Annotated in this window: 60 protein-coding genes (1 of these 60 running past the window's edge); 45 read left to right on the top strand and 15 right to left on the bottom strand. The window is 65.9% G+C overall.

What is annotated here, in order from left to right:
• The 3 genes in view from addB to trxA are tightly spaced (at most 53 nt apart) and all read left to right on the top strand, a layout consistent with a single transcriptional unit that may run on beyond the window.
• A protein-coding gene (gene addB, locus BMY25_RS08460; RefSeq protein WP_092496211.1) for a double-strand break repair protein AddB crosses the window boundary here: on the top strand, window positions 1-605 show its end. 2539 nt of this gene lie to the left of the window's left edge; 605 of the gene's 3144 nt are visible here — the last part of the coding sequence; its start codon lies off the left edge, out of view; its stop codon occupies window positions 603-605.
• Window positions 602-4123 (top strand): double-strand break repair helicase AddA, encoded by a 3522-nt coding sequence (gene addA / locus BMY25_RS08455; RefSeq protein ID WP_177176787.1) that lies wholly within the window; start codon window positions 602-604, stop codon window positions 4121-4123. Before addB ends, addA begins: the two co-directional genes overlap by 4 nt.
• A gap of 53 nt (window positions 4124-4176) precedes the next feature.
• Entirely contained in the window at window positions 4177-4500 is a 324-nt protein-coding gene (gene trxA / locus BMY25_RS08450) for a thioredoxin (RefSeq protein WP_092496209.1), read from the top strand.
• A gap of 38 nt (window positions 4501-4538) precedes the next feature.
• Here trxA and BMY25_RS08445 read toward each other — a convergent pair whose 3' ends face one another.
• The 7 genes from BMY25_RS08445 to mepA all read right to left on the bottom strand — a co-directional run bounded on the left by BMY25_RS08445 (window position 4539) and on the right by mepA (window position 11305).
• Window positions 4539-5840, bottom strand: coding sequence for a bifunctional folylpolyglutamate synthase/dihydrofolate synthase (locus BMY25_RS08445; protein WP_177176786.1), 1302 nt, complete (start codon window positions 5838-5840; stop codon window positions 4539-4541).
• Window positions 5841-5866: 26 nt separating this feature from the next.
• Window positions 5867-6847 carry an acetyl-CoA carboxylase, carboxyltransferase subunit beta gene (gene accD / locus BMY25_RS08440; RefSeq protein WP_092496359.1) on the bottom strand — a complete coding sequence of 327 codons (981 nt, stop codon included), beginning with the start codon at window positions 6845-6847 and terminating at the stop codon, window positions 5867-5869.
• Window positions 6848-6953: 106 nt separating this feature from the next.
• Window positions 6954-7796: a tryptophan synthase subunit alpha gene (gene trpA, locus BMY25_RS08435; protein ID WP_092496207.1), complete on the bottom strand. Its 843-nt coding sequence runs from the start codon at window positions 7794-7796 to the stop codon at window positions 6954-6956.
• Window position 7797: 1 nt separating this feature from the next.
• Window positions 7798-8289, bottom strand: a complete 492-nt coding sequence (locus BMY25_RS08430; RefSeq protein WP_238858226.1) for a hypothetical protein — start codon at window positions 8287-8289, stop codon at window positions 7798-7800.
• The gene (gene trpB, locus BMY25_RS08425; RefSeq protein ID WP_092496206.1) at window positions 8286-9506 is read right to left on the bottom strand and encodes a tryptophan synthase subunit beta; all 1221 of its coding nucleotides are present in this window, start codon (window positions 9504-9506) and stop codon (window positions 8286-8288) included. The genes BMY25_RS08430 and trpB overlap by 4 nt, the downstream gene beginning before the upstream one ends.
• A 20-nt stretch (window positions 9507-9526) precedes the next feature.
• A complete protein-coding gene (locus BMY25_RS08420; RefSeq protein WP_092496205.1) occupies window positions 9527-10267 on the bottom strand; it encodes a phosphoribosylanthranilate isomerase in 741 nt (246 codons plus the stop codon).
• Window positions 10268-10366: 99 nt separating this feature from the next.
• Window positions 10367-11305: a penicillin-insensitive murein endopeptidase gene (mepA, locus tag BMY25_RS08415; RefSeq protein WP_238858225.1), complete on the bottom strand. Its 939-nt coding sequence runs from the start codon at window positions 11303-11305 to the stop codon at window positions 10367-10369.
• A 218-nt stretch (window positions 11306-11523) separates the two neighbouring features.
• Between mepA and BMY25_RS08410 the strand changes: the two genes are divergently transcribed.
• Complete coding sequence (locus BMY25_RS08410) at window positions 11524-11934, top strand: GtrA family protein (RefSeq protein ID WP_177176785.1); 411 nt, start codon at window positions 11524-11526, stop codon at window positions 11932-11934.
• 24 nt (window positions 11935-11958) lie between these two features.
• On the opposite strand, the gene BMY25_RS20755 is transcribed toward BMY25_RS08410, so the two are convergent.
• Together BMY25_RS20755 and BMY25_RS08395 are read right to left on the bottom strand one after the other, a co-directional pair.
• On the bottom strand, window positions 11959-13044 hold the full coding sequence (locus tag BMY25_RS20755) for an extensin-like domain-containing protein (protein ID WP_177176784.1): 1086 nt from the start codon (window positions 13042-13044) through the stop codon (window positions 11959-11961).
• Window positions 13045-13157: 113 nt separating this feature from the next.
• Window positions 13158-14489: a L,D-transpeptidase family protein gene (locus BMY25_RS08395; protein ID WP_143061918.1), complete on the bottom strand. Its 1332-nt coding sequence runs from the start codon at window positions 14487-14489 to the stop codon at window positions 13158-13160.
• Window positions 14490-14799: 310 nt separating this feature from the next.
• On the opposite strand from BMY25_RS08395, the gene BMY25_RS08390 reads away from it, so the two are divergent.
• A complete protein-coding gene (locus BMY25_RS08390; RefSeq protein WP_092496356.1) occupies window positions 14800-14976 on the top strand; it encodes a DUF1328 domain-containing protein in 177 nt (58 codons plus the stop codon).
• Between the two features lie 136 nt (window positions 14977-15112).
• Here BMY25_RS08390 and BMY25_RS08385 read toward each other — a convergent pair whose 3' ends face one another.
• Both BMY25_RS08385 and BMY25_RS21350 read right to left on the bottom strand, forming a co-directional pair.
• Window positions 15113-15754, bottom strand: a complete 642-nt coding sequence (locus BMY25_RS08385) for a peroxiredoxin (RefSeq protein ID WP_092496200.1) — start codon at window positions 15752-15754, stop codon at window positions 15113-15115.
• 162 nt (window positions 15755-15916) lie between these two features.
• Entirely contained in the window at window positions 15917-16849 is a 933-nt protein-coding gene (locus BMY25_RS21350; RefSeq protein WP_143061917.1) for a DUF3592 domain-containing protein, read from the bottom strand.
• A gap of 161 nt (window positions 16850-17010) precedes the next feature.
• On the opposite strand from BMY25_RS21350, the gene BMY25_RS08375 reads away from it, so the two are divergent.
• Window positions 17011-17514, top strand: a complete 504-nt coding sequence (locus tag BMY25_RS08375) for a DUF2147 domain-containing protein (protein ID WP_092496198.1) — start codon at window positions 17011-17013, stop codon at window positions 17512-17514.
• A 24-nt stretch (window positions 17515-17538) separates the two neighbouring features.
• On the opposite strand, the gene BMY25_RS08370 is transcribed toward BMY25_RS08375, so the two are convergent.
• Entirely contained in the window at window positions 17539-19131 is a 1593-nt protein-coding gene (locus BMY25_RS08370) for a putative bifunctional diguanylate cyclase/phosphodiesterase (protein WP_092496197.1), read from the bottom strand.
• A 107-nt stretch (window positions 19132-19238) separates the two neighbouring features.
• Window positions 19239-22994, bottom strand: coding sequence for a methionine synthase (metH, locus tag BMY25_RS08365; RefSeq protein WP_092496196.1), 3756 nt, complete (start codon window positions 22992-22994; stop codon window positions 19239-19241).
• A gap of 279 nt (window positions 22995-23273) precedes the next feature.
• Between metH and BMY25_RS08360 the strand changes: the two genes are divergently transcribed.
• Together BMY25_RS08360 and BMY25_RS08355 are read left to right on the top strand one after the other, a co-directional pair.
• Window positions 23274-23972, top strand: a complete 699-nt coding sequence (locus BMY25_RS08360; protein ID WP_092496195.1) for a cell wall hydrolase — start codon at window positions 23274-23276, stop codon at window positions 23970-23972.
• A 278-nt stretch (window positions 23973-24250) separates the two neighbouring features.
• The gene (locus tag BMY25_RS08355) at window positions 24251-24610 is read left to right on the top strand and encodes a hypothetical protein (protein ID WP_092496194.1); all 360 of its coding nucleotides are present in this window, start codon (window positions 24251-24253) and stop codon (window positions 24608-24610) included.
• A gap of 38 nt (window positions 24611-24648) precedes the next feature.
• Here BMY25_RS08355 and BMY25_RS08350 read toward each other — a convergent pair whose 3' ends face one another.
• Complete coding sequence (locus BMY25_RS08350; protein ID WP_092496193.1) at window positions 24649-25743, bottom strand: mechanosensitive ion channel family protein; 1095 nt, start codon at window positions 25741-25743, stop codon at window positions 24649-24651.
• Between the two features lie 222 nt (window positions 25744-25965).
• Window positions 25966-26190, bottom strand: a complete 225-nt coding sequence (locus tag BMY25_RS08345) for a BrnA antitoxin family protein (protein WP_092496192.1) — start codon at window positions 26188-26190, stop codon at window positions 25966-25968.
• A 654-nt stretch (window positions 26191-26844) separates the two neighbouring features.
• Between BMY25_RS08345 and BMY25_RS08340 the strand changes: the two genes are divergently transcribed.
• From BMY25_RS08340 to BMY25_RS08165, 37 genes are all read left to right on the top strand, one after another.
• The gene (locus BMY25_RS08340) at window positions 26845-27249 is read left to right on the top strand and encodes a hypothetical protein (protein WP_092496191.1); all 405 of its coding nucleotides are present in this window, start codon (window positions 26845-26847) and stop codon (window positions 27247-27249) included.
• A gap of 16 nt (window positions 27250-27265) precedes the next feature.
• Entirely contained in the window at window positions 27266-27925 is a 660-nt protein-coding gene (locus tag BMY25_RS08335) for a hypothetical protein (protein ID WP_143061916.1), read from the top strand.
• Between the two features lie 73 nt (window positions 27926-27998).
• Window positions 27999-29180, top strand: coding sequence for a ParB N-terminal domain-containing protein (locus BMY25_RS08330; RefSeq protein WP_092496189.1), 1182 nt, complete (start codon window positions 27999-28001; stop codon window positions 29178-29180).
• Window positions 29181-30167 carry a hypothetical protein gene (locus BMY25_RS20410; protein WP_143061915.1) on the top strand — a complete coding sequence of 329 codons (987 nt, stop codon included), beginning with the start codon at window positions 29181-29183 and terminating at the stop codon, window positions 30165-30167. It begins immediately after the preceding gene.
• Between the two features lie 28 nt (window positions 30168-30195).
• Entirely contained in the window at window positions 30196-31239 is a 1044-nt protein-coding gene (locus BMY25_RS08325; protein WP_238858224.1) for a DNA methyltransferase, read from the top strand.
• A 344-nt stretch (window positions 31240-31583) separates the two neighbouring features.
• Window positions 31584-31847, top strand: coding sequence for a hypothetical protein (locus BMY25_RS08320; protein ID WP_092496187.1), 264 nt, complete (start codon window positions 31584-31586; stop codon window positions 31845-31847).
• Between the two features lie 202 nt (window positions 31848-32049).
• Window positions 32050-32274: a hypothetical protein gene (locus BMY25_RS08315; RefSeq protein WP_092496186.1), complete on the top strand. Its 225-nt coding sequence runs from the start codon at window positions 32050-32052 to the stop codon at window positions 32272-32274.
• Complete coding sequence (locus tag BMY25_RS08310; protein ID WP_092496185.1) at window positions 32271-32480, top strand: hypothetical protein; 210 nt, start codon at window positions 32271-32273, stop codon at window positions 32478-32480. Before BMY25_RS08315 ends, BMY25_RS08310 begins: the two co-directional genes overlap by 4 nt.
• 23 nt (window positions 32481-32503) lie before the next feature.
• Window positions 32504-32698: a hypothetical protein gene (locus tag BMY25_RS08305; RefSeq protein WP_092496184.1), complete on the top strand. Its 195-nt coding sequence runs from the start codon at window positions 32504-32506 to the stop codon at window positions 32696-32698.
• A gap of 36 nt (window positions 32699-32734) precedes the next feature.
• Window positions 32735-33040 carry a hypothetical protein gene (locus tag BMY25_RS08300; protein ID WP_092496183.1) on the top strand — a complete coding sequence of 102 codons (306 nt, stop codon included), beginning with the start codon at window positions 32735-32737 and terminating at the stop codon, window positions 33038-33040.
• A gap of 31 nt (window positions 33041-33071) precedes the next feature.
• Complete coding sequence (locus tag BMY25_RS08295) at window positions 33072-33668, top strand: hypothetical protein (RefSeq protein WP_092496182.1); 597 nt, start codon at window positions 33072-33074, stop codon at window positions 33666-33668.
• Window positions 33669-33942: 274 nt separating this feature from the next.
• Window positions 33943-34638 carry a hypothetical protein gene (locus BMY25_RS08290; RefSeq protein ID WP_092496181.1) on the top strand — a complete coding sequence of 232 codons (696 nt, stop codon included), beginning with the start codon at window positions 33943-33945 and terminating at the stop codon, window positions 34636-34638.
• A gap of 3 nt (window positions 34639-34641) precedes the next feature.
• A complete protein-coding gene (locus BMY25_RS08285) occupies window positions 34642-36564 on the top strand; it encodes a phage terminase large subunit family protein (protein ID WP_092496180.1) in 1923 nt (640 codons plus the stop codon).
• Window positions 36564-36767, top strand: a complete 204-nt coding sequence (locus BMY25_RS08280; protein WP_092496179.1) for a phage head-tail joining protein — start codon at window positions 36564-36566, stop codon at window positions 36765-36767. Before BMY25_RS08285 ends, BMY25_RS08280 begins: the two co-directional genes overlap by 1 nt.
• Window positions 36768-36770: 3 nt before the next feature.
• Window positions 36771-38261 carry a phage portal protein gene (locus tag BMY25_RS08275; RefSeq protein ID WP_092496178.1) on the top strand — a complete coding sequence of 497 codons (1491 nt, stop codon included), beginning with the start codon at window positions 36771-36773 and terminating at the stop codon, window positions 38259-38261.
• A 10-nt stretch (window positions 38262-38271) separates the two neighbouring features.
• Window positions 38272-40338 (top strand): prohead protease/major capsid protein fusion protein, encoded by a 2067-nt coding sequence (locus BMY25_RS08270; RefSeq protein WP_092496177.1) that lies wholly within the window; start codon window positions 38272-38274, stop codon window positions 40336-40338.
• Window positions 40339-40419: 81 nt separating this feature from the next.
• A complete protein-coding gene (locus BMY25_RS08265) occupies window positions 40420-40749 on the top strand; it encodes a DUF2190 family protein (protein WP_092496176.1) in 330 nt (109 codons plus the stop codon).
• Complete coding sequence (locus BMY25_RS08260; RefSeq protein ID WP_092496175.1) at window positions 40749-41138, top strand: hypothetical protein; 390 nt, start codon at window positions 40749-40751, stop codon at window positions 41136-41138. The genes BMY25_RS08265 and BMY25_RS08260 overlap by 1 nt, the downstream gene beginning before the upstream one ends.
• A 3-nt stretch (window positions 41139-41141) precedes the next feature.
• Complete coding sequence (locus BMY25_RS08255; RefSeq protein ID WP_092496174.1) at window positions 41142-41912, top strand: hypothetical protein; 771 nt, start codon at window positions 41142-41144, stop codon at window positions 41910-41912.
• 11 nt (window positions 41913-41923) lie between these two features.
• On the top strand, window positions 41924-42238 hold the full coding sequence (locus tag BMY25_RS21105) for a DUF2635 domain-containing protein (RefSeq protein WP_092496173.1): 315 nt from the start codon (window positions 41924-41926) through the stop codon (window positions 42236-42238).
• Window positions 42239-42268: 30 nt separating this feature from the next.
• Window positions 42269-43816 (top strand): phage tail sheath subtilisin-like domain-containing protein, encoded by a 1548-nt coding sequence (locus BMY25_RS08245; RefSeq protein ID WP_092496172.1) that lies wholly within the window; start codon window positions 42269-42271, stop codon window positions 43814-43816.
• 48 nt (window positions 43817-43864) lie between these two features.
• The gene (locus BMY25_RS08240) at window positions 43865-44233 is read left to right on the top strand and encodes a phage tail tube protein (protein WP_092496171.1); all 369 of its coding nucleotides are present in this window, start codon (window positions 43865-43867) and stop codon (window positions 44231-44233) included.
• Between the two features lie 47 nt (window positions 44234-44280).
• The gene (locus BMY25_RS08235; protein WP_092496170.1) at window positions 44281-44631 is read left to right on the top strand and encodes a hypothetical protein; all 351 of its coding nucleotides are present in this window, start codon (window positions 44281-44283) and stop codon (window positions 44629-44631) included.
• A 110-nt stretch (window positions 44632-44741) separates the two neighbouring features.
• A complete protein-coding gene (locus BMY25_RS08230) occupies window positions 44742-47333 on the top strand; it encodes a phage tail tape measure protein (RefSeq protein ID WP_092496169.1) in 2592 nt (863 codons plus the stop codon).
• Window positions 47333-47806, top strand: coding sequence for a DNA circularization N-terminal domain-containing protein (locus tag BMY25_RS08225; protein WP_092496168.1), 474 nt, complete (start codon window positions 47333-47335; stop codon window positions 47804-47806). The genes BMY25_RS08230 and BMY25_RS08225 overlap by 1 nt, the downstream gene beginning before the upstream one ends.
• A 69-nt stretch (window positions 47807-47875) precedes the next feature.
• The gene (locus BMY25_RS08220; RefSeq protein WP_143061914.1) at window positions 47876-48592 is read left to right on the top strand and encodes a hypothetical protein; all 717 of its coding nucleotides are present in this window, start codon (window positions 47876-47878) and stop codon (window positions 48590-48592) included.
• Window positions 48593-48604: 12 nt separating this feature from the next.
• Window positions 48605-49708 (top strand): phage baseplate assembly protein, encoded by a 1104-nt coding sequence (locus BMY25_RS08215; RefSeq protein WP_092496166.1) that lies wholly within the window; start codon window positions 48605-48607, stop codon window positions 49706-49708.
• Window positions 49708-49971, top strand: a complete 264-nt coding sequence (locus BMY25_RS08210) for a hypothetical protein (RefSeq protein ID WP_143061913.1) — start codon at window positions 49708-49710, stop codon at window positions 49969-49971. Before BMY25_RS08215 ends, BMY25_RS08210 begins: the two co-directional genes overlap by 1 nt.
• Before the next feature lies 1 nt (window position 49972).
• Window positions 49973-50395 (top strand): phage baseplate assembly protein, encoded by a 423-nt coding sequence (locus tag BMY25_RS08205; RefSeq protein ID WP_177176783.1) that lies wholly within the window; start codon window positions 49973-49975, stop codon window positions 50393-50395.
• Complete coding sequence (locus BMY25_RS20745) at window positions 50395-50658, top strand: PAAR domain-containing protein (RefSeq protein WP_092496163.1); 264 nt, start codon at window positions 50395-50397, stop codon at window positions 50656-50658. The genes BMY25_RS08205 and BMY25_RS20745 overlap by 1 nt, the downstream gene beginning before the upstream one ends.
• Before the next feature lie 14 nt (window positions 50659-50672).
• Window positions 50673-51206, top strand: a complete 534-nt coding sequence (locus tag BMY25_RS08195) for a phage GP46 family protein (protein ID WP_092496162.1) — start codon at window positions 50673-50675, stop codon at window positions 51204-51206.
• Window positions 51196-52290, top strand: coding sequence for a baseplate J/gp47 family protein (locus BMY25_RS08190; protein WP_092496161.1), 1095 nt, complete (start codon window positions 51196-51198; stop codon window positions 52288-52290). The genes BMY25_RS08195 and BMY25_RS08190 overlap by 11 nt, the downstream gene beginning before the upstream one ends.
• 6 nt (window positions 52291-52296) lie before the next feature.
• The gene (locus BMY25_RS08185) at window positions 52297-53061 is read left to right on the top strand and encodes a putative phage tail protein (RefSeq protein WP_092496160.1); all 765 of its coding nucleotides are present in this window, start codon (window positions 52297-52299) and stop codon (window positions 53059-53061) included.
• An 85-nt stretch (window positions 53062-53146) separates the two neighbouring features.
• Complete coding sequence (locus BMY25_RS08180; protein WP_092496159.1) at window positions 53147-54322, top strand: hypothetical protein; 1176 nt, start codon at window positions 53147-53149, stop codon at window positions 54320-54322.
• A gap of 11 nt (window positions 54323-54333) precedes the next feature.
• Window positions 54334-54888 carry a hypothetical protein gene (locus tag BMY25_RS08175; protein ID WP_092496158.1) on the top strand — a complete coding sequence of 185 codons (555 nt, stop codon included), beginning with the start codon at window positions 54334-54336 and terminating at the stop codon, window positions 54886-54888.
• A gap of 3 nt (window positions 54889-54891) precedes the next feature.
• Window positions 54892-55254, top strand: coding sequence for a hypothetical protein (locus tag BMY25_RS08170; protein ID WP_092496157.1), 363 nt, complete (start codon window positions 54892-54894; stop codon window positions 55252-55254).
• 5 nt (window positions 55255-55259) lie between these two features.
• Window positions 55260-55604 (top strand): hypothetical protein (locus BMY25_RS08165; protein WP_238858223.1); only part of this gene is annotated, 345 nt, incomplete at its 3' end.

Here is a 55604-nt window from a genome sequence, read left to right as displayed (position 1 = left end):
AATTCACCGACTTTCCGGAAATCGCGACGCTCTGGTGGCCGCGTTTCGAGAAGATCGCCGGCTGGTTCGTCGCGCGCGAGGCGGAGCGCGTCGATATCGAGGAGCGGCTGCTCGAGCGGAGCGGCGTGCTGCAGGTGACGCCGGAATTCCGCCTCACGGCTCGCGCCGACCGCGTGGACCGGCTCGTCGGCGGCGGTCTCGGCATCGTCGATTACAAGACCGGCAATCCGCCGAGCGTGGATGAAGTTCTCACCCTGTCCCCGCAATTGCCGCTGGAGGCGCTGATTGCGGAAGCCGGCGGCTTCGAGGGGCTCGACGATCCGGGCGAGGTGGAACGACTGGATTACTACCGTCTCTCCGGACAGGGCGAGGGCGGCGAAATTGCGGAGCGCGGGGCGCGCAAGGCCGGCCGCGACAAGCCTGAGGTGACCCTGCGCGAAACGATCGAGCGCACCGGCGAGCGGCTGCGGCAGCTCGCCGGCGAGTACGGACGCGAGGAGACCGGCTATCTCTCCCGCAAGATCCCCAGGCCCGGCCGGGAATTCGCGGGTGACTACGACCACCTTGCCCGCGTGCAGGAATGGACGCTGGAGGGCGAGGAATGAACGAGATCGCGCCGCTCACCCGCACCCAGCAGAACCAGTGGGCCGCGTCCGACCCGGAAGCGTCCGCCTGGGTGATCGCCAATGCCGGCTCCGGCAAGACGCATGTGCTGACGCTCCGCGTCATACGACTGCTGCTGTCCGGCTCCGACCCGGCCTCGATCCTCTGCGTCACCTTCACCAAGGCGGCGGCGGCGGAAATGTCGCGCCGCATCTTCGACACGCTGGGCGGCTGGGCGACGGCTCCGGCAGCCGAGCTGGCGGAGAAGATGAAGGCGGTGCAGGGCCGCGCCCCGACACCGGCCGAGATGCGCCGGGCCCGCCAGCTCTTCGCCCGCGCGCTGGAAACGCCGGGCGGCCTCAAGATCCAGACGATCCACGCTTTCTGCGAGCGCCTGCTGCACCAGTTTCCCTTCGAGGCGAATGTCCCCGCGCATTTCGAGATCCTCGACGACGTCGCGGCCGACGCATTGATGGCGGAAGCGCGCCACGCGGTGCTCTCGGAGGCGCTGGATCTTTCCGCCCCGCTCGGCCGCGCCATGCGCTTTCTCGCGGAGACCGCGAGCGACAAGGCTATCCACGATGGTCTCGATGCGGTGATCCGCAAGCGCGATGCACTACGAGGCTGGCTTGCCACTGTGGGTTCCGGATCCGACGGCGGCGGCGAAAGCGCCGAGGGCACGATCGGTGATGCCATGGCGGATCTCCGTCATAGGCTCGGACTTCGCGCGGACGAGACGGAGGCCTCGCTGCACAAGCAAATCTGCCAAGCCGCGAAGTGGCTGGGCACGCATTGCAGCACTCTGATCGAAGGTTTGGATGCGCTGCTGTCGGACGGCGGCAAGGACAATGACCGGTCTGCTCATGTTGGACTGCAAGCCATTGCGGAAGCAGGCCATGAGCAAGCGGAGAGTGCGGCACGTCTGGCCTTTTTCTTGACGAAAAAGGAGGATGGGTGGTCACCTCGTGTAGCCAATCGGCGGTTCAGCGCTGCTTTTCGCAAAAAGAACACTGGACTCGACGAACTGGTAGAAGACGAAATCGAGCGCCTGCTGCCCCTCGCGGCGAAGCTCAACGCGGCGAAGGCCGTCACCGCGACCGAGGCGCTGCTGACCGTCGGCGACGCGATCCTGCAACGCTACGGAACGGCCAAGAGCCGCGCCGGCTATCTCGATTACGACGACCTGATCGTTCGCACGCGCAATCTGCTGGAGCGATCCGGCGCGGCGGCCTGGGTGCTCTACAAGCTCGACGCGCGGCTGCGGCATATCCTTGTGGACGAGGCGCAGGATACGAGCCCCAACCAATGGGCGATCGTGCGCGCGCTGGCCGGCGATTTCTTTGCCGGGGAAACGGCGGGCCGGCGTGATCGCACGATCTTCGCGGTGGGTGACGACAAGCAGTCGATCTACGGCTTTCAGGGCGCGGCGCCGCGCATGCTGAACGAGATGAAGGAGCATTTCCGCTCCTCCGCCTCCCGCGCCGAAGCTTCCTTTGTCGCGACGCCGCTTTTCCTGTCCTTCCGCTCCACCAGGGAAGTGCTGGACGCGGTGGATGGGGTTTTTCATGGCGATCTCGCCGGCCGCATCACCGCGTCCGACTACGAGATGCATGCCGCGCACCGGCATCTGGCGCCGGGCGAGGTGTTGGTCTGGCCGCGCTGCCTGAAGCCGAAGCGTGAGACGCCGGAAGACTGGACGACGCCCTTCGACGCGCCGACGGCCGCGGAAAGCGCGCTGGCGCAGCAGATCGCCGGGGAGATCCAGCGGCTTCTCGCCGATCCGGTGCTGCGTTCCGGCAAGCGGATCAGGCCGGGCGAAATCATGATCCTGTCGCGCAAGCGCGACGCCTTCGTCGCGGCGATGAACCGGGAGCTGAAGAACCGCCGCATTCCGACGGCCGGCGCGGACCGCATCCCGCTGTCGCGCCACATCGCCGTGCTCGACCTTCTGGCGCTGGCCGACGTGATGCTGCTGCCGGAAAACGACCTGCAACTCGCCGCGGTGCTGAAATCGCCGCTGATCGGCCTTTCCGAAGCGCAGCTGATGGAGGTCGCGGCGCGGCGCGGACGGATGTCGCTGTGGGAGGCGTTGCAGGGATCGGAGGTGGTGGCCTGCCGAAAGGGTTACGAGCGCCTGCGCGGCTGGCGGGGAATGGCGGACCAGGTGACGCCCTTCCGCTTCTTCGCAACGGTGCTCGGGCCGGATGGGGGCCGCCGCGCCTTCCGCGAGCGGCTGGGCTCGGAAGCGGAGGACGTGCTCGACACATTCGTCAGCCAGACGCTGGCCTATGAAGGCACGGAAGCGCCGTCCTTGCAGGGCTTCACCGCCTTTCTGCGGGCGAGCGAGCGCGACATCAAGCGAGAGCTGGACGAAGGCAGCGCCGGCGTCCGCGTCATGACCGTGCACGGCTCCAAGGGGCTTGAGGCCGACGTGGTCTTCCTCGTCGATACCGGCGGCCAGATTGTGCCGACGCAGCACCGCGATGCGCTTGTTCCAGTCGGCGACCAGGTGAGCGGGGAAGCCTTCCTCTGGCGCAGGAAGTCGGCCGAGGCGCCGCCGGAGCAGGCGAAGGCGGATGCCGAGGCCGGTCGCGACGCCAAGGACGAATATGCCAGGCTTCTCTACGTCGCGATGACGCGGGCGCGCGACGTGCTCCATGTCTGCGGCATTGCCGGCGAGCGCACCGAGGACGATTGCTGGCACGGGCTGATCGCCAATGCGCTGGTGCCGGAGGATGCGCCGCGCGACCCCGAAACCGGGGAACTGGAAGCGCCCTATCACTGGCCGGTGCCGCCGCGCGAAGCCGTTCCTCCGGCCGGGGAAGCAGCACGCGGCGAGGAGGCTGAGGCGCAGGTGTTCGAATGGCTGCACCGCGCCGCCCCGTCCCCGTTGCCGGGGCCGGAGCCGCTGCGTCCCTCGCGCGGGCTTGCCGAACCGGAAGCCACAGGCGACATCGCCGCGCGCCCGTCGCCGTCGCCGCTGCCGTCCGACGCACTGATTCGCGGTCGCGCCGTTCACAAACTCCTGCAGATCCTGCCGCGACTGCCGCCCGAGCGCTGGGAAGCCGCCACCGAGGCGTTCCTTGCCCGCGATCTCGCCGAGCGACCGGACCTGCACGAAACGCTGGCGGCGGAAGTGCTGGAGGTTCTCCGCCATCCCGATCTGGCCGACATCTTCGGGCCGGAAAGTCGGGCGGAGCTGGCGATCGTCGGCGAGGTGAAGGCGGCGGGGGAGACCTATGCCGTCTCGGGACAGATCGACCGGCTGCTCGCCACGCCGGAGATCCTGCACATCGTAGACTTCAAGACCAACCGTTTCGTCCCCGCCACGCTGGAGGCGGTCGATCCCGGCTATATCCTGCAGCTGGCGCTTTACCGCCGGTTGCTGGCCGAGATCCATCCCGGCAAGGCGATCCGCGCCAGCCTCGTCTGGACGGCGCGTGCTTCCCTCATGGACATCCCCGACCATGCGCTGGATGCGGCACTGACCCGCATCGGCGTTACGGTCGCCGCTCCTTGATTCCGGTGGGTTCGCTTTCTACGTTTGGTTCAACCGCTCATCAGGAGAGAATCATGGCCACCGACCACGTCACAGACGCCGATTTCCAGACCAACGTCCTCGGCTCGTCCGAACCCGTCCTCGTGGATTTCTGGGCGGAATGGTGCGGCCCCTGCAAGATGATCGCCCCGCATCTGGAGGAGATCGCCAACGAGCTCCAGGGCAAGGTCAAGATCGTGAAGCTCAATGTCGACGAGAACCAGCAGACCGCCGCCAAGTACGGCGTGCGCTCCATCCCGACGCTGATCATGTTCAAGGACGGCCAGGCCGTCGACATGAAGGTCGGCGCCGGCCCGAAGAGCGAGCTGCAGAAGTGGGTCCAGAACGCCGCCGCGTAAGCGACAGCGTCACAACCGACAAGCGCGGGCCGCGCCGGTCAGACCGGTTGCGGCCCGTTTTCTTTCAAAACGAGGCCGGCCAGATAGAGCGAGCCGCAGATCAGGATCCGCGGGGCCACCTCGCCCTTGAAGTTTTCCGCGATCGCCAGCATGGCCGCGCGGACGTTCGGGTAGGCGCGGGCGGGCACGCCGGCATCCATCGCGACGGCGGCCAGCTGCGCCGGCTCGAACCCCGCGTGGCTGTCGGGCACGGGCACGGTCATCACGTGGCGGGCGAGATCGGCAAAAGGCTGGAAGAAGCCATGCGGATCCTTGGTGGTCAGCATGCCTGTGATCATCACCAGCGGGCGCGGCACCCGGTCGGCCATCTCCGCCATGGCGGTGGCGAGCACGATGCCCGCGGCCGGGTTGTGGCCGCCGTCCAGCCAGACGTCGGAATCCGGCGGAGCAAGCGCGACCAGCGGACCGGATTTCAGCCGCTGCATGCGGCCCGGCCATTCCACCTCGGCGAGTCCCCGCTCGATGGCGGCGAGCGGCAGGTTCAGCCCGGCGCGTCGCACGGTGGCGATCGCGAGGCCCGCATTGTCGATCTGGTGGCCGCCTTCCAGCCGCGGCAGGGGCAGGTCGAGAAGCCCGTCCAGATCCTGGTAGACGAGCCGGCCACGCTCGCGATGCGAGGTCCAGTCCTCGCCATGCTTGAAGAGGGGCGCGCGCAGCGCATCGGCCTCCAGCTGGATCATGGCCATCGCATGCTCGTCCTGCGGGCCGATGATGCCGGGCCGGCCGCGCTTGAGGATGCCGGCCTTTTCCGCAGCGATGCCGGTGAGTTCGTCGCCCAGGAACTCGGCATGGTCGTAGCTGACCGGCGTGATCACCGAGGCGAGGGGATGGTCGATGACGTTGGTCGCGTCGAAGCGCCCGCCCAGGCCGACTTCGATCAGGGCGTAGTCGGCGGGGTGCTCGGCGTAGAGATGCAAGGCCAGCGCGGTCGTCACCTCGAAGAAGGTGATGGGTTCGCCCGCATTCACCCGCTCGATCTCGGCAATCGCGTCCCTCAGCGTTTCATCGTCGACGATCCTGCCGCCGCCCGCGCGGCCGAGCCGGATGCGCTCGTTGAAGCGGACGAGATGCGGCGAGGTGTAGACGTGGACCCGCGCGCCGCTGGCCTCCAGCATGGCGCGCAGGAAGGCCGTCGTGGAGCCCTTGCCGTTGGTGCCCGCGACATGGATCGCCGGCGGCATCCGGTCCTGCGGCCGCCCCAGGCGTTCCAGCAGGCCAGATATCCGGTCCAGCGACAGGTCGATCAGCCGGGGATGCAGCGACTGCAACCCCGCGAGCATGGCCTCCAGCGAGGGCACTGCCGGGCCTAGGGGGTCTTGCCGGCGGCGGCTGCGGCGTCGTCCAGCACGGTGGGCACGCCGGCCGGCTTCTTGCGCTTGGCCTCGGCCACGGTGGCCTCCTCCGGCGCTTCCTCCTCGGTCGCGGGTGCGGCGGCGGCCGGCAGCTTCATGAACATGCGGCAGAGGCGGGCGAGCGTCGGCCGGAGGTCGTGGCGATGGACCACCATGTCCACCATGCCGTGGTCCTTGAGGTATTCGGCGCGCTGGAAGCCTTCCGGCAGCTTCTCGCGGATCGTCTGCTCGATGACGCGCGGGCCGGCAAAGCCGATCAGCGCGCCGGGCTCCGCGATATGGACGTCGCCCAGCATGGCGTAGGAGGCCGTGACGCCGCCGGTCGTCGGGTTGGTCAGGACGACGATGTAGGGCAGGCCCGCTTCCTTGACCATCTCCACGGCAACCGTGGTGCGCGGCAGCTGCATCAGCGACAGGATGCCCTCCTGCATGCGCGCGCCGCCCGATGCCGCGAAGAGGATCAGCGGACGGTGCCGCTCGACCGCCGCCTCGGCCGCCGCCACGATCGCCTCGCCGGCGGCCATGCCGAGCGAGCCGCCCATGAAGTCGAAATCCTGCACGGCGGCGACGATCTCGACGCCCTCGACCGTGCCGGCGCCGACGGTGATCGCGTCCTCATGCCCGGTCTTGGCCTTGGCGGCCTTGAGGCGGTCGGTATAGCGGCGCTCGTCGCGGAACTTCAGCGGATCGGTCGCAACGCCCCGGAAGGTGATGTTTTCCCATGTCGCGTTGTCGAACAGCAGTCGCAGCCGGGTGCGCGCATCGATGCGCTGGTGGAAGCCGGAGCCCGGAAAGACGAACTGGTTGGCTTCCAGCTCCTGGTGGAACACCATCTCGCCGGTCTCCGGGTTCTTTACCCAAAGGTTCTCCGGCACGTCCCGCTTGGGCCAGAAGCCCCGGATTTTCGGGCGGACGACGTTGGAAATCCAGTTCAAGGAAAGGCTCCCTTTCGAAGCGTCTTCTTCGGCCATGGTCGGTACTCCTATGAGGCGGCCCGTCCGGGACCTGTAACTCTGTGTTGAGACGAAGTGGTGGCGCGGTTTATTCGGCGGCCAGGAGCCGCGCGGCGCGGACGCCTTGCGACAGCGAGCGCACGAGGTCGGCAACGCCGCCGACGGTACTTTCGGTCGCCCGGCCGTCCGCGTCGAGGCTGTCGGCCACTGCGGCGACGATCGCGGAACCCACGACCACGGCATCGGCAGTTCGGCCGATGGAGGCCGCCTGCTCGGGCGTCTTGACGCCGAAGCCCACGGCGACCGGCAGGTCCGTATGCGCCTTGATGCGCTCCACGGCGGCGGAAACGCGCGCGCTGTCGGGAGCCGCCGTGCCGGTCACGCCGAGGATCGAGACGTAATAGACGAAGCCGGACGTGTTGCGGAGTACGGAGGGCAGCCGCTTCTCGTCCGTCGTGGGGGTGGCCAGACGGATGAAGTTCAGCCCGGCATTGAGCGCCGGCAGGCAGAGCTCGTCATCGGCTTCCGGCGGCAGGTCGACGATGATCAGCCCGTCCACGCCGGCCGCATGCGCGTCCGTCACGAAGCGCTCGGGGCCGTAGGAATAGATCGGGTTGAAGTAGCCCATCAGCACGATCGGGGTCGTATCGTCGCCGAGGCGGAAGATGCGGACCATCTCCAGCGTCCTGACCAGCGTCTGCCCAGCCTTCAGCGCGCGCAGGCCCGCCGCCTGGATCGCGGGACCGTCGGCCATGGGATCGGAGAACGGCATGCCGAGCTCGATGATGTCGGCCCCGGCTTCCGGCAAGGCCTGCAGGATCTTCAGCGAAGTGTCGTAATCCGGGTCGCCGGCGGTGACGAAGGTGACCAGAGCCGGGCGGGCGGCGGCGGCAAGCGCCTTGAAGCGACGGTCGATGCGGGTTCCGGTCATGTCAGCAGGTTCTCCGCGAGTAGGTCCGAGCCAGGTAGTCATCCACCGAGCCGCCATTCATTACAGTGTCCACCCAGGCATCGCGCTCGAAAGCGATGGGCGACAGCTCCCAGACGCACGCAAGCAACGGGCGCTCCACGCGCTCGAACCCGTCGGGCCGCTCCCATCGATCGGGTTCGTCCACGGGTGCGCGCCATAGCAGCCCCGCGCATATTCCACCGGACAGCCACCAGTTCAAGAGCAACCAGATGCCCTCTTCGCCGCGATGCAGGATCGCGAAGCCGACGCCGTGGTGCGCGGTCGCGTCCAGTTCCGGCAAGACAGCCTCGGCCGTGCGTCGGGCCGCGGCCTCGATTGCCGTGAAGTCGTCCAGCTTGCCATCGGCGGCAAGTCGGTAGTTCTTGAAACGCCAGCCGCCGAGCTGCCACGCCGCAGCGGTGCCGATGGCGCGCGGGGCATAACGGTCGGCAATGACAGGTCTGGCCGCGTTCAAAGTTCCATGCCGAGATGGGCGGCGACGGTGTGAACGTCCTTGTCGCCGCGACCGGAGAGATTCATCACGAGAATCTGGTCCTTGCCCATGGTGGGCGCGAGCTTGATCACCTGCGCCAGAGCATGGCTGGGCTCCAGCGCCGGGATGATGCCTTCCAGCCGCGTGCAGAGCCCGAAGGCTTCCAGCGTCTCGTCGTCGGTGATCGGCACATAGGTGACGCGGCCGGTATCCTTCAGGAAGGAATGCTCCGGGCCCACGCCGGGATAATCGAGCCCGGCGGAGATGGAATGGCCTTCCAGGATCTGCCCGTCGGCGTTCTGCAGGAGATAGGTTCGGTTGCCGTGGAGGACGCCGGGGCGGCCGGCATTCAGCGAGGCGCAGTGCTCTTCGCCCTCCAGCCCCCGTCCGCCGGCTTCCACGCCGTAGATCTGCACGTCGGGGTCGTCGAGGAAGGGGTGGAACAGGCCGATGGCGTTGGAGCCGCCGCCGACCGCCGCGACCAGCACATCCGGCAGGCGGCCTTCCGCCTCGAGGATCTGCGCGCGCGTCTCGATGCCGATCACCGACTGGAAGTCGCGGACCATGGCGGGATAGGGATGCGGGCCGGCGGCCGTGCCGATGAGGTAATAGGTGTCCTCGACATTGGAGACCCAGTCGCGGAGCGCCTCGTTCATGGCGTCCTTGAGCGTGCCCGCGCCGGCGGTGACGGGCTTCACCTCCGCGCCCAGCAGCTTCATGCGGAAGACGTTGGGCTTCTGCCGCTCCACGTCGGTGGCGCCCATGTAGACGACGCAAGGATAGCCGAAGCGGGCGGAAACGGTGGCGGACGCCACGCCATGCTGGCCCGCGCCGGTCTCCGCGATGATCCGCGTCTTGCCCATGCGGCGGGCGAGCAGGATCTGCCCGATGCAGTTGTTCACCTTGTGGGAGCCGGTGTGGTTCAGCTCCTCGCGCTTGAAGTAGATCTTGGCGCCGCCGAGATGCTGCGTCAGCCGCTCGGCGAAATACAACGGGCTCGGCCGGCCGATATAGTGTTTGCCCAGCGATTCCAGTTCCGCCTGGAACGCCGGATCGGCCTTGGCCGCTGTATAGGCCTCGTCCAGCTCCAGGATCAGCGGCATCAGGGTTTCCGCGACGAAGCGGCCGCCGAACAGGCCGAAATGGCCCTGGTCGTCCGGCCCGCTGCGGAAGGAATTCGGAGATTGCGTGGCGTTCACTGGGAAAGGCCTTTCCAATGTCAGGCGGCGCGGCTGCCGGAGGCCGTAGTCGGATTCGCAGGTTCCCGGACCCGGAGGCTCCGGGCGAGGGCGGCCGCCGCAAGGGGGCGGCCATGACGGTCGGCGTCCCGGACCGCGCCGATGAAAGAACGGATACGGCCGAGATCCTTGACGCCGGGCGCGCTTTCCACGCCCGAGGATACGTCGATGCCGGACGCCGCCGTGCGGGACAGCGCCTCGGTCACCGTCTCCGGCGTCAATCCCCCGGAGAGCATCCAGGGCACGCCGGGGTCGAAGCCGTCGAGCAGCGACCAGTCGAAGGGCGCGCCGTTGCCGCCGGGCCGGGTCGCGTCTTTCGGCGGCTTGGCATCGAGCAGCAGGCGCTCAACGAAGGGAGCATAGGCGCGCGCGGCCTCCAGATCCTTTGGGCCGGCGACGCCGATCGCCTTCATGACGCGCAGGTTCCAGCGCGAGCGGATCTCGCGCACGCGTTCCACGCTTTCGGAGCCATGCAGCTGGATCAGGTCAGGGCGAAGGTCCTCGGCGATCCTGGCGACCAGTTCGTCGGAGGCGTTGACGGTCAGAGGCACCACGCCGAGCTTGCCGCAGGTGCGCCCCGCCAGCGCTGCGGCGTGGCCGAGCGACACGTTGCGGGGGCTCTTCTCGAACAGCACGAACCCGACGAGATCGCCGCCGGCCTCCATGACCGCGTCGATCTCTTCACGCTTCGAAAGCCCGCAGATCTTGATCTCGGTGCGCATGGCCGTTCCGTGACACGAAAGCGGAGAAATGTCCAATCGCGCGCCCGGTTTCAAGCCGCCGATCCTGCATCTGCGCCCCCGGTGTCTGCTCTCCGGCCCCTAGCGCCCGCCCGCTGCCTGGAACATCTCCGTCGCCGTCATCGTGCCCGCCTTGTTCGGCGCCTGCAGCACCGCTTCGCAGGCGGCGGGAAGATCGCCGACGGTGACGACCCGCGGCGGCTTCGGCGGCGTGGTGGGCTTGGCCGGCTTCGGCTTGGCATAGGGCTGGTCGGTGTACCAGTAAGCGAGCGGCGCGCCGCAGCCGTCGCCGGGCGGCAGCGGCGTCTGCGGCTTGCAGGCCGTGCCGGCCGGGCATTTCAGGCGCACATGCATGTGCTCGTTATGGCCGTACCAGGGACGGATCACGCGCAGCCAGCTGCGGTCGCCGGTGGCCGTGGCGCAAAGCTCCTTCTTGATCGCGGGGGCGACGAAAATGCGGTCGACGCGCGGATCGTCGGCGGCCAGGTGAATGATGTTGGCGTGCATGGCCGAGTTCCAGGCGGCGCGGTCGATCTCGTGCGGGCCGGGCTCGGCGAGCACCTGCGGATCGCGTTTCTCCCGCTCGGCATAGCTCATGCGGCGGTTCGGCATCGGCGTCAGCCAGATGTCCGCTTCGAGGCCGAGATTGTGGGCGGCATGGCCGAAGGGCAGGGGTCCGCCGCGCGGCATGGCGAGATCGCCGACGAGCAGGCCCGGCCAACCGACGCGCGGCGCCTTGGCCGCCAGGCCTTCCAGATAATTGATCAGGGTCGGCTGGCCCCAGTTGCGGTTGCGCGACAGGCGCATGACCTGCCACGTCGGCCCGTCCGGCGGCAGGGGAACCGCGCCCGCCTGGCAGCCGCGCGTATAGAAACCGATCGGCTGGGACTGCATGGCGGAGGGAAGTTTCTCCGCCGCGAAGGTCTGCTTGGCCGGCCGTGGATCGGAATTGGGAGCGGCCTCGACCGTGGCGACCCCGGTCGTGAGGAGCAGGAGGGCCGTCGCAAGGGAGCGGATCATCAGGGTCCTTTCAGCGGCTGCGCGCCGATCATGCATCCCACAAACCCTGTACTCATGGCGGAGTCATGGCAATGCGGCCTTGTCGACCCGGAAGAGGCGAACTCGGTCGGCGCGGCGTCGATCGCCGGGGTCTTTCCACGGGCAATGGCGCGGATCTCGATCACTTTCCTGCCGCCCCCCTTTCGCTCCGGCCCAAACCGGCGCATGTGGCAGGACCCATGATTCAGACGTCTCTTTCTCCCCGGCTGATCCGCCGGGTCTTCGGCTTCGCCTTTGTCGGCGGCGTCGCCTTCTTCGTGGATATCGGCGTGCTCACGGCGCTGCACTACGGCGCCGGGCAGGATCCCTTCACGTCGCGGCTGATCTCCATCGCTCTCGCCACGCTGATCGCGTGGCAGCTCAACCGCCGCATCACCTTCGAGCCCTCGGGCAAGCATCCGGCGCATGAGGGCATGCGCTACGCGATGGTGGCGGCGCTGAGTTCGTCGATCAATTACAGCCTCTATACCGCGCTCCTCGTCACGGTGCCCGCGCTGCCGCCGACCTTCGCCACGGCGTTTTCCTCGGCCTTCTCGGTCGGAATTTCCTTTCTCGGCTATTCGCGCTTCGTCTTCGGCGCGAGGCCCTGATCCTCTCGCCCATCCGGGCGGGCCTCATTCGCAGATGCGGTAGCCATTCTTCCGCTGCATGCGGTCGAGGTGAAAGTGCGTGGCATGCGCCGCGTTGGAGCCCGGTCCGAGCACGGTGGTGAAGTAGCGGCAGGACGCCTCGCGGACCGCGTACTGAAACGTGCGCTCGGGATCGCTCTGCGCATCGTTCGAGCGGATCTTCACCGGGATGTCGGCGTGGCCGGAGAACTGGAAGCTGGAAATGTCGATGGCATTACCCGTCGCGTGCTCGCTGACCTTCTCGTGCACGTTGCGGTAGCGCGTGCGGCAGACATAGGCGGAGGCCTGGCCGATACCTGTCAGCGTCGCCTTGAGTCCGTTCTTCGCTTCCGGGATGACGGAATCATGCACCCAGGTCGCCAGCGCTTCCGCTTCCTGGCAGGAGATCACGGTTTCCGGGCCTATCCTGATGCCCGGACCGACGGTGGAAAGGCTGACGGGTGAAGGAATGCCGCAGGCGCCGGTCTGGGGTAGCGGGGGCACGTCCTTGAAGGAAACACCGAGGCTGTGGAGATGGTCGCGGCAGCGCGCCTCCTCCCTGGTATCTACGACGGGCACCGGGACGGGCGCGGTGAGCTGCGGCGGTTTCGCCGGGTTTATGGCGGCAGGGACTTGGCGCTGCTCCGGGCGCGGATGGGGCATCGCAATGCCGGAAGGTTGCGGCTCGATTTCTGCAGTCGATGTCGGCGGAATCGGCGGCGGCACGGAATGCGGGCCGTTGGCGCCCGCCGGCACGCCGCCGCAGCCGGTTCCGGCCGGAGCGGCCTCCTGCCTAGGCGTCCGCCGGGAGGGGCCCTGCTGCTCGTGGCCCTGCTGCTCGTGGCTTGGCTCTTCGGGGCCTAGCTCTTCGGGGCCGGCCGGGCTCGCCGTCGCCGCGCCCGGCGGCACGGGCCGCGGATGCGGCAAACCCTTCGCGAGAACCTGCTCGTCGTCTTCCGCCGCCGGAGGCGCCGACGGATTCGTGGCCGTGGCCGGGGCCGTGGACGGGGCCGTGGCCGGGGCCGTGGACGGGGCCGTGGACGGGGCCGTGGACGGGGCCGTGGACGGGAGGGCCGCCGGAGGCGGAGCCATGTCCGCCGGCGGCGACGGGCGGGGTCTCGGCAACTCCCTTGCGCCGCTCGCACCTGTCGCCGCAGCGAAGATGATGGCTGCCGCAGCGAGTGTGAGGCGCGGAAAGGACAAGCCTACTCCGTGAATACGACCGGGATGCCGGGGTGAACCAGCTTCGACAGTTCCTCAGCGTCCCAGTTCGTCAGGCGCACGCAGCCATGCGAGAACGTCTTGTCGATGGCCGACGGCTCCGGCGTCCCGTGGATGCCGTATGTCGGCTTGGACAGCGCGATGAAGACCATGCCCACGGGATTGTTAGGGCCCGGCGGCAATTGGAGGTTCTTCGTGTTGTTGCCCTGCACGAAGTTGGAGGGGCTGTAATAATAGACCGGGTTCTGCGCGACGGCGCGGATGGTTACCTCGCCGGAGGGAGACGGCGTGTCGCTGCTCCCGATCGTGGCGGGATAGGCGACGACCAGCCAGCCCTTGTCGTCATAGGCGCGCACCTGCCCGTGCTTCTTGTCGGCCTCGATGCGGGCGATCACGCCCTTGATCGGCGGCCCCTTGGTATCGGCGACGGTCAGCACCGTGCCGGGCACGCTCGGATCGCGGCCGTGATTGATCTCTCGGAAGAGCTTCTCGTCCATGTGAAAGCGCTCGGCGAGTTCTTCCCAGGGATCGCGGTAGCCGAGGTTCGGCAGCTTGGCCTGCTCGGCATAATCGTGCGGCAGGCTCGGATAGAACGGGCCGGCGACGTCTTCCGGCGTCACGGTGTAGTCGATCAGGATGGGGTGATCGAGATTGCCGCCGATGGCGTTCCAGAGATCGGCGGAAAGCTTCCCGTCCACGGGCAGGCCGAGTTCCTGCTGGTAGGAGGAGATCGCCTTACTGACATTCTTGCCGTAGCGGCCATCGATCACGCCGGGGGAGGCGTTGGCGCGGTCGAGCAGCACCTGCGTCTTGAGGAGCAGGGGGCTCACGCCGCGCACCTGCTCGGCGCCCGGATGGAACTGGGTGGAGTTCACGAGTTCGGCCGTCAGGTTCTCGGCGCGCATGCCGACACTGTCGGCCGCCGATTGCTGCGCGGGCGACGGCACGGCGGAGGGCTGAGCCGGCTGGCCGGGTTCCAGCGTCTCGTTCGGATCGGCCGGTCCCTGGCTGGACACCGGGGGGACGTAAGGCGGCGGCGGTCGCTCGGTATCGGGCTGCGCGTCCGGCGCATCGGGCGCGCCGTCCTGGTCGCCGTTCCAGCCATTATCGCCCTGCTGGTCGTCGTCCTGGCCCGGAACGCGATCTTGGGACGGGGCCTGATCCTGGACCTGGGCCTGCTGGATGGTCCTCTGATGGCGGGCAATGGCCTTCTGTACCAGATCCTCCACCGAGCGGTCCTGCGCAGCGGCTACGCCTGTGCCGACCGTTCCGGCACCCGCCAGACCGAGGACCCCCGCAAGAAGGGCGGCGCTCAAAGCTCCGTTGCGCAAATTCAACTCCTGTGAGGGCCGCTTGCCCGCGGCATGGAATGCGATGCGAATCGGCCGGGATGCGGCTCCTTCATCGGAACCAGCCGTTGACATGAGAAAATGGCGAGAAGCGGCCTTGTTCCAGATGCGGGAAGAACTTTCTGCTCGACCGCGCGAGGCCGAACCCCGTTTCGGGCTTTTCGGAAACTGTGGAGCCGGCTCAGGGAACCGGGTGGCGGCGGCCGAGTTGCTAACGACGCCGGGATCGTCCCTCAAGAGCACGATTGCGGCGAAACGGGCAATCTGGGGCGACCACATGCTGAAATATGCTCTTATCTTCTTCGTGATCTCGATCATCGCCGGTGCCTTCGGCTTCACCGGAGTGGCGCGCGGTGCGGCGGGTATCGCCCGCATCCTGTTCTTCCTGTTCCTGATCATCTTCATCGTGCTGCTGATCCTGGCCCTCACGGCCGGCGCGCATCTGGCGGTCTAGCGACAGGTCGGCCGAAAGGCCGGACGAGAAGGCCGGACGAGAAGGCCGGACGAGAAGGCTGAACGAGAAGGGCCGGGAAGCGGAGGCTTCCCGGCCCTTTTTGCTGGGCGTGTGCCCATGGTTTCTGGTGCCGCGACTATGCGGTCGGCAGGGTGACGACGCGCAGATAGGGGCGCTGCTCGTTCCAGCCCTGCGGATACTTCTTCTTCGCGTCCTCGTCGGAGACGGAGGTCGGGATGATGACGTCGTCGCCCTTCTGCCAGTTCACCGGCGTCGCGACGTTTTCCTTGGCGGTGAGCTGCAGCGAGTCGATCACGCGCAGGATCTCGTCGAAGTTGCGGCCGGTGGATGCCGGGTACTGCAGCGTCAGCTTCACCTTCTTGTCGGGACCGATCACGAAGACGGAGCGCACGGTCAGCGTGTTGCTCGCATTCGGGTGGATCATTCCGTAGAGTTCCGCGATCTTGCCGCTGGCGTCCGCGATCAGCGGGAAATTCAGCGCATAGCCCTGCGTCTCCCGGATATCCGTAGCCCACTGGTCGTGGTTCTCGATGGGGTCGATGGAGAGGCCGACCACCTTCACGTCGCGCTTGTCGAATTCCGGCTTCAGGCGGGCGGTGTAGCCGAGTTCGGTGGTGCAGACCGGGGTGAAGTTCTTGGGATGCGAGAACAGGACCGCCCAATGCCCGTCGATGAAATCGTGAAAGCGGATGTGACCCTCGGTCGTTTCCGCCTCGAAGTCGGGCGCCTCGTCGCCGATGAGCAATGCGTTCGCCATGTCAGTCTCCCAAGTTCGCCCGCCGCGCCATGCGCAGTCCGGCCGGTCACCTGATGTAGGCCGGTTTCCGGGAGAGGGCAAAGACGGGTTCCCCAATTCCGCCGTCAGCGGGGAAAAGCCGCCCACCGCAGCGCCGATCGGCGAAAACTTTTTGTCGAAGGGTCAGATCAGGGCGTAGGCGAGCGCCGCCAATGCCACCACAAGGGCGATCACGGCGGCCATCAGGGGCGCGGGCGAGCGGGGCTCCGGCACGTCTAGCGTGCTTTCCGCCGGTGCCTTCGGATCGTAGCGGATTTCCAGCATGCCGCCCTCGGGATAGCGCGCCAGAACGCGCCGGACGTCCTCGATCGGCGCGGCATCTCCCTCGCCGGCGCGCAACCGGTCGCCATAGAAGCTCTCGCCATCGACGCTGTAGCGGTAATGGACGGAAGGCACGAAGCGGTCGGCCGCCTCGTCTTCCGTGCCGGCGTCGTCGGGCGTCGCGACCTCCGGTCTGGGAGCGGGCCTGGCGATGCTCGCCAGCACGGTGGCCGGAACGGAGGGCCAGCGCGCGGTGTGTCCATTCGGACGGCTTCGGAAGAGCCAGAGGCCCAGGAAACCCAGGCCGGCCAAGCCGAACAGCCCGAAGCAGATCCAGGCGAGACCGGACCGGGATTCGTCTTCCGGAATGGCGGCCGGCCGCGCCGGCGGGTTTGCAGCGGGGCCCGTCGTCGGCTGGGGCGCTGACGTGGCCGGCCTTGCCGGTGCGGGCGCAACCGGAGGCCCGGACGCAACGGGCGGCGCAACCGGCGGCGACGAAATCAGCGGGTCTTTCGGGTTGGCGATGCCTTCGGGCGAGGAAATCGCGGGGCCGGAGGCGCCCGGCGGGACGAGGGGCGCGGGATTGTCCGTCAGCCGCTCGGGAGAAAAGAGAACGGAATCGGACGCACGGCCGGGAGATGGCGGCGCGGCATGCTGTCCCACGGCATCCGACGGCGCCGTCTGCGCCAGGACGGGGGGAACGGCGCCCACGCCCATGCCGAGCGCCAGCCAGAGCGCGGGAAAGGGCACCGGCAGGAAGCGGCAGCGGTCTGTGGGCGTGGATTTCAAAGGCATTCAGGATAGGTCGGGCGAACAGGAACTTACGCTAGCACAGGGCGCGCGGTCCCGGAAGACGAGCGGAACGGAGCTGCTGGCGAGCCTGCGACGAATACAGCGCCTTGTCTCCCGCAATCTCATCGCGCACTCTGGCCGGACTGGTTTCGGAGGCCTCGTGCATGCGCCTGCCTGGACTTCTTCTCAGCCTGACCCTGTTTCCCGGCCTGGCGCTGGTATCTCCCGCAGTTGGCTTTGCCGCCTCCGCCCCGCCGGTTCCGGCTCCCGCTCCGGCAAGGCCGGCCGATCCCATCAATGGCGTCTGGAAGCAGATCGACGACAAGACGCATGCGGTGGGGGCGCTGATCCGGTTCGAAGACCAGGACGGGACCGTTTCGGGCAAGATCATCAAGATCTACCCCGCGCCCGGCGATCCGCCCAATCCCGTCTGCACCGGCTGCAAGGGCGAGGAGAAGAACACGCCGCTGGTGGGCTTCACCCTGATCCGCGGCATGATCCCGCAGGGCGACGGGTCCTACAAGGACGGCACGATCACCGATCCGGATTCGGGCGACGACTACCACGCCCAGATGAAGCTCTCGCCCGACGGACAGAGCCTCACCTTGCGGGGCTATCTCCTCGTGCCGCTCTTCGGCCGCAGCCAGATCTGGCAACGCGCCTCCTGAAGGCCGGAGCGCCGGGCGAGCCGCTCAGGATAACGGCCGGCCCTCGCCTTCCATGTCGAAGGCGGTCTGGCCGGCGAGCAGCCGGGCGATATCAGCTGCGGAGACGGGCCGGCCAAGATAATAGCCCTGCCCATAGGTGCAGCCGAGCCGGACGAGCTCGCGCAGCACCGCCCCGGTCTCGATGCCTTCCCCGGTCGTCGGCAGGTTGAGACTGGAGCAGAGGCCGATCACCGCTTCCACGATCTTGGCGCTTTCGTGCGATTCCAGCATGGATTGCACGAAGGCGCGGTCGATCTTGACCTTGTCGAACCGGCGGTCCCGCAGATAGCCGAGGCTGGAATAGCCGGTGCCGAAATCGTCGATCACGACGCGCAGTCCTGCCGCGCGCAAGGCGTCCAGCACGAGGCCGGCGACTTCGGTACCCTCCATCAGCGCGTTCTCGGTAATCTCCACCTCCATGCGCGAGGGTGCGAAGCCGCTCTCATCCATGATGCTCAGGAGGCGCTGGGGCAGGCTGGCGTCGCTCAGCTGCGCGGGCGACAGGTTGAAGGCGAGCGTGAGGTGCTCCGGCCAGTTCTTCGCTTCCAGGCATGCCTGCCGGACCATTCCGTCCGTCAGCTTGCCGATCAGGTTCAGTTCCTCGGCGAGCGGAATGAACTCCGACGGCGGGACGGGTCCACGCGTCGGATGCTTCCAGCGCGCCAGCATCTCGAAACCGGCGAGGGAGCCGTCGGCCAAGGCAACGAGAGGTTGGTAGGCCGGGTGGATCTGTCCTTCCGCCAGCGCTCGCCGGAGATCCGCTTCGGCAGTCGCGCGCCGGCGCACCTCCTCGTCCATTCCGGCTTCGAAGAAGCGGATGCTGCCGCGCTCCTCCCGCTTGCCGCGGGTCAGTGCAAGATCGGCGGCGCGGATCAGGTCGTCAGACCCCATTGTGCCCTGCGACGAGAGCGCGACGCCGATCGTTGCCTCCATCTGCCGTTCGATGCCGTCGGCCTGGAGCGGCCGGCGGATTTCCTCACCGACGCGTTGGGCCAAGCGGAAGGATCGGTTTGATCCGGCCGGATATTCCATCACGGCCGCAAATTCGTCGCCGCCCAGCCGGGCGAACAGCGTATTCTGGCCGACCAGGGACCGCAGGCGTTCCGCCACCTCGACCAGGACCATGTCGCCGAGTCCGTGGCCATAGGCATCGTTGACGCCCTTGAAGCGATCGAGGTCGATGATCAGGACCGCCACTTCCGTGCCCTTCGCACGCGCCGCGACGATGGCGTTCCCGACGCATTCGGCGAAGACCCGGCGATTGGGCAGGCCGGTGAGCGAATCGTGCCGGGCGATGGCCTCGGTGCGCTTCTGCGCCTCGATCAGCTCTCCATGGGCCCGCTGCAGCGAGCTGAAGGCCCGAAACGACAAGGCGGCCGGAACGACCAGCGAGATGATGGAAAAGGCCGTCGAGGTCAGGATGAAGTTCCAGCGCTCGCTGACCTCGAAGTCACCGTCATAGGGAATGCCGAGGGCATGATCGACGATGCCCTCCAGCCCATTCTCCCAGATATACGACAAGCCGAAGGTTGTGAAGATAACCAGGATCATCAGAACGGTCAGGCGAGATCTGGTCATCAGAAGTCCGATTCAAGAGGATCGAGCTTCCCATGTCGTCATTACCGAAGGTTTAATTGCCGAAGCGTCTGGGCCGGTCCCGGTATCACATCGCGTTTATCCGCCTTTTATTCCGCGGCTACCTTGGCAAGCGCACCCGCGTCGTAGTTCAGGATCGGCGCCAGCCAGCGCTCCACTTCCGCGACATCCATGCCCTTGCGCCCGGCATAGTCCTCGACCTGGTCGCGCTCGATCTTGGCCACGCCGAAATAGTACGACTCGGGGTGGCCGATATAGAGGCCGGAGACCGATGAACCCGGCCACATGGCGTAGCTTTCGGTCAGGCGCACGCCCACTTCGCGCTCCGCGTCCAGCAGATCGAAAAGCGTGCGCTTTTCCGTGTGGTCGGGCTGCGCGGGATAGCCGGGGGCGGGGCGGATGCCCTTGTATTCCTCGCCGATCAGCTCGTCGTCGGTGAGCGCCTCGTCCGTGGCATAGCCCCAGAATTCCTTGCGGACCCGCTGGTGCATGTGCTCGGCGAAGGCCTCCGCGAAACGATCGGCCAGAGCCTTGACGAGGATCGAGGAATAATCGTCGTGCTCGTGGGCGAAGCGATTGGAGATCGCCTCTTCCTCTGCGCCGGCCGTGACGGCGAAGCCGCCGACATAATCCGCGACGCCGGTTTCCCGCGGTGCCACGAAATCGCTGAGCGCGAGGTTCGGCCGGTTGTCGCGGCGGGGCAGCTGCTGGCGCAGCGTGTGGAAGGTGGCGCGCGTCTCGCTCCGCCCGTCGTCGGCAAAAAGGCGGATGTCGTCGCCCACCGCATTGGCGGGCCAGAAGCCGATCACCGCCTTCGGCACGAACCAGCGCTCGTCCACGATGCGCTTCAGCATGGCCTGCGCGTCGGCGAAAAGCTGGCGGGCGACTTCGCCCTGCTTCTCGTCCTGCAGGATGGCCGGATAGCGGCCGCGCAGTTCCCAGGTCTGGAAGAAGGGCGTCCAGTCGATATAGGGGACGAGCGTCGCCAGGTCGTATTCGGTGAAGACGCGCGTGCCGAGGAAGGACGGACGCGTCGGCGCGTAGCCCGACCAGTCCGGCCGGAAGGCATTGGCGCGAGCCTTGGCCAGCGGCAGGCGCAGCTTGTCCGCCTCATTGCGGGCGTGAGCCTCGGCCACCTTGCGATATTCGCTGCGCACCTGCTCCTTGTAGCCGCCACGCCCCTCCGGCGAGAGCAGGCTGGAGACGACGCCGACCGCACGGCTGGCATCCGTGACGTAGACCGTCTGGCCGCGTTCGTAGCGGGGATTGATCTTCACCGCCGTATGCACGCGGCTCGTCGTCGCCCCGCCGATCAGGAGCGGGATGTCAAAGCCCTCGCGCTCCATCTCGGAGGCGACATGCACCATCTCGTCCAGCGACGGCGTGATCAGGCCGGACAGGCCGATGACGTCGACGTTCTCGGCACGCGCCGTTTCCAGGATCCTGGCGGCCGGCACCATCACACCGAGGTCGATCACCTCGTAATTGTTGCAGGCGAGGACCACGCCGACGATGTTCTTGCCGATGTCGTGGACATCGCCCTTCACGGTTGCCATCAGAATCTTGCCGGCGTTCTTGCGGTCGCTGCCGCCGGTGCGCGCCTTCTCCTCCTCCATGTAGGGGAGGAGGTGCGCCACGCCCTGCTTCATCACGCGGGCGGACTTGACCACCTGCGGCAGGAACATCTTGCCGGAGCCGAAGAGGTCGCCGACGACGTTCATGCCCGCCATCAGCGGACCTTCGATCACATGCAGCGGCCGCGCGGCGGCGAGCCGCGCTTCCTCCACGTCCTCTTCGATGAATTCGGTAATTCCGTTGACCAGCGCGTGCTCCAGGCGCTTGTCCACGGGCCATTCGCGCCAGGTGAGATCCCGCGCCTTGGCTTCCTGCCCGGCCGTGCCCTTGAAGCGCTGGGCCACGGCGAGCAGGCGCTCGGTGCCGTCGTCGCGCCGGTTGAGCACCACGTCCTCGCTGGCTTCACGCAGCTCCGCGTCGATCGTCTCGTAGACGGCGAGCTGCCCGGCGTTGACGATGCCCATGTCCATGCCGGCCGCGATGGCGTGGTATAGGAAAACCGCGTGCATCGCCTCGCGCACCGGCTCGTTGCCGCGGAACGAGAAGGACAGGTTCGACACGCCGCCGGAAATATGGACGTGCGGCAGGGTCTGGCGGATCGCGCGCGTCGCCTCGATGAAGTCGACGCCGTAATTGTTGTGCTCCTCGATCCCGGTCGCCACCGCGAAGATGTTGGGATCGAAGACGATATCCTCCGGCGGGAAGCCGGCTTCCTCCGTCAGGAGCTTGTAGGCGCGGGTGCAGATCTCGACCTTGCGCGCCATCGTGTCGGCCTGACCGACCTCGTCGAAGGCCATGACCACGACGGCGGCCCCGTAGCGGCGCACGAGACGCGCATGATGGAGAAAGGCTTCCTCGCCCTCCTTCATCGAGATGGAGTTCACCAGCGGCTTGCCCTGGACGCACTTCAGCCCGGCCTCGATCACCGAGAACTTCGATGAATCGATCATCACGGGGACGCGCGCTATATCCGGCTCGGCCGCGACGAGGTTCAGGAACTCGACCATGACCTTTTCGGAATCGATCAGGCCCTCGTCCATGTTGATATCGATGATCTGCGCGCCGTTGGCCACCTGATCGCGCGCCACATCGAGCGCGGCGGTGTAGTCGCCGGCGGTGATCAGCTTGCGGAAGCGGGCGGAGCCCGTGACGTTGGTGCGTTCGCCGACATTGACGAAGGGAATGTCGGAGGTCAGCGTGAACGGCTCCAGCCCGGAGAGCCGCATCAGCGGCTCGATCTGCGGCGGCACGCGGGGCGCCTTGCCCTTCACGGCCTCGGCGATGGCGCGGATATGGTCAGGCGAGGTGCCGCAGCAGCCGCCGACGATGTTGACGAGACCGTCCGCGGCGAATTCCGCGATCTGCGCCGCCATCGCCTCCGGGCTCTCGTCATAGGCGCCGAATTCGTTGGGCAGGCCGGCATTCGGATAGACGCAGACGAAGGTGTCGGCCGCCTGCGCGAGTTCCTGCAGATGGGCGCGCATCTCGCGGGCGCCGAGCGCGCAGTTCAGCCCGATCGTGAAGGGGCGAGAATGGCGCAGCGAGTACCAGAAGGCGGTCGGCGTCTGGCCGGACAGCGTGCGGCCGGACAGGTCTGTGATCGTGCCCGAAATCATGATCGGCAGGTGGACGCCCATCTCTGCGAACACTTCTTCCGTCGCGAAGACCGCCGCCTTGGCGTTCAGCGTGTCGAAGATCGTCTCGATCAGGATGATTTCCGCGCCGCCGTCGATCAGGCCGCGCACCTGCTCCGCATAGGCCACGCGCAGGTCGTCGAAGGTGACCGCGCGGTAACCGGGATTGTTGACGTCGGGCGAGATGGAGGCGGTGCGGTTGGTGGGTCCGAGCGCGCCCGCCACGAAACGACGCCGTCCATCCTCGGCCATCGCCTGCGCGGTCGCCTCGCGCGCCAGCCTCGCACCCTGCCGGTTCAGCTCGTAAACCTGCGCCTGCATGCCGTAATCGGCCTGGGCGATGGAGGTGGAGGAGAAGGTGTTGGTCTCAACGATATCGGCGCCGGCGCGGCAATAGGCCAGGTGGATGTCGCGGATTGAATCCGGCTGGCTCAGCGTCAGCAGGTCGTTGTTGCCCTGCAGCGACTGGTCGACCTGGCCGAAATGGTGGCTGTGGAAATGCTCCTCGTGGAAGCCCAGTCCCTGGATCTGCGTGCCCATGGCGCCGTCGAGGATCAGGATCCGCTCGCGGGCCGCCTGCTCCAGCGCCGCGCGAACTTCCGCGCCGTCCGCGCGCCCGTATGTGACGTCCGCCATTCTGCCAAAGCTCCGTGTCGCCGCAGATCCGCCCAGGCGTCACGCTTCTCAGCAAACGCCGGCGGCCGCAACCGTCCAGTGGACATAACCATATCTTTATGTCCCTATTTCTGTAATGGCGAGGCTGTTGGCAAGGGCTGTCTTCGCTTGACGGGCAAGAGGTTGTTAGCCATCGCTTCAAAGCGCGGTGGAATCTCCTTTCCGTCAATCACCTGTTAACTCAGCCATGACTTTCTCTGAGGGTCCTGCCGCGCACGGGTCGGAGTTTCGAGCGAGCGTATGCGTCTTCTCAGTCATATCATCCGGATGGTCTCCATCGCCGCCGTCGCAGCGTCCCTGGCGGGCTGCGCCATGTTCTCTTCCAGGGAGGTCGCGCCCCGGCTGACGCAGCGCGACTGTTTGGCGCGCGTGATGTACTTCGAATCCAACCGCTCCAGCGACGACGGCATGATCGCCGTCGGCACAGTGGTGATGAACCGCCTGAAGTCGGGCCGCTATCCCGACACGATCTGCGGCGTGGTCGGCCAGCCGAACCAGTTCGCCCCGGGCGTGCTGACGCGGCCGATGAACGATGCCGGCCGCGAGCGCGCCTACCAGAACGCCGACCGCGTGATGCGCGGCGCGCGTCATACGGGCGTGACGTCGACCACCATGTTCTTCCACACGGCCGGCTACCACTATCCCTACAGCAACATGCACTACATGACGGTGGCCGGCGGCAACGCCTTCTACGAGAAGCGCAAGGCGCCTCCGGGAGGCTGGCCGTCCTACGACGCGCCGACCGTCATGGTGGCGCAGAACTTCACCAAGCGGCCCGAACTGGCGCCCGCACCCGGCGCCTTCCGGCCCAGCCGCAATCCGGCGCCCGCCTATCGTCCGGCTCCGTCCTTCCGTCCGACCGCTCCGGCCCCGGCCGATTCCGATCGCGTCATGCTGACGGCGCTGCTGGAAAGTTCGGAACGCCCCGGCCGCTACTGACCGTCTGACATTCTGCGAAAAGCCTTGCCGCCGCGCGCACCAGCCGCGGCGGTTTTGCTTTGCGGGCTGTTCCGAAACGGCACTCGGTAACCCTGCCGTTAAGCTCTTGTTCAGATTCGTTAAGGCGGCAAACTTTTGCCACAAAATGGGATGGCTACCGCCTTAAACGAAGCCCAAATCGACCTCACTTCCCGGCCTAAATGCTTTCAAGCAAACGCGGCGGCGACCCTCGTCATCCCCGTCGCGGTTTCTGTAAAGGCGTAAACGGGTGGTTTGAAATGCTGGATCGCGTGCTCTTCGAAGACGATGCCCACCAAGTTCGGGTCGGATTGTTCGGCCGGGCGAAGATCGTCCACAAGCCGACGCGGTCCGTGCACAATCTGGACGATACCGGCGTGACGTACCTTCGCGAAGTGCGTCTCTGCACCGAACGGATGGGGGGCAGGAACTCGCTCCAGGATCCGGTGGCGCAGACCCTGTTCCGCGACTTCATCGACGCTTCCGTCGGCGTCGAAGCGCCAACCCGGGTTTCCGGCGGAAAGACCATGGAGCGCAACCGCCGCCCGCAGGAACGACTGACGGAACGCGCCGCCCGATTGCCGCTGTTTCGTGGCCTCCCGGCGATGACGGTGCTCTGAACCTCAAAGATCGGCGACATTGCCTGAAGCGGTCCGGCTCAGCCGGGCCGTTTTTCGTTTTGCGGCTGAAAGGACAAGGCCTCGCGCGCGGGCTGCGGCTGCTCGCCGGAAGGGCGGCGGGGCCAGCCTTCCCGCTGCTTGCCGCGGCGGCCGTCCGTTTCTTCCGTCTGGTCGTGGAACAGCATCACCTGCGTCGGGAAAGCCATGTCGATCCCGGCTCCGTCCAGCGCGACCTTGACGCCTTCCAGCACCCGCGCCTGCGTGTGCACGACATCCGTTCGCTTGCTGTCCGTCCACCAGCGGGCGCGCAGGTTCACGGTGGAAGAGGCGAGGTCCCAGACCAGCACCTCCGGAGCCGGCTTCGCCTCGACGCCATCGACCTTGGCGAGCACCTCCAGGATGACGCTGCGTGCATGCTCGATGTCGTCGCCATAGCCGATCCCGATGTCGTACTGCGACCGCCGCGTGGGCCGCGCGGTGTTGACCACCACGGAATGGGAATAAACGTCGGAATTCGGGATGATCGCGCGCCGCCCGTCATACGTGGCGATGATGGTGGCGCGCGTCTCGATCCATTCCACGGTCCCTTCGAAGCCGTTGACGACGATCTGGTCGCCGACGGAGAAGGGACGCTGCAGCAGGATCAGGAGCCCCGCGAGCCAGTTCTGCAGGATGTCCTTGAAGGCGAAGCCGATGGCGACCGAGCCGATGCCGAGGCCGGCAACCAGATCGCTCGGATGCAGCGACGGAATGACGATCGTCAGCGCCAGGACGAGGCCGAAAAGCACGACGATCCATTTCAGAAGTGATCCGAGCACCGCGCCGAGATTGGCGCGGTCATGCTGGTCCGCCCATTTGCGAAATGCGCGCTCGATCAGCCAGGCGACCCCAAAGGTGATCGCGAACAGCACCACGGCCACGATGATGTTGGGCAGGAGCCGCTGAAAGCCAACCACCCAGGTCTCGACCTTGGAGAGGACGAAGGCGGGGTTGATGTTGACGGCCTGACCGACGGTATGAGGGGCGGCCGCGACCGGCGCCCCCGGCACCGTCGCGGCGCTGTTGGCAACCGCATTCGCCGCCGCCGCATGGGCGGCTGCATCGGTCGCGGTCTGGGCAAGGACGTCGGGCATGGGCCTATCCGGAAGCGGCGGACCCCCGTGCCCGGCCGCCACCGCCGGACGACATGCCGAACCGCGCCGGCAGCGGAAAACCCAGGGGAAGGTGCGGGACTGGAAGTCCTGTCGCTCCCAAAGGAACAAGGCCGCGCTTTGGTTCCGCCGGATGCCTGCGGATGCTTCCCCGTTCGGGCCCCGTTCGGGCCCCGTTCGGCCTCGTGCGGCGTCCTGAAGAGGTCAGTCCAGGCCGGCGGCCTGCCGTAGAGCGGCGTTGATGCGGTCCTGCCAGCCCGGGCCGTCTTCCTGGAAATGCAGCAGCACGTCCTGGTCCAGCCGGATGCTGACCATCTCCTTAACGCCGGGAATGGCGGTCGGCTTGGGAGCGGCCTCGCGCGGCCGGGTGGTCGCGGCCTTGAACGCCGCTTCCGCGGCGTCGCGAGGATCGGAAGGACGACGTGCCATGGATGCGTTCCTTTGATAGCGGTGTTTCGCCTAGCCATCGAACGCAGGGCGCGCGGGGTCAATGCCCTTCCTCGCAGACTCCCAGGAAGTGCTGAAGCCCTGCTCATCGTGCACGCCGGCGGCAAGGTGGCGGTCAGCACAGCGAGCGCCGTCCGGGGTCGGCGGCTGTGGAGATCGTCCCATGAGCCATCGGCGAGCGGTATCAGCCGCTAAGGACAGCGGACGCGGGTCGCTGCAAAGAGGGCCGAAGGAACGGGGACCACCAGAGCGACCCGAAACGCAGGTTCCGCCCGGCGTGGGGGAGCAGCGGCGGCAGAAATATGGCGGATGGAGGGGGATTCGAACGAACGCCGTGAACTTCGCAAAGTCCCTGATTTTCGGCGGTCCTGGTAGGGGAGGAATCGAAGGCGTAGAAGCAAATGTAAACCGAATTGTATAACGGTCTTCGGCTGTTCGCGTTCGGGAGGCGAGCTCATAGACGAACACTGGCCCTGTGAAAAGCCTTATTCCCGATCCCGCTTTGTTCTCCGTCATCAACCATGATAAAAACCGGCATGCCATCATCTGCCACCATCCCGTCCTATCCTGGTTCAATCTGCGAGGGGTGCGTGCACCGGACCGAGGCCGCTTCGCGGTCCGCCGTGCCGCTGGGCAATGCTCACTGAACACGACTGGACGCCGGAGCTTGTGTCGGAGCGGCTGGTCGACTCCTTCCGCCGACTGCCTGACACGCCAATCTACAGCCCGACGCGAAACAGCTTCATTGCCCTCGATGACACGCCGATCGCGGGCCTGGCGCTGATCGAGGCGACAAGCCGCGCGCTCGGCCGGTCGTCCACACTGCGGGTGAAGATCCTGACATGGGCCCGCGCTCGGGCGGTCGGGATCTCGGTGCGCGAAACCTGCCGGCAGCGCGGGTGGGCGTACGCAAGTTTCAAGCGAGATCGTAACGAGGCGGCTCGCCAGGTGGCCGAATATCTGAGCCTACAGCGCGTCGAGGCGCTCTCGAAGAAATCTCTTGCGTCTGAGCCCAATTGCCTCCGACCCATCCCGGCCTGAGGGAACGGGTGCGAACATGAGCGCAGGACGCAAACGGAAAGCAGCGATTTATCCGGCGGTGGGCGTTCGCTCGACCGCTTTAACGGAGCGGCCGGTGCGCACCAGCCGCTATGACACGGCCGATGCCGTGCCACCGATCGGCGGCGTTGCGCGGCGGCCGCTGTCACCGAACCTGCCCACAGCGCAAATCGCGGTGCCGGATCCCGAAAACCCGAAAGAGCGCATCCTCGCCCGGGTGAACCGAAACGTCGACCTGCTCGAGCTCGAGCGGTCGCACGGCCGGATCTCCGAAGCTGCCTACATGGTGGGGCGCATCATCCAGGCGGTATTCGAACAGGCGGCAGGCGTTCGCATGGGGGGCGGCTGGGCCGGTGGTGAGAAGGTGGACGCTGCAACGGAAGACGAGATCCGGTTAATCCGGACGCTGGCGAAGGCTCGGTTGGCCGACGACTACGTGAAGCGGATCGAGAAGGTGGTGGGCGAGGTAGGGGCAAAGTTCCTTCGCCGCCTGATCATGGGTGAGGCAAGCTTCGCGAGCGAAGGGGCAGCACGCGGAAAGGGGCGGGATCGAGGAGCCGCCTATGCTGGAGACCGCTTCCGCTGGATGCTTGAGGAGATCTCAGAAGCTTGGGCGGGACGGGCCGAGCCAAGAACGCGCCCCGGAAGATCTCATTGAGAACCCCTTGTTGACGCTTTGCCGGTAGCTTTCTGCCGTGTAAGCATGAGCATAGCAGCCGAAGAGAATATTGATGCCTTGGTGGGAGCAGGAAGTCGCAGCACGGGAGCGCGTCGAGGTTCCTGTCGACAGCCTGACCTTTGATCGACACAACCCTCGCTTCACCCCTGAGAAGAAGCCGTCGAGTGACAGCGATGCTGCTTTCATCGCTGAGCTGGCCGCGTCCGCCGATTTGGCCGAGCTGATCGAGTCGATCTCCACTAGCGGTTATATCGACATCGAACCTTTGATCGTTATCGGCGAAGGTGACGATCTAGTCGTTCTGGAAGGGAATAGACGGCTAGCTGCGCTGAAGGCGTTGCGTAGCGCCGACCTTGCAAAGCGCGCGAAACTGTCGATCCCACCTCTCTCGGAGCCAATACGCGCAACTCTGAAGAGTGTCTCCGTCTATCGAGTTGTGTCCCAAGACGAAGCCCGCACCTTGATTGGCTTCAAGCACATCAATGGTCCTCAAGCTTGGGATGCACATGCGAAGGGAATCTACGCTGCACGATGGCTTGATGACGAGCGCCGGAAACGCGAAGAAGGCAGGCAGGGTCTCTCCCTTAGCGAAATCGCCAGAAGCATGGGAGACAAGAACGATACGATCTACCGCTTGGTCAGCGCCATCTACGTTTTAGATCAGGCGGAGGAAAATGGCGTTTTCTTCGTCGTAGACCGAGCCACAAAGAATTTTAGCTTCTCCCATTTATATACCGCTCTGACTTATCCTGAATATCGGGAGTTCCTTGGGTATACGACTTGGGATCGAAGCGCAGACCCTGCTCGGAATCCGATACCGGAATCCAATCTCGATAACCTGCGCCAGTTGCTCCGGTGGTTGTACGGTCAGAAGTCGGAAGCGATAGAGCCAGCGATCCGGCGTCAGAATCCCGACATCGCTCGACTCAAGCGAGTGCTATCCGATCCGGTCTCAACTCGGATCATGCTTGAGAGCAGCGACCTGGATGCAGCGGAAGTCAGCACAATCCCGGCTAGCTCGCGGCTAGAGGAGCACCTTGTGAAGGCGAATGAGCACCTGCGGGATGTTCAGGCATCCTTGGACGGGTACGATGGTAAGGATCGAACGCTACTCACGATCGCCCAGCAGATCCTGTCAAAAGCGCGAACAATCCATCGATCAATGGAGATGGAAGCCGCGGACCATCATCCCGAGCTGCAGAGGCCGGCCAGCCCTGCCGAGGATTCTCGTTGAATGTTGAAAGCGCCAGCGGTGAATGCCACGGTTTTCGAAAAAGTCGACTGGCTGGAGCTGAATGCCTTTTTCGATATCTATCATCAGTCTAAACTGGACGAGTTGATCGGGGCGTTAGATATACAGGCTGACGAGATCGAGGATGACATTGGTGAGCGCGACCTCCAGGTGGAAGATCTACGTTTGGAGATCGAGCAAGAGATCGGTGCCCGTGAGAAAGCACTGGGGAATACTTACCCTTTCTGCCTGTCGGCGTCTGGAGAAGTGCTTGGACTGAAGGACAGGAATGATCGCCGGGGCGGGCGCTTCTACCTGTTTTGCCTCGTCCTCTCACATGTCACCCGGTCTCGGATACTTGAAACGGCCCCACATCCAAGTGCCGTAAGGGCTGCGCGGAACCACCATTTTCAATGTGTCGCCACGCTGGCTTTAGCGGGGCAAGTTCAAGGGCCAGCTGTTTGGCTCGGGTGGCCGCGACCCACAGACGAATCAATCCTCGAGGTCGTACGTCGAACCTGTCAGCTGGCCGGAACGGGCTCAGGTCGAGACGTGCCCGGGCCAGGTGCTGGAGAGTACGACAAAGACAGCGGAATAGATGTCTTGGCTTGGAACCCGTTTCTGGATGGCCCGCCACCTGCATTCTTCGCGTTCGGTCAAACTGCCAGCGGACATGATTGGCCGCAGAAGTCAGCTCGAATAGACAGCGAATTATTAATGCGGAATTACTTTCTAGACAAACCGAATTGCAATACTGTTTATTACACTATAGTTCCGTATCGGCTGAGCGAAGATGAGATGAGACGTAATCATTTCAAACATGGAGCGATTCTTGATCGCACGCGTACGCCGTTATTGGCATGGCAAGGGCTTCAATTGAACCACGCTGGCACGGCTGTCGATTGCGCGGCCGCTGCCTCGTTGATCTGGCGGTGGCTTCGTGCCTTCCGGCGGTCCCCAGCCGAAGTGTACTCCTATGAGCCGGCATAGATTCCACTCGATCTGTCCGTATTTTGCGATGTTCCCTGAAGCTTTTGTTCGAAAGCACCTCTCATTGGCTGAGGAAAACTCAGTGGTTCTGGATTGTTTCAGCGGCCGTGGAACAACCGTGTTTGAGGCGTTGCAGATGGGGCATGAGGCGCTGGGGGTGGATGTGAATCCTCTCGCGGTATGTGTGTCTCGCGCTAAGAGCAAAGCACCGTCAATCGGCGCAATCCGCGCGCGGCTTGATGACCTGGAGAGGTCCTTCGTCACAACAGTTGATCCGTTGTTGTCGGATGAATTCTTTCGGATGTGCTTTTCCGAAACCACCCTTCAACAGATTCTGTTTATCAGACGGGAGTTGGATTGGAGAAACAACGCTGTAGATTGCTTCCTCGCAGCAATGGCTGCAGGGTGTCTGCACGGTGAGAGCCACCGGAGCCGTCGCGTATTTAGTAACAGGATGCCGAGGACGATTTCCACGAAGCCCTCCTATTCTGTTCGCTGGTGGAGACAGCACGGCTTATTGCCTCCAGAGCGAGATGTTTTCTCAATCTTAAGAGAAGAAGCGGATTTCCGGTATGTAAGTGCACCTCCAATCCGAACTGGACACGTCGTGGAAGGCGACTCCCGGCTGTCGAGTGAACTCCTTTCGGATTGGGAGGGGAAGGTCGATGTTGTTCTCACCTCTCCTCCTTACTTGGATGTGACACATTTTCGCGAGGATCAATGGCTTCGCGTCTGGTTTCTTGGGGGAGACCCGTTTCCCTGTAGCGCGACAGAAGGTGACGACAGGCATTCGAATCCAGATAATTACTGGAACTTCTTAACTGAGACATGGCTGGGAATTGCACCTCTTCTGAAGCGACGTGCTCGAATAGTAATTCGGATCGGCGGAAAGAAGCTATCTCTCGAGGCGGCGCAACTCGGCCTCCAGGCAGGTTTGGAACGTGCCTTCCCTTTTGTGAACTGTCTTTCAAGCTCAACATCTGACATTCGGAATGGCCAATTGCGGTCATTCAGACCGAACGCAGAAGGAACCCGTCGTGAGTTCGACTTTGTCTTTGAAGCAGTGAAGTGAACGAGTTGGGCTTGACCCGCCGCGTAGAACCTGCGAGAAATTCACCGTTCGAGTGATGCGCCCGGGGCTTCCAGCCGCCGGGCGTTTCCGTTTCTGGGGTGCCCTCAGGGTTGGCATCATGGCTGCCCTCACCACCTGGATCCCGATCACGTAACCGCGTCATCTGCCGGGCCGCTCTCGCGGTGCCGGCTTTTCGTGTTCCTGCGCCACACAGTAGCCCGCCACCCGCAACCTGCTGGGGCTTCACTTCGAGCGCAGGCTCGGCAGCTTCGGCTGCGCCACAGACGAGGGCCGGCCGGCAAAACGCCGCGCCGGCCTCGTTGGCTTTTCAGAAGAGATCGCCCTTGCTTCGCCCCTCCCGCTCCACGATCCGTGCCGCGAACGGCTGCGACGTTCGTGTCGAGCGTCGGTCGACTGGGCAGGCGGTCTATGTCGCAAACGGGCCGGCGGTGAAGCCGCCCACCGTCCGCGCCATCCGCGAGGACCTGGAGAAGATCGCCGGCGAGGTGAAACGGCTGACGGTGTCGCGCCGCGATCCCGAGCGCTTTCACGTCGATCGTGGCGAGATCGTCTTCAAGCTTGAAGAGCTGCTGGAGCGCCTTCGATAAACATCCGTGAGAGGCAACGGCCGTTGTCTCTCACCAAACCGATCTGGTGAGACGCACGTAAGCCGCCCGGCATTGCCGCGGCGCGTGTCGGCCTGACGCTGTGGGCTAGGACCCAAGGCCGGGGTGGGGTGCAGCATAACCACCCAGGAGGCGTGAGCGCCTTCCTCACCAGTGCCCTTTCGCAAAGCATGACGAGGTTCGGATGCGCTTTCTCAATCTCGGGGCGGCAGCTGCCGCCGGTCTTTACGTGATCGGCATGGATGTCACCCTTGGTGTCCAGACGGAACTCGCTCCGGTGACCCGACCGCTCCACCAGGCGAAGGCAACGGGCCGAGCTGGCCCGCGCGAAGTGGCGTATCACCACCACCGGCGGCGTAAGCGGCCGATGGTCAAAGAAGTGCCGGTTCGCCGCGTGTTTTACGCATGACGGACGCCCAGCTGCAGCGCCTGCCGGTGATCCTCCGCCAGGTGGTCGAGGCGGAACGACCGGTGCGGACGCTCCTCCATCAGCCAACCGTGGATCTGCTCGCGATCCGCAAGCCGTTGCGTGACCTTAAAGAGGTCCGTGGGGCTGCCGCCAAGGTCTACGGGCCGCGGCTGGGCAGCGAGAGCGGTCCCCTCGCAACGGTTTAATCCCGCTTCGAAGGCTTACCGCCATGCCCTACGAGAACGATCCCGCCCGGCTGCGGGCGCTTTACGATGCCCGCGAGGTCGCGCAACGCCGCGCCGAAAGCGCGATGCGCAAGCGGCAGCATCATGTTTCCGCGGCTCGCGACGCGCAGCAGGACGAACTGCGATTCCGCGCCGAAGTCGATGCCGTCGAGCAGTCGATCGCTCGCCTGACCGACTGACCGGCCTCTCCTCTCCCCAACCGAATGAGGTTTCACATGCCGAAGATTGCTGCCCAGACCCTGATCCTGATCCCCGGCGATCTCGCCGGCGTCTCGCTCACCGTGAAGAACGGCACCGCGCCGGAGCGCACCGGCCACTTTTCCAGCATGGAAGAGGCGCAGAGCTGGGCCGACAACAACGTCGACGGTCACGTCTCGCTGGTTTCGATGACCTATGCCGTCACGCCGGCCGCCTCGACCACCGACACGGTCAGCGGTGCATCGGGCGAGACGCCGATCACCGATGCCGACACCATTTCGCCGGTGGATGCTTCCCTGATCGAAACGTCCACCAGCTTCTGACCCTGCCGACCGGCAGCCGGAGTAATCGCCGATGTCCGGACTGCTCGAGGTAAAGCTCGACGACGCCCAGCTGGCCCGCATGGCCAATCTGCTGGGCGCCGCCGGCAAGAACGCCGGTAAGGCCATCGTTCGCGCGGTCAACCACACCGGCGACAAGGCGCGCACCCGGATGGTCAGGACCCTGACCGCCCAGACCGGGCTGAAACGCAAGGTGATCGTGCGGGCCCTCAAGGTTGACCGGGCATCGACCGGTGGCCCCAAGGGCAACGGTGCGCGCTCGGCCTACGTCATCCGCTCGCGAGGCGGGGACATCTCCCTGAAGTTCTTCGGGGCGAAGGAAGGGCCGGGCGGGGTGACCGCCAAGGTTCGCGGGAAGTCCTGGCACGACGACCATGCCTTCATGACCGGCGGCCGGTGGCCGAACCGGACGAGGTTGAAGCTCGGCGGCCACGTCTACAAGCGCCTGGGCAGGAAGCGCATACCGATCGCCGAGCAGCGGTCGGGCCTCTTCATCCCCGAAGAGATGATCACGGGGGAGAGCGAGGCGGCGTTCTTCGAGGTCGTCGAGAGCGACCTCACCGATCGCCTGGTCCACGAGGTCGGCCGCCTGCTCGAGGGCGGGCGCTGACGCGCGGCGCCGCCGCCGACCGCGCCGGAGGGCGCGGGTCCCTCCCGGGGGCCGGCCCCCCTGCGGGCGTAAAACCCCCGGATTTTCGCCAGTCTGACCCGGTTTTGAAAGCCTAAAAAGCGGCTAAAAAGTCGGCCCGCGGGCAGGCTGGATCGGCGGAGTTCCGCCATTCCGGCACCGCTTGCAGGCCGGCCGGGCTAAAAAGCGAGCTAAAAAGAGGGGCTAAAAAGGCTCCTAGAAAGAGAAAGCGGCTGCAGCGCCCGGAAAACCATCCATGTCCAAGCCCGGCGCCAGCGCACCAGCCACTTCCGCAGCCATCGTATCGAAGAGCGAATTCGCCCGGATTTGCGGCGTCTCGCCGGGCCGGGTGACGCAGTGGATCGCCGAGAAGCTGATCGACGGCGATGCCCTGATCGGCGCCGGCCGGACCGCCCGCATCAATGTTGCTGCCGCGCAGAAGCAGCTGCGCAAGCGCCGCGACATCAGCCAGGCGCTCGGCAACGGCATCACGACCAGGCTCACGGGTCAGAGCCCGGGCGCACCGGCTGAGCCGACAACCTCGCGACGAGAGCCGAACCCACGCGCGGATGCCGACGATGATGAGGACGAGATCGCCAGCGACCAGCTGGACGAGCTCCTCAAGCGCGAGAAGTTGGCCGAGTGGCAGCGGCGCAACCGCATCGGCGAGGAAGATGAGGCAGCCCGCAAGGGGCTCTATACCGAGACCGCTGCCGTGCGCCGGCAGCTGACCACCATCGCCGTCCAGGTGATGCGCGCCTTTGAGGGTGCGCTCCCGGAAATGGCGACGGCGCTCGCCGCAGACTTCAGGGCGGAGGACCGCGAGGTCCTGCAGAAGCTCAACGAGCTCTTCCGCAAGGTCCGCCAGCAAGTGGCGGAGAGCAACAAGCTGGCGGCCGAAGCGCTGCCGGAGTTCGTGGCCGCCCAGGAGGTCGCGACAACAGAGACATGATCCATGGTCGCTATGCTGGCGAACCCGGATCGCCTCCGGCACGAGGCGGTCGCGGCCGCGCTCATGCCACCGCCGCCCGTCGATTATCTCGCCTGGGCGGTGAAGAACATCAGCTTCACCAAGCGTGAATCGCCGGAGCCGGGACCCTACAACCCCGACCGGTTCGCGTATTTCACCGAGATCCTGAAGGCGCTCAGCCCTGAGGATCCCTGCCGGATCGTCACCCTCGCCAAGTCCGCCCAGCTCGGCGGCACGGTGCTGGCGAACATCTTCACCTGCGGCTCCATGGAGATGGACCCGGGCGACCTGATGTACGTCCATCCGACGGAGAACAACGCCGAGCGTTGGTCGAAGATGAAGCTTCGGCCAATGCTGCGGAATACGTCCGCGCTGAAGGCGATCTTTCCGGAGAAGAGCCGGGACGGAGGTGACAGCACCCTCTACAAGGAACGTGCGGACGGCCTCGGCGCCATCCTGATCTCCGGCGCCAATTCGCCGGCATCGCTTTCGCAGGTCACCATGCCCCGTCAGGTGCAGGACGATCTGTCGAAGTGGGAGAACAATTCCGGTGGCGATCCCGAGAGCCAGGCCGACAGCCGCTCCCGCGCCATCACCTTCGCCAAGATCTTCAAGATCTCCACGCCGCTGGTCATGCCCGGTTGCCGGATCACGAAGAGCTATGACGCCGGCAGCCAGGAACGGCTTTATGTGCCGTGTCCGCACTGCGACACGATGCAGTCCCTTGAATGGGAAAACCTGCTGGCCGACTTCGATGAGGACCGGCCGGAAGCCGCGCACTTCACCTGCGTCGCCTGCGGCTGCGAGATCGAGGAGCATCATCGCTCCGCAATGCTGCCGCGGGGGGAGTGGCGGGCCGACAACCCGAAGATGAAGCGGTTCCACCGCTCCTTCTATTTGTGGTCGGCCTATTCGCTCCTGCAGTCGTGGCGGCAGATCGCCCTGGAATGGCTGAAGGCGCGCGGTGACCCGGCCGCCGAGCAGACTTTCCTGAACGATACCGTGGGGAAAGCTTTCCGGGCCCAGAGCGAGGCGCCGCCCTGGGAAGGGTTGCGCGACCGCGCTGCGGAATCGGATTACGCGATCGGCACTATTCCCCTAGGGGCGCTGCTGTTGACGCTCGGTTTGGACTGCCAGCTTGATCGCGTCGAAACGCAGCTGGTCGGCTTCGGCCGAGACGGGCGGCGTTTCGTCATCGATTACCGGATCATTCCCGGCCACATCAGCGAGCCCGCCACCCAGGCGCGCCTCAACGACCTGATGGAGCAGACCTGGCCGAACACGCTCGGCCGGCGGATCGGCATCGATCTGGCCGCGATCGACGGCAATGCCTGGACCGAGGACGTTTGGTCCTGGGCCCAGCAGCATCCGTCGTCGCGCGTGATCATGGTTCGCGGCGTGCCATCGGAATCGGCGCCGCTGCTGGCGCGGGTCGCCAAGGAGCGCAACGCGGCCGGCAAGCTGCTTGCGTACTCCCGGCGGTTCCACAACTTCGGGACCTCGGTCCTGAAGATGGCGCTCTATCGCAACCTCATGAAGGTGGATCCGCAGGAGCGCGGCTTCATCGGCTTCGCGCGTGGTCTTGAGGACGAATATTTCCGGCAGCTGACGGCCGAGCGCCGGCAGCCTGTGAAGCGTCACGGCTTCACGGTCTATCGCTGGGAGAAGGATCCAAACCAGGCGAACGAAGGCTTGGACACGCACCTGCAGGCGGAGGCGGCGGCCATCAAGCTCGGCCTTCGCGGCATGCCGGATGCGGTGTGGGACCGCCTCGAAGCGGACCGGGAGCGGGCTCCTGAACCTGTGGAAGACGTGCCGGTGCGCCAGCCGGAACCCAAGGAAACAGCATCGCGGCCGGCCTCCCAGGGCTGGTTCGGCGATCGAACAAAAGGCTGGCTGGATCGCTGATGACCACCTGGACGCAAGCTGACCTCGCTGCCATCGACGCGGCGATCGCCACGGGCGCCTCGCGCGTGCGCTTCGCTGACAATCGCGAGGTGTTCTACCGCTCGCTGGCTGAGATGCGCTCGGTGCGCCGGGACATCGCGGCGGCGCTTGGCGGCACGGTTACGGCGCCGCGCGTCACTCTCGCTTCTTTCCGCAGGGACTGATCCATGTCCCGAGCATTACAGGCGCTCGCCTGGATCGCCCCGGGCGCCGCGATGAAGCGCGCGCGGGCCTTCAGCGCCCTCGATCAGAAGCGGGCCTATGACGGCGCGCGCGTTGGCCGGCGGGGAGATTCCTTCACCGCCGCCGCCACGTCCGCCAACGTGGAGATCGGCCCGGCGCTTGCCCGACTGCGCGATCGGTCGCGTGATCTTGCCCGCAACACTTGGGCCGGTCGCCGCATCCTCGACGTCCATGTCGGCCACACGATCGGCACCGGCATCAATGCCGTCCCGGCCACCGGCTCGGATCGCACCGATCGCCAGCTGGGGGACGCGTGGCTGGAGTGGTGCGACACCTCGGACGTGGAGGGGATCAACAACTTCGCGGGACAGCAGGCGCTGCTTTATTCCAGCGCGCTGGAAGGCGGCGACGCGGTGATGCGGCGCATTCCGCTCCGCAGCGGCGATCGCCGCCGCGTCAAGCTCGCGCTGCAGGTTCTGGAAGGGGATCTGATCGACGAAAGCCGTGATCTTGGGACCTTCGACAACCAATATAGCCGCCTGGGCGTTGGTCTCGGCACCTGGGATGCGCGCACGGGCCTGTGGCTGCACAGCCAGCACCCCGGCGAATACACGTTCCGCGGCGCGCCATTCAATTCGACCTTCGTTCCGGTCGAGGACGTCATTCACCTCTTCAGGCCATTGCGAGCCGGGCAGGTGAGGGGCGTCCCCGTCTTTGCTCCGATCCTGATGCCGAGCCGCGATCTGGGCGATCTGGTCGACGCCGTCATCATGAAGGCCAAGACCGAGGCCTGTTATACCGGCTTCGTCACCCTGGAGGGCGAGCGAACCAGCCCGCTCAGTCCGAGCCGCGACGACGCGCGCATCGAGGAGATGCGGCCGGGCATGATCGCGTACCTGCAGGAAGGGGAGAAGATCAGCTTCGCCCAGCCAACCAGCTCGGGCCAATATGAGCAGGTCTGGCTTTCCACCCTGTTCGGCATGGCCGCCGGCGCGGGCATCACCTACGACCAGCTGACCGGCGACCTGCGCCAGGCGAACTATTCCAGCCTCCGGGCCGGCAAGATCGAGCAGCGCCGGCTGACCGAGCAGACGCAATACAACGTCCTGGTGCCGCAGATGATGCGGCGGGTGACGAACTGGTTCGTCGATGCCGCCATCTTGGCCGACGTTATCAAGCCTCGCCGGGATGGCTGGCGCTTCGATTACGTCATGCCGGCGGTCGAGCCGATCGATCCCCGCAAGGATCTGGAAGCCGACATTCTGGCCGTTCGCGCCGGACGCATGACGCCGCAGACCTTCATCTCCGCATGGGGCGAGGACTGGCGCAAGGTGATCAAGGACACGTCCGCGTTCCTGAAGATCATCGACGCGGAAAATCTCGTCCTCGATATCGATCCGCGTCGCACCTCGCAGCTTGGCGTCGCCCAGGCCGATGCCGCGAACGAGAAACCGGCTGCCGACGCGGCCAACTGAGAGACCATCCATGCCTCCGGAAATCATTCAGCTTCCGCTGCAGACGCGGACGGCGGTCGTCCGCTCGTCCACCTTCGACGAAGAAGCGAACACGATCGAGATCATCTGGACGACCGGCGCCACGGTGCGCCGGAACTCCTGGCGCGACGGGCTTTACGACGAGCAGCTGATCGTTGCCCCCGAGAATGTCCGGCTGGAGCGGCTGAACAACGGTGCGCCGTTCCTCAACACCCACAGCTCCTACGATCTGAGCGACGTCATCGGCTCCATCGTGCCCGGCACGGCAAAGATCGAGAACGGTCGCGGCATTGCGACGGTGAAGCTGTCCAATGCGCCGAGCGATGCCGATACCGTCGGCAAGATCCGCGACGGCGTCATCCGCAACGTCTCCGCCGGCTACCTGATCCACGAGGTGGAGAAGCGGGAGGCCGATGACGGCTCTGTCCCCGTTTGGCGAGTGACCGACTGGGAGCCGCTGGAGATCTCCGCGGTGCCCGTTGGCGCCGACCCCGGCGCCCAGATGCGCTCCGCAGGCTCCCGCCCCGGAGACCCCGACCTTTTCCCCTGCGTCGTCAGTCGGGCCGACGCACCTTCTGCCGCTCCGGCGGCCCCCCAACTGGAGAACCGCATGCCCCCCGAAGTCGACGCACAGCCCGACCTCACGACCGAAAACCGCGCCGCGCCCGTGGCCGGCAACCCGACGGTCATTGCACCGCAGCCCGGCACCACCGCGGCCCCTCAGCCCGCACCGGTTGACGCGCAGGCCCAGATCCGCGCCGAGCGCGAGCGTAGCGCGACGATCCTGACCATCGGCCAGCGCGCCGGTCTTTCGCCGGAGATCATCAGCACGGCGATTGCGGACGGCACGTCCGCGGACGCCTTCCGCGCCCGTGGCTTCGACCACATGGCTGACGAAGCCGAGAAGACCCACACCCGGCCGTCCGCTCGCGCGCAGATTACCGGTGCCTCCGAAGAGGAAAAGCGCGGCGGAGCGCTCGAAAACGCTCTCCTGCATCGCTTCGACCCGACGAAGTACGAGCTGACCGAGCACGGCCGGACCTTCCGCGGCATGACCATCCTCGAGATGGGCCGCGACTGCCTGGAAGCGGCCGGTGTCCGGACCCGCGGCCTGTCCAAGAACGAACTCGCCGGCGCCATGCTGTCCATGCGCTCCGACACCTCCATGATGGCCATGCGCTCCGGTGGCATGCTGTCGACCGGCGACTTCCCGAACGTCCTTGCCAATGTCGCGAATAAGACGCTGCGCGCCGGCTACCAGGCCGCCCCGCAGACGTTCCGGTCGCTGGTGCGCGTCGTGACGGTGCCGGACTTCAAGCAGGTTTCCCGGGTCCAGCTGGGCGAAGCCCCGCAGCTGGAGAAGGTGAACGAGCACGGCGAGTTCAAGCGCGGCAGCATGGGGGATGCGGCCGAGAAATACGCCGTCTCGACCTACGGCAAGATCGTCGGCATCACCCGTCAGGTCCTGATCAACGACGATCTCGACGCCTTCACGCGCATCCCGCGCTCGTTCGGTGTCGCGGCCGCAAACCTTGAGAGCGATCTCGTCTGGGGCCAGATCACCGGCAATCCCGTGATGGCAGACGGCCTGACGCTGTTCCATGCCAAGCATGGCAATCTCGGCACCGCCGCCGCGATCGCCGCCGACAGCGTCGGTGCCGGGCGCCAGTCGATGCGGGTGCAGAAGGGGCTCGACGGCAAGACGCTCCTCAACATCACGCCGACTTATCTGCTGGTTCCGACCGCGCTGGAGACGACGACCGAGCAGTTCCTCGGGCAGATCTTCCCGACCAAGGCCGCCGACGTGGTCACCACGTCGATGAAGAAGCTGGTGCCGATCTCCGAGCCGCGCCTCGACGCCGCCTCCAGCACGAATTGGTATCTCGCCGGCGATCCCGGCCAGATCGACGTGATCGAGCTGGCGTATCTGGAAGGTGCGCAGGGCCTCTACACGGAAACCCGAATGGGCTTCGACGTGGACGGCATCGAGGTGAAGGTTCGCCAGGACGTCGGCGCCAAGGTCATCGACTGGCGTGGCCTCTACAAGAACCCCGTCTGATCGCAACCGCCTGACCTGACCAGCAAGGGGCCGCCGTGAGCGGCCCTTTGCTTTTGCGGACCATCCAAGAGGGTTTCTTCCATGCAGAATTTCATCCAGCCGGGCGCGGTTCTCACCGTCACGGCCCCCGCCGACGTCCTGTCCGGCGATCTCGTGATCGTCGGCAACATGTTCGGCATTGCCGCTTCCAATGCGGCCTCCGGTGACGACGTCGAGATCAAGATCGGTGGCGTCTACGATCTGACCAAGTCCAGCGCCCAGGCCTGGACGCAGGGCGCGAAGATCTACTGGGACGCCACCAACAAGGGCGCCACCACCACCGCCTCGGGCAACACCTATATCGGCGTGGCTGCCCTTGTGGCCGCTAATCCCTCCGACATCGGTCGCGTCCGCCTGAACATGTCCTTCTGATGCCGTCGCTGTTCGATTCCCTGGCCTTCGCGGCCGGGGCGACCAGCGATGCCGTCTTTGCCGAGGACCTCACCTTCGTCCCCAAAGCGAAGGCGGAACGGAATGCCCGGCCGGCGAACGACGCCAGCCGGGCATCCTTCGACTTCCGGGGCGTCTTCGTCGTGGATGGGGCTGTGCTTCATGCCAAGACGCGAGGCGCCCGCTCCGACGATGCCTCGACGCTGATAGCCGGGGGCAAGCCGGCCGTCGACGTGGCCGCCGCTGTGTTCGCCGCCGGTCGCCCGCAGACCAATGACGAGATCGTCCGCAAGAGCACCGGCGAGCGGTATCGCATCGAGATCGTCATTCCGATCGACGTCGGCCGCCTGGCCGTTCACCTCGCGAGATAGCTCATGAGCCTTGCCCGCACGGCGCTCCGCCTGGCCGTCATCGAGGCGCTGAAGAGCGATCCGGTGATTGCCGATCTCTGCGGCGACCGGATCGATGATTCCCGCATCCCGGATCTTGACCATCAGGAACCGGTGCCGGTGATCATCGTCACCACCGAGGACGATGCGGGCGAAGCATTCAGCGCCAACAATGGCGGGGTCCCGTTCGATCGCCGCTGCGACCTGGTGCTGGAAATCGCGATGCAGTCGCTTGCCGTCAATGACGAGGGGCAGCCTGTCGGCATCGCCGCGCCAGTGACGGACCGCGAGCTCGAGGCCCACCTCGACCTCCTGGAACATCGGGCAATCGAGATCATCACCGTTGGCGAAACAGCCGAGGCAGCGCTCGTGCGCAAGGTGGCGCGTCGCTTCAACACCGTGAAATCGGCGCGATACGCCACCGATGAGACGGGCGAGCGGCTGGCGATCCGGCTGATCACGCTGGGCACGGTCATGACGGCCTATGAGCCAGACCCGTTCGCCACCGGCACCTATGCCGCGCTGCCGGATCCGCTGCGCATCGTCTGCCTGGCAATGCCGGCCGGCTCCTCCGGCGAGCTCCTTTGCCAGATGATCGACGCCAGGATGCCGGGCAGCACGCTCGCGTGCAGCTCCGTCGGCATCGACCTGACGATTGCGCCGCAGGTCCAGTTCGACCCGGAAACCGGGCCGATCTCGGAAGCCGATGCCGAAGCGGCCGGAACCACCTTCGGCGAGACCATCACCCTTTCCTGACCGGGACTTCCATGGACACCTTCAACATCAAGCCGGGCGTCGATGGCGCGCGGCTCCGAGACCCCGTGACCGGCGACCTGCTCGCGAGCGCCGGCGAGACCAAGCCGCGCAATGCGTTCTGGCTCCGGCTGAAGAACCGCGGCGATGTCGTGGAGGTGCAGGACACCTCGGCGGCATCGAGCGCCGCAGCCGCGCCCGACACGAGCTCCAGCAGCACGTCCGGAACTGCGTCCACGGCCAGCACCGCTGCTGCCGGCACGACCACGGCCGGAACCACCGCCTCCACCGGAACGACCACGGCCACGACGGCCGCCGCTTCCAAGTAAATCCTTCCGTCCGCATCGGAGACCAGACCCATGACGGTCGCTTTCAATCAGATGCCGTCCGACATGCGGACGAGCCTTTTCTTCGCCGAGTTCAACGCCGGCGCCGCTCCCTATTCCGGCAAGTCCACCCAGGTCCTGATCGGCCATATGCTGACGGGCGGCGCCGCCACTCTCGGCAAGCTGCAGATCCTGAGCTCGCGCGACCCGAACGGGCTGTTCGGCGCCGGCTCCACGCTGGCCGACCAGGCGCAGTTCGCCCGCTGGCATGATCCGGTCGGCGCCATCTACGTGTTGCCGGTTGCCGAACCCGACGGCGCCGTGAAGGCCGCGGGCACGCTCACCTTCACCGGTCCGGCCACGGCCTCCGGCACGCTGGTGCGCTATGTCGCCGGCGAAGCGGTTTCCATCGCCGTTGCCGCCGGTGACACCGCCACCGCGATCGCCACGCGCTTTGCCGCCGCCGTCGCCAAGGGCTACACCCGTTTCAGCCGCAAGATGGCGTTCCCGGTCACCGCTACCGTGGCGGGCGCCGTGGTCACCCTGACAGCGCGCCATGGCGGGTCCGTCGGCAACCAGATCCGCGTCGAGAGCGGCCTGGACGGCGACGAGGTCGATCCGACTGGCGTGACGGTCACCGTGGTGCAGCCGACCGGCGGCTCCGGCGAAGTGGACATGGCGGCCGCCCTGGCGCTGATCGGCAATGCCGAAGCGACCTGGATCGCCAGCCCGTTCAATTCCGTCGCCCACCTCGACGCGGTGAAGGACTACCTGTCCAATTCCGGCAGCGGTCGCTGGTCGCCCACCGTGCAGAAGCAGGGCCACTACACCACGGCCATGGACGGGACGCTGGCGACGCTGACCGCCTTCGGCGCGGTGCGCAACGATCCGCATGCCACGGTGCTCGGGATCTACAATTCCCCGCATCCGCTCTGGTGCGTGACGGCGGCCTTGAACGGCCGCATCGCCCTGTCGAAGAACATGGGCGCGGCGGTGACCGAAGCGATTGAGATCGCCCGGCCGCTGCAGACGCTGTCGCTGGACGGCATCCGCGCGCCGAAGGACGAGAACGACCGCTGGGCCCAGAGCGACCGCCAGTCGCTCTACGAAAACGGCATCGCAGGCTTCACAGTCGCCGCCGACGGCACGGTGCAGCTGGAGCGGATCTGCACGACCTACCAGGTCAACGCCTACGGCACCGCCGACACGACTTGGCTGGATGTCGAGACGCTCGCCATCTCCATGTATGTCGGGCGCTATCTGCGCCAGCGGGTTGAGGAGACCTATCCGCGCCACGCGCTGAAGGATGAAAACCCGCGTGGCATCCAGGGCATCGTGACGCCGGCGGATGCAAAGGCCACGATCGTCCACGCCTATGCGGAACTCTGCAACCTCGCCGGCATCTGCGAGAATCTCGACGTGTTCGCCGACGCGCTGATCGTGGAGCGTTCGTCCGACAGCTGCCGGCTCAACGCCTACATTCCGGTCGACGTCACGAACCAGCTCCGCGTCTTCGCGGCCAACGTCACGGTCTTCCTGCAGTTCGACAACGACGCCGCCGCGAGCGCAGCGACGGCCTGATCGGCCGCCAGCATCCCCCGACATCGTACCCACACAAGGAATCCATAGATGGACACCAAAGGCGGGCGCGTCTCGCTCACCATCGACGGCGTGACCTATCACGCCCGCGGCGCGGCCAAGATCAATCCGTCCCTCGTGTCGCTGGAGAACGGCGCCAACATGGATGGCTCCGGCTACTCCACCGTGAAGCCGGAACTCGCCTCCATCGAGCTTTCGCTCGATCGCGGCAGCACCTCGATCAAGTGGACCGAGGACATGCTGCTTTCCAAGGTCAACGTCACCTTCAAGGAAGACGATTACGGCGTGACGCATCTCTTCACGGCGGCTCGCTGGGGCGGCAAGCCGGAGATCGATACCGCCACCGGCGAGGTTTCCGGGCTCAAGCTCGAATCCGACCAATACCAGCGCTACGCCTGATCGGCGCGGCGCTCCGAACCTAAGCTTCCAACCTTTTGAGGCCGACATTGGCAAAAACCACCATCATCAAGTTGCACGACCCTCTGGTCGGCCATGACGGTCCCATCCACCGGGTGGTGTTGCGGGAACCAACGGTCTCCGACGTTCTGGAATTCGGCGATCCTGTCGCTGTGGGACGTACCCCATCCGGCACCATGATCTATGCGGAGAACCTGGAGGCCATCCGCGGCTATGTGGAACGCTGCCTGGTCGAGCCGAAAGATCATCTGATCCTCGAAATGGGCGGCATCCGTTTGGCTCGCGATCTCAAACAAGCCGTGATCGATTTTTTCCAGTCCGACGACGAGGACAACGCGGCCTCGAAGACCTCGCCGTCGACCTCGCCTTCGCCGGAATAGGCTCCAACAGCTTCGAGAGCATCGGCCGGCTCAGCCTGACCGAACTCGGGTTCTGGTATCAGGCCGCGGTCAAGGTCACGGAAGAGCGAAAGAAAAAGGACCGGCGCTAGATGTCGAACCGCATCATTTCGGCAGAAGCCCGGATTACAGCAAAGGACGCCACCAATGGCGTCTTTGAGAAGATCGCCGGCCGTATCGACAAGATCGGAAAGGCGACCAAAGGCGCGCAGAATATTGAGCGTCTTTCCACCGCGATCGGCAAAGCCGGGAAGCAGCTGGAAGCGATTGACCGCTTCGGGCGCGGCAGGAACCAGCTTGTCGAGTTCCGTAAGCGGCTCGATGGTGCGCAAAAGTCGGTCCAGGGTGCTGCGCGCGCCATGGAGATGGCGGAGAAGCCGACCCGGAAGCTGGAAACCGCGTTGAAAACTGCCCAGGCGGCAGTTGTGCGCGCCAGCGCTGCCTATGAAAAACAGGCGGATGCCGTCCATCGCGCGCAGCGTGCCCTCAAGGCTGAAGGCGTGGATATCGGGCATCTCGCATCCGAGCAGAAACGGCTCGAGCATGCGGTCGAGGGTGCAACCGCAGCGCTGGCGAAGCAGCAGCGGATCGCCGAGCGGCGTGCGGCGCGGCACCAGGAGCTCCGACACGTCGGCGCGCTGGCTGGCGGCGCCTTCGCCTACGGCGCCGAGCATTTTGCCGAGCGTTCGGTCGAGACCTATCGGGAGTTCGATAAGGAACGTCGATACGCCAAGGTCGTGATGGGCCTCACCGATGAACAGCAGCTGCCCTTGGTGCAGCAGGCCATCCACGGCGGCGGCACGACCAAATACAACGATATCCAGTGGCTGGAAGCGCAGCGCGGGCTCGCAGCGCGCGGTCTGAACCGAGATCAGGTTCTTGGATTGACAGGGCAGGCGGCCAATCTGGGCCAGTCGCTCGACCTCACGTTGCCTGAAGCGGCCACGATGATGGAAAGCGCCATTTTCGGCTTCAAAAAGGACGTCTCCAACCTGCCGGCGGCGATCGCGTCTGCCCAGCGCACAGCGGATGTCCAAGTCAAGGCCGCGAAGATCTCCGGCATGTCCGCCGAGGATATCCAGCAGGCCTATAAATATGGGGCGACGCCGGCGCGCCTGGCTGGACTGAGCGAGGAGCAACTGCTCGCGTTCTCCGGCATTCTGAAGAAGGCCAACATGGGCGGCGACGAATCCGGTGTCGCGTTCCGCGCTCTCGTCGCGGCCGGATTGTCACCGACCCGCAAGGCGAAGGAGTCGATGCTCGCCAACGGGCTCGACTACAAGAATTACCAAAGGAACCCCGATCACCTCGACAGGGACGCCTTCGTCAAGAACATCTCGGCATCGTATGGTATAGACCTAAATGCGAGGTCCCAGGCGGCGCTCGGGCGGATCTTCGCCGACAAGAAGCTGATTGCTGACCCTTCGAAATTTGCCCCGGCTGTGGTGCGGGCGCTGAAGGGTTCTCTCCGTGGCGATGATGCCAAGAGCCTGAAGAGCATCGCCGGTGCCGCGAACCGGTACCGGGATGCTTCCATGCTCGGCGTCGACATGCCCCGGTTCGTGTCCGACCTCATGTCGAAGATCGCAAGCAACCCGGCGTTGGCGAACGCGATCTTCGGATCAAAGCAGGGTGGTCGCATCGCAACCGCGCTCGGTGATCCCGCGACGTTCCAGCACATGCTGGAAGAGATCCTGAACGACTCGCAAGGTTACGCCCAGAAGGTCGCGGACGAGCGGATGTCCGGCTTTGACGGTGCGGTGAGCAAGTTCGAGGGCGCTGTTCTCAATCTGCAGACGGCCGTTGCCCGTGCGTTTGACAACAACGGCAGTGGCGGCATGCTGACGAACCTGACCGAGAAGGCCGGGGAGATCGTGCAGTACATGGCGGAGGCAAATCCGACCCTGCAGAGGATCGGCGCCGGCATCGCCGCTCTGGCCGCTGGTTGGGGCGCCGTAAAAAGCGCCGGCGTTCTGTTCGGCGGCTTCGGCCTTCAAGGCTCGGCCGCCGCCCTGGATGGATCTGCCGGTTTGCTCGACGGTGCGGCAGCTGCTCTGACCGGTGCTGCCGGCAAATTGGGCGGCGCGGCAACCTCGCAGGAGATCAAGAGCAAGTTCGGCGACAAAGCTGGCGACGTGCCCGGGCTCGGAAAGTGGCGGCTTTTCCTGAACTTCCTGAACGTGGCTGGCATCGGCTCTCAGATCCCGACGAATGCGGACGATGGCAAGAAGTTCATCGCCGGCAACTATGAAGGGGCTAAGGCCCTGGACGGCGTCATCAAGGGATGGCTCAACAGCACGCATCTCGGCTGGGTCGCGCCCGGCAAGATGCCCGATCAAAACCCGCTTCTCGCGCCGCCGGTAACTGCACACCAGGAGCGGGTGCTCGACAACATGGTGAACCCGCCGCACGTCGCGTCGCCAGCTGCGATCGGGAACCGGTCCGACTTCGAGCAGCTGCTTCACGGTGCGCCGCTGAATGCCCGCATCGCCGAACCTGTCGACGTCACCGGCAAGCTCGATCCCGTCGAGCTCAAGGGACAGGCGAACGTGAACATCGGCATCAAGGTCGATGGCCCGGCAGCTGTCACGTCCACCTCGGCCGTCTCGGTCGGCAACATCAAGGCAAGCGTCGGCACCTCCATGGCGGGGACCGCTGATGGCGGAGCGAGCACGAACCACTGATGCGCAACTGGCCGAAAACCCTGCTGCCGGCATCGTACCGGGGCGTGTCGTTCCAGGTGTCGGAAGAGGGCCTGGCGGATAGTGGGCGGCGCGTTGCCGTCCATGAGTTCGTCAAGGCGGAGGACCATGCGACCGAAGACATGGGCCGCAAGGTCCGCCGCTGGAAAGTCAGCGCCTATGTCGCCGGCGACACCGCCGACACCGATGCGCTCGCGCTGGTCGAGGCATGCTCGACCGATGGTGTCGGTACGCTGATCCTGCCGTTTTCCGGATCGCTGCAGGTGCGCTGCACCGAGTGCAGCACAACCGGAAGCAAGGATCAGCTCGGCACCATCAAGATCGAGATGAGCTTCGTGGAGGCGGGCGGAACCAGCACGGTGCAGGCGACGGCGATCGGCGATCGCATCGCCGCGAGCTCTCTCGCCACGCTGCCCGCCCTGATCTCCTCCGCGCTTTCCGCCTTCGGGCAGTAGGCGCGGAATAGGATCTGAATTTTTCACATCAGGATTGCAGATCTCGTGAGCTTCACCGGTTCCTATGCCATGGCCTACGATGCCGCGATCGTGCTGGCCGATGCGCTGGAGACGGCCGCGGGCAAGATCCCGCTGTCTTCCGCGGTCGCCAGCAATCTCACGGCCTCAACCGACCTGGTGCGTAATGTGCTGGCGCCGCAGCTGACCACGCTCACCCGCGCGGCGGAGATCGGCGTTGCGCTCGCTACCGCGATCGGCGCGATCGGCGACGATGCGGGTGCCGGCGACATCGCCATCCCGCTTTATGCGGCGGCAACGTCGGCCGCGGGCGCGGTGGCCTTAACGGCTTCACCGGGGCTCACCCGGCACGGCAGTCTGGCCCGGGCGCTCGCAGCTTGCGTCGAGGCGGCGTTTCTCGGTCAGGCGTTTCTCGCGGAAGCCCAGACGCAATATGCCGACCGGCAATCGGCGGCCGAGGCGCGGCAGCGCATTGCCGACGCGATGGAAGATGCCTCGGACCGGATCGCAGATGCCGCCGGCATCGAGATCTTCGGCGTGCTCGCCGACGTCGCGCAGAACTGCAATGCGCAGCTGGTCACGCTCGCCACCGACCTGAAACCGGTGGTGAAGGTCTCTGCGAAACTCTCACTCCCGGCGGCGCTCGTCGCCTGGATGCTCTATTCCGATCCGACCGAGGCGGAGGATCTGGTGACGCGCAATCGTTGCGGCACCCCGCTCTTCATGCCGGCGACGATCGAGGCGCTGTCGCCGTCTTCCAGTTCCTGATCGGGATAGTCCATGCCTGTCATCCTCGAGACCGTCGCCATCATCGCCGATGGCGTCAGCCTGCAGGGCTGGCAGGACGTGAACATCACCCGCTCCATGGAGCAGGCGGCGATCTCGTTCGCGATGAAGGCCACGAACGCCAGCTGGAGCCCGGAGGCGAAGGTGCTGCGCTACGGGCGCAAGATCGAAATCCGCACCACGCCGGTGAGCCAGACCGGTGCGCCCGGTAGTGGCGATCTCCTTTGCACCGGGGCGGTTGACACCTATGCGGCCGATTACGGCGAGGGCGAAAACAAGGAAATCCGGATCGAGGGCCGGTCCAAGGCGCGCGACGGCATCGACTGCCCGCCGGTGAAGCACCGGACCGGGCGGGTCGAGAAGAAGACGCTGCTGCAAGCCGCCCAGGAATTCGATGAGTTCGGCATCGGCTTCGCCACCGACCAGGTGCTGAAGGTGATCGACAAGATCCAGCTGATCCCGGGTCTCTCCATGTTCCGGACGCTGGAGAATGAGGCGCGGCACCAGGGCCTGATGCTGGTCGGCCAGCCCGACGGCTCGGTGAACATCACCCGGGCCGGCACGAAGCGGCACGCCGGCGCGCTGGTGTTGGGCCAGGCGCCCGTCAACAAGATGGGGGTGCAGATCAGCCCCAAGGCGAAGCGCTCGCCGATCGTCGTGCGCGGCCAGCGCTCGCTCGGCACCGACAGGCAAGCGCTCCGGCAGGAGCATTACGAATATGACGAGGAGAGCGGGACCTATCGCCCGCACCTGGTCATCCCCGAGGGGGATTACACGGCCGAGCAGCTGAAGACGCGTGGCAAGTGGCAGCGCCTTCGCATGGCCGGCAACGGCATCCAGATCACCGCGCGGGTTTCCTCCTGGCGCGACGAGGCCGGCGCGCTTTGGACGCCCGGGCTCCTGATGGCGATCAAGAACAGGCAAGAGGACATCGACCAGGACATGACGCTGTCCTCGGTGACCTTCTCGCAATCGGACGGGGAAGGCGCAGGCACCCGCGCCGACCTGACCTTTGTGGATCCGCGCACCCATGGCGGCAAGAAGCCCCAGGGCACGGCGGATGCCGTTTACGATCCCGGCGACGGGCTGGAGGAATGATGACGAAGCTCAGCCCGGAGAATGTCGGCCCCTATCTCCAGCATCTGGCCCGGCGCCACCAGGTGCAAGCGGAGCGGGCCGCACGTTCGCAACGGCCGTTCGAGGCGCCGCATGCGGCGATCCTGACGGCCAAGATCAAGCGGTTGCGGAAGCAGGTCGAGCACCTTCGCCGGCACGGCATCGATGATCCCGCCGCCATGGCGCAAATCCTGCGCGATCCGCTCTTCGACGGCGTCGTCGCCGCTGCCCAAAAGGCTGCCTGACATGCACGCCGCCGATCTCTTCCGCTTCCAGGTCTCCGAGACCCAGGATGACGGGGCGATGCAGACGCTGAAGGGTCTCGGCTATGCCAGCGAGGAACTCACCGGCGTGCACCGCGTGATGCCGTTCGGGCTCGCCAGCTTCGCGCCGGCCGGCTCGCACGCTTTGGCGGTCGCCATGCGCGGCCAGCGCAGCCTGGTCGCCGCGCTCGGCCTCGAGCATCCGGATTACCGGCTGCGCAACCGCGAGACCGGTTCGACGGCGATCTATGACATGCACGGCAACGTGGTCTCGCTGGTGCAGCAGAGCCTCCGCATCGTGCATGCCGAGCAGATCGCGCTGGTTTGCGGCTCCGCCTCGATCGTCATCACCAAGGACGGCAAGATGGCCTTCACGGCCTCCGGCGTCGACTGGCAGCAGGCCTGATGCCCGGTATCGTGCGCAAGGCGCTCGACAGCGCCGGCGGCGAGCAGCTTGCCGGCGGGCAGGCATTCTTCACCGTGGACGGCCAGCCGGTGGTGCTCCTCGGTGATCCCGTCCAGTCGCACGGCAAGGCGCCGCACGACGCGGCGACCATGGTTCAGGCCTCCTCGATCTTCCAGATCAACGGCGTCGGTGTCTGCCGCGCCGGCGATCTCGCCAGCTGCGGCCATGCCTCCTCCGGCGCCGACTGGTTCTCCATCGCCTGAGAGGCGGATTTCTGATGCAACTGACGATCACGCCGCTGGCCGACGCCGGCGCCGAAGTGCTGCCGCCGGATATCGTCTGGAACGGCACTAGCGGCGACTTCGCCATCTCCACCGATCCGGCCGAGGGTGGCGTCGGCGGCCTGGTGGCCGCGCACCCGCTCACCACGGCGCTGATCATGCTGCTCTTCACCGACGGCAAAGCCGATGCCTGGGAGCTCCTGCCGGAGCATGGCGGCGATGCCCGCGGCTGGATCGGAGACAGCTTCGATCTCGACACCGCGCGCGGCGAGGCGGCGCTGGGCTCCAAGCTCTGGCTTTACCGCCGCAGCATCCTCAACGACCGCACGGGAACGCAGATGGCGAACGAATGCGTGCGCGCGCTGCAGCCGCTTATCGACGAGGGCGCGGCCGCGAAGATCGTGGCGACGCCGACAGTCGACCAGGTCGGGGGCAGGGTGCTGATGCAGATCGGCGTCTATGGCCGCGACGGTACCGTGACCTATTCGGCGGAGTTCGACATGCTGTGGAGGCGGACGGATGGCGTATAGCACCCGTTCGCTTGCAACCCTGTCGAAGCTCGCCTGGAACTCCATCACGTCGGAGATCCCCGGCGCGATCGTCAATCTCTGGCCGAACAACCTGCGGGTCATCGGCAAGGTTCTGGCGCTCCTGGACTTCCAGCACGAGCTCCGGCGCAAATGGCTCTGGCAGCAAAGCTTTGCCTCCACCGCAACTGACAGCGCCTGGCTGAAGCGGCACGGCTATGAGGTCGGGCTGACGCTGACCGCCGCGACTTTTGCCACCGGCAATGTCGCGGTCTCGGCCGCCGCCGGCCTGGTCGTGCCCGCCGGCGTGCAGTTCACCCGGGCCGATGGCGCCGTATTCCAAACGCGCACCTCCACCAGGGCCGACGGCATCAGCGTAACGCTCGCCGTCATCGCCACGGCGGCCGGCGAGGACGGCAACACGGATGCGGAGACCGAACTGACGCTGGTGGAGGGCTCCGGCGCACCGGACGGGTTGGGCTCCACGGCCACCGTGGATGCATCCAGCCTCGGCAATGGCTCGGACGAGGAGACGATGGAGGCGTTCCGCACGCGAATTCTCGATCGCAAGCGCCAGCCGCCGCAGGGCGGTTCGGTGACCGACTTCCAGCGTTGGGTGAAGGAGGTCAGCGGCGACATCATCGACGTCTGGGTCGCCGGCTTCACCAATGACGATCGCCGCGTCTGGGTCACCTTCACCCGCAGCGACCGAACCAACGCCGTCCCGACGGCGAGCGACGTCGCGGCGGTGCAGGCCTACCTGGACGACGACACGGTCCGGCCGATCACGGCGCGGGTCTATGTCACTGCCCCGACGCCCGTCTCGGTGCCGGTGACCGTCTCCGGCCTGTCGCCGAACAACGCCGCGGTGCAGGAAGCCATCAACGCCGAGCTCGCCGCCCTCTTTGCCGAGCGCATGGAGCCGGCGATCCCCGGCACCGACTTCGTTCTCTCCCGCTCCTGGATCGATGAAGCGATCTCGCGGGCGACGGGCGAGAACCGCCACAAGCTGTCCTCGCCTTCCGACGACATCACCTTCTCCGTTCCCGGCCAGTTCCCGGTGCTGGGCAAGGTCAACCTCGGCTGATCCATCATGACCGCCTCTTCCGGATGGCCGTGCAATGCGCTGCCGTCGACGCCCCCGTCCGTCCTCGACAAGCAGGCCGACCCGAGCGCCGACGATCTCCTGCCGCAGGTGCTCGCGCTGACCCCGCGCGGCGCCGCCTGGGGTTCGGACATCGGCAGTGACGGCGGGCGCGCGTCGCCCGTGATGCGCTCGTTCTGGAAGGCGATCGCGGCCTGGGTCGCCGGCGTCAACAAGGTGGAGTTCAGTCTCGCCAGCCAGGCGGCGTTCCCGTCGGCGGTTGCCGACGCGTTCGCGCTGGCCGACTGGGAAGACGAGCTCGGCCTGCCGGACCCGTCGCTGGGCTCAGCGCCGACCTTCGATAACCGCAAGCTGTCGCTCCGCTCCAAGTTCGGGGCCGCCGGCAATGCCAGCCCGTCCTACTTCCTCTGCCTGGCGCTCGCCGCCGGCTACGAGAACCTGACCATCGAGGAGCCGAAGGTCTTCCGCTTCGGCGAGAGTTCGTTCGGCGGCGATACCGGGTTCGGGCCGCCCTCCATCGAGGCCAGCTGGATCGTCAGCCTGACGGCAAGGACCACCGCCTTCCGCTTCGGCGAGGGCGGCGGCCATTTCGGCGTGGATCCGCTGCACGGCTTCGTGCGCGATCCCGTCCTGGAGGCGCTGCTCAACCCGGCGGCTCCTCCCCACACCATCCTGCTGTTCCGCTACAACACCAGCGCCTCGCTCGATTTCTCCGACGCCGACAACAGCCAGTACCTGGCTCTCGGCGCCTGACGCCGCGCCGGTTCGACCAGCATCCATCCGGCCAGCATCCATCCACCTCCAGATCCTTCGATCCGTCGCGCGGAGCCGATCCCCCATGAAGTATATCCAGCCCTATGGCGTCGACGACGAGGATGCGTCCTACGTCGATGGCGATCTCGCCGCCGGCGTCAGCGGCTCCATTCCGCGCGCCTCTTCCTATGAGATGATGCTGCGCGAGCTCGCCAACCTGGTGACCGCCGCCGGCCTGACGCCGGATGCCGACGTCTTCACCCAGGTGACCGACGCGGTGATCGCGCTGCACCGGATCACGGAGACCACGACCCTTTACGTCTCCGGCGACTACGACCCGGTGCAGGACTGCCTGCTCGCGCTCTCCGACAAGATCATCCCCAGCGACGTGACCGTGGAAATCGTGCTCGACGCCGGCGATCACACGATCAACGTCTCGACCGGGCCGGTGGTGCTGAACCATCCCTACGGCTCGCAGATCTCCATCCGCGGGCAGGCGCTGGCGAACGCCTTTCCGACCTATGCCACGGTGAACGATGCCACCGCGGCCAATGTCGAGGCGTCGCTGCGCGCGATCTTCACGACCCGCATCGTCGTCACCGGGGCGGTGAAGGCCGGCTTCTACATGACCGGCGGCGGCTTCGGCACCATCAAGGATCTGCTGTTCGTCGGCGACAAGACTGCCGGACAGGTCGGCTTCCTGATCGGCGACTGGCAGAACCAGATCGGCACCGGCTACACCCGCATCGAGCAGTGCTGGTTCCACCATTTCGGCAACACCGGCCTGCGCATCAACTATGCCTCGGCCGTGCAGGCCTACCGCGTCGGCGCTACCCACAACACGCAATGCGGGTTCCTCGCCGCCAACATGAGTGCGATCCAGGTCCTCGACACCTGGATCTCGATGTACAACGGCTATCAGGGCCTCTCGATCACCGACAATTCCTTCGCCGAGCTCTTCTCCGGCGCCGGTGATTTCCGCAACAACGGCTACGACGGCATTTCCGCCAACAACAACTCGAACTTCCAGTCGGGCGGGGCGACGGCGCTGCGCTGCAAGGCGAACGGCACCTACGGGATCACCGCCAGCCAGGGCGGCTTCGCGCTCGTCTACACCTATGACGGCGGGACCAACACGAGCGGCGACCTCCTGGCGCAGATCGGCGCGACCATGGACGTCTCCGGCTCGGTGACGACGCCGACCTGCTCGCCGACGGTCAACACGATCGGCAACCAGAACTCCTACATCTACAGCCATTGAGCGGGTGCACCATGAAAGAGGTCTTCACGACCGAGGACGGGACCCTGATCTCCGTCCATGACGTCGATCAGGCCGTCTCCTCCGACGCCTACGCTTTCAACGGCCAGACGGTCAGGTCCTTCATCATGGAGGACAGCGCCATCCCGCCGATTACCACTATCGACAGGGCGACCGGGGTCCAGACGCAGGGCAAGCTTTCCGCCGCCTTCATGGCCGGTTACGTCATGCCGGTCCCGGAAAGCGTCACCTCCACGCAGGGCAAGCGGACGCTGCTTTATGCCGGCATCAAGTCGGCCGTCGAGGCGGCACTCGCGGCGATCTCCGACGATATCGCCCGCGAGGATTCCCAGCTGCAGTACGACGCGGGAACGTGGGAGCGGAGCAATTCGCTCTTCACGACACTGGGCACCGCCCTCGGCCTGACCTCGGTGCAGATCGACGATCTCTTCCGCGCCGCGTTCACCGATCCCACGGCAGTCGCGAAGATCACCCTGGCCTCGGTCGAGAGCACGTCCACGGGCACGACCACGGGCACGGCCGCAAGCACCACGACCACCTCGGAGTAAGCCATGACGACATCCGGCGCTCCGGATCTCGACGCGATCACGGTCGCGAACAATGCCGACTGGCCGCCGGAAAGCTTTGCGGTGACCGGCACCGATGGCGTCGCGGTCGATTTCACCGCCGGCACCGTGCGGATGCAGCTTCGCAAGACGGCTGACGCGGCGACCGCCTATCTCGATCTCCAGTCGCCGGCCGACGGCATCGCGATCGCGACGGACGGCACTTCCTTCACGATCGCCCCGAACGCCACGCTGATGAGCGGCGTTCCGGCCGGCTCCTACATCCGCGACGTCCTCTTCGTCCGAGACACCGAAACAATCTTCATCGGCCGCGGCGACGTCACCGTCGTCCAGGGCATCACCCGGTAGGCATCATGGCGAACGCTATCACTGTGGAACGGCCGGTCCAGCCGGCCGCGATGGGCTTTGCCGTGCTCAGCGCGGATACGGCCCGCAATCCCACCACGGCAGACGGCCGCGACGGCGATTTCTGGTTGAACCAGAACACCTCGCTGCTGTTCCGGCGCAAGAGCGGGACCTGGGTCACGCTCTGGAAGCTGAAGGGCACCAAGGGCAGCCCCGGCAACCAGGGCTCGCGCGGTCTTGGCGTCCTCTACGGCACGGCCGAACCCGACGATGACGACGGCGTCGACGGTCAGTTCTATCTGCAGACGGCAGGCGCCGGCGCTCCGCTGATCTACGGCCCGAAGGTAAGCGGG

Source organism: Faunimonas pinastri, from assembly GCF_900110915.1.
In the GTDB taxonomy this organism is placed as follows: Bacteria; Pseudomonadota; Alphaproteobacteria; order Rhizobiales; family Afifellaceae; genus Faunimonas; species Faunimonas pinastri.
The sequence above is the reverse complement of the archived record's forward strand: the minus strand, read 5'-3'. Positions and strand labels throughout refer to the sequence as shown.

Bases quoted from the DNA above. Each gene is read 5' to 3' on its own strand.
- BMY25_RS08195 (WP_092496162.1), top strand. From the start codon at position 50,673: ATGCAACTGACGATCACGCCGCTGGCCGACGCCGGCGCCGAAGTGCTG.
- BMY25_RS20410 (WP_143061915.1), top strand. From the start codon at position 29,181: ATGTTGAAAGCGCCAGCGGTGAATGCCACGGTTTTCGAAAAAGTCGAC.
- BMY25_RS08230 (WP_092496169.1), top strand. From the start codon at position 44,742: ATGTCGAACCGCATCATTTCGGCAGAAGCCCGGATTACAGCAAAGGAC.
- trxA (WP_092496209.1), top strand. From the start codon at position 4,177: ATGGCCACCGACCACGTCACAGACGCCGATTTCCAGACCAACGTCCTC.
- BMY25_RS08345 (WP_092496192.1), bottom strand. From the start codon at position 26,190: ATGGCACGTCGTCCTTCCGATCCTCGCGACGCCGCGGAAGCGGCGTTC.
- BMY25_RS08410 (WP_177176785.1), top strand. From the start codon at position 11,524: ATGATTCAGACGTCTCTTTCTCCCCGGCTGATCCGCCGGGTCTTCGGC.
- BMY25_RS08205 (WP_177176783.1), top strand. From the start codon at position 49,973: ATGCACGCCGCCGATCTCTTCCGCTTCCAGGTCTCCGAGACCCAGGAT.
- BMY25_RS08275 (WP_092496178.1), top strand. From the start codon at position 36,771: ATGTCCCGAGCATTACAGGCGCTCGCCTGGATCGCCCCGGGCGCCGCG.
- BMY25_RS08385 (WP_092496200.1), bottom strand. From the start codon at position 15,754: ATGGCGAACGCATTGCTCATCGGCGACGAGGCGCCCGACTTCGAGGCG.
- BMY25_RS08370 (WP_092496197.1), bottom strand. From the start codon at position 19,131: ATGACCAGATCTCGCCTGACCGTTCTGATGATCCTGGTTATCTTCACA.
- addA (WP_177176787.1), top strand. From the start codon at position 602: ATGAACGAGATCGCGCCGCTCACCCGCACCCAGCAGAACCAGTGGGCC.
- BMY25_RS08185 (WP_092496160.1), top strand. From the start codon at position 52,297: ATGACCGCCTCTTCCGGATGGCCGTGCAATGCGCTGCCGTCGACGCCC.
- BMY25_RS08315 (WP_092496186.1), top strand. From the start codon at position 32,050: ATGCGCTTTCTCAATCTCGGGGCGGCAGCTGCCGCCGGTCTTTACGTG.
- BMY25_RS08360 (WP_092496195.1), top strand. From the start codon at position 23,274: ATGCGTCTTCTCAGTCATATCATCCGGATGGTCTCCATCGCCGCCGTC.
- BMY25_RS08265 (WP_092496176.1), top strand. From the start codon at position 40,420: ATGCAGAATTTCATCCAGCCGGGCGCGGTTCTCACCGTCACGGCCCCC.
- BMY25_RS08280 (WP_092496179.1), top strand. From the start codon at position 36,564: ATGACCACCTGGACGCAAGCTGACCTCGCTGCCATCGACGCGGCGATC.
- BMY25_RS08210 (WP_143061913.1), top strand. From the start codon at position 49,708: ATGACGAAGCTCAGCCCGGAGAATGTCGGCCCCTATCTCCAGCATCTG.
- BMY25_RS08390 (WP_092496356.1), top strand. From the start codon at position 14,800: ATGCTGAAATATGCTCTTATCTTCTTCGTGATCTCGATCATCGCCGGT.
- BMY25_RS08355 (WP_092496194.1), top strand. From the start codon at position 24,251: ATGCTGGATCGCGTGCTCTTCGAAGACGATGCCCACCAAGTTCGGGTC.
- BMY25_RS08445 (WP_177176786.1), bottom strand. From the start codon at position 5,840: ATGCTCGCGGGGTTGCAGTCGCTGCATCCCCGGCTGATCGACCTGTCG.
- metH (WP_092496196.1), bottom strand. From the start codon at position 22,994: ATGGCGGACGTCACATACGGGCGCGCGGACGGCGCGGAAGTTCGCGCG.
- BMY25_RS08375 (WP_092496198.1), top strand. From the start codon at position 17,011: ATGCGCCTGCCTGGACTTCTTCTCAGCCTGACCCTGTTTCCCGGCCTG.
- BMY25_RS08255 (WP_092496174.1), top strand. From the start codon at position 41,142: ATGAGCCTTGCCCGCACGGCGCTCCGCCTGGCCGTCATCGAGGCGCTG.
- BMY25_RS08305 (WP_092496184.1), top strand. From the start codon at position 32,504: ATGCCCTACGAGAACGATCCCGCCCGGCTGCGGGCGCTTTACGATGCC.
- BMY25_RS08190 (WP_092496161.1), top strand. From the start codon at position 51,196: ATGGCGTATAGCACCCGTTCGCTTGCAACCCTGTCGAAGCTCGCCTGG.
- BMY25_RS08325 (WP_238858224.1), top strand. From the start codon at position 30,196: ATGTTCCCTGAAGCTTTTGTTCGAAAGCACCTCTCATTGGCTGAGGAA.
- BMY25_RS08350 (WP_092496193.1), bottom strand. From the start codon at position 25,743: ATGCCCGACGTCCTTGCCCAGACCGCGACCGATGCAGCCGCCCATGCG.
- BMY25_RS08270 (WP_092496177.1), top strand. From the start codon at position 38,272: ATGCCTCCGGAAATCATTCAGCTTCCGCTGCAGACGCGGACGGCGGTC.
- trpA (WP_092496207.1), bottom strand. From the start codon at position 7,796: ATGACCGGAACCCGCATCGACCGTCGCTTCAAGGCGCTTGCCGCCGCC.
- BMY25_RS08300 (WP_092496183.1), top strand. From the start codon at position 32,735: ATGCCGAAGATTGCTGCCCAGACCCTGATCCTGATCCCCGGCGATCTC.
- BMY25_RS08420 (WP_092496205.1), bottom strand. From the start codon at position 10,267: ATGCGCACCGAGATCAAGATCTGCGGGCTTTCGAAGCGTGAAGAGATC.
- BMY25_RS08175 (WP_092496158.1), top strand. From the start codon at position 54,334: ATGAAAGAGGTCTTCACGACCGAGGACGGGACCCTGATCTCCGTCCAT.
- BMY25_RS08310 (WP_092496185.1), top strand. From the start codon at position 32,271: ATGACGGACGCCCAGCTGCAGCGCCTGCCGGTGATCCTCCGCCAGGTG.
- BMY25_RS08220 (WP_143061914.1), top strand. From the start codon at position 47,876: ATGGCCTACGATGCCGCGATCGTGCTGGCCGATGCGCTGGAGACGGCC.
- BMY25_RS08170 (WP_092496157.1), top strand. From the start codon at position 54,892: ATGACGACATCCGGCGCTCCGGATCTCGACGCGATCACGGTCGCGAAC.
- BMY25_RS20755 (WP_177176784.1), bottom strand. From the start codon at position 13,044: ATGGCTCCGCCTCCGGCGGCCCTCCCGTCCACGGCCCCGTCCACGGCC.
- BMY25_RS08340 (WP_092496191.1), top strand. From the start codon at position 26,845: ATGCTCACTGAACACGACTGGACGCCGGAGCTTGTGTCGGAGCGGCTG.
- BMY25_RS08285 (WP_092496180.1), top strand. From the start codon at position 34,642: ATGGTCGCTATGCTGGCGAACCCGGATCGCCTCCGGCACGAGGCGGTC.
- BMY25_RS08240 (WP_092496171.1), top strand. From the start codon at position 43,865: ATGGACACCAAAGGCGGGCGCGTCTCGCTCACCATCGACGGCGTGACC.
- mepA (WP_238858225.1), bottom strand. From the start codon at position 11,305: ATGATCCGCTCCCTTGCGACGGCCCTCCTGCTCCTCACGACCGGGGTC.
- BMY25_RS08225 (WP_092496168.1), top strand. From the start codon at position 47,333: ATGCGCAACTGGCCGAAAACCCTGCTGCCGGCATCGTACCGGGGCGTG.
- BMY25_RS08330 (WP_092496189.1), top strand. From the start codon at position 27,999: ATGCCTTGGTGGGAGCAGGAAGTCGCAGCACGGGAGCGCGTCGAGGTT.
- BMY25_RS08335 (WP_143061916.1), top strand. From the start codon at position 27,266: ATGAGCGCAGGACGCAAACGGAAAGCAGCGATTTATCCGGCGGTGGGC.
- BMY25_RS08245 (WP_092496172.1), top strand. From the start codon at position 42,269: ATGACGGTCGCTTTCAATCAGATGCCGTCCGACATGCGGACGAGCCTT.
- BMY25_RS21350 (WP_143061917.1), bottom strand. From the start codon at position 16,849: ATGCCTTTGAAATCCACGCCCACAGACCGCTGCCGCTTCCTGCCGGTG.
- BMY25_RS08290 (WP_092496181.1), top strand. From the start codon at position 33,943: ATGTCCAAGCCCGGCGCCAGCGCACCAGCCACTTCCGCAGCCATCGTA.
- BMY25_RS21105 (WP_092496173.1), top strand. From the start codon at position 41,924: ATGGACACCTTCAACATCAAGCCGGGCGTCGATGGCGCGCGGCTCCGA.
- BMY25_RS08180 (WP_092496159.1), top strand. From the start codon at position 53,147: ATGAAGTATATCCAGCCCTATGGCGTCGACGACGAGGATGCGTCCTAC.
- BMY25_RS08260 (WP_092496175.1), top strand. From the start codon at position 40,749: ATGCCGTCGCTGTTCGATTCCCTGGCCTTCGCGGCCGGGGCGACCAGC.
- BMY25_RS20745 (WP_092496163.1), top strand. From the start codon at position 50,395: ATGCCCGGTATCGTGCGCAAGGCGCTCGACAGCGCCGGCGGCGAGCAG.
- BMY25_RS08215 (WP_092496166.1), top strand. From the start codon at position 48,605: ATGCCTGTCATCCTCGAGACCGTCGCCATCATCGCCGATGGCGTCAGC.
- BMY25_RS08295 (WP_092496182.1), top strand. From the start codon at position 33,072: ATGTCCGGACTGCTCGAGGTAAAGCTCGACGACGCCCAGCTGGCCCGC.